This is a genomic window from Paracoccus rhizosphaerae, assembly GCF_026162645.1.
Classification (GTDB): Bacteria; Pseudomonadota; Alphaproteobacteria; order Rhodobacterales; family Rhodobacteraceae; genus Paracoccus; species Paracoccus rhizosphaerae.
The window spans coordinates 1-45,525 of sequence record NZ_JAOTBE010000029.1; the positions used below are offsets into that span (position 1 = coordinate 1).

The following is a 45,525-nucleotide window of genomic DNA, read 5'->3' on the forward strand; positions in this document are numbered from 1 at the left end:
AACACGCGCTCGTCTTGAGCACAGCCGGGCGCAACAAGCTGCGAGTGGTGAAAGGAAGATGGCCTGACAGTTGATCGGCGTTGCAAAAACCTCCTGCGAAAAATGGCCCACCGAGGCCGGTCCCTTTATGAGGATTGTGACGCGCGGATCTCCATCTTGGCGGCGGCCTTTGTGCTGACATGCCGGATACGTTTGTGCAGACTGATCATGTCATTAAAAATTGCCGCTTGCAGACGGGGCGGGCCATACGTTTGCGCGCGCAGGCTGCAAGCCGTGCGGTGCGCCTTCATGAACGTGCTGTCCATCATCAGGGTATCTCCTTGAACGCCTGGCCTCGCCAGTTCTTGGAATATCCTCGCGAAGATGCCCATCCGTGACCAGCGGGCGAAGCGGTTATACAGGGTTTTGTAGGGGCCGTAGACTGCAGGAGCATCTTGCCAGCGAAGCCCATACCGTTTGACATAGATGATGCCGCTCAGCACCTTGCAGTCGTCGGATCGGGGGCGCCCTCGGACCTTGGGAAAGAAGGACTGGATGCGCCGCATCTGCTGTGGGCTCAGTCGGAAGCATCTTGTATTGCTCTGGTTCATAGCCGGTGTGAATCAGTCAAAATGCTGGCATGCAAGCCAAATTTATGGGGACTGATCCTAAGAACGGAGTGGGTGCTTTCCCATGGCGAAGCTGTCGGCCTGACAGATCCAACGGTTGGTTTAAGTCAGCAATGTTCCGTAGCGATGGAAACGCTTCGGCATAGGATGCAACTGCCCGTCGCCGCTCGCTTTGCCTATCGGCGGCCATATCCGGAACTTTCTTCAGACCTATGGCGCTGCACCTTGCAGCGCTTCCGATCTACTGCGTGTAGAGCTGCTTGGTATTGAAAGACAACAGATGTCAACAGCTGAGCCGTTCTTCGGACTTTCTCCAACGCACGTTCTGATGGCAACCGTGGGCGCGGCGGTCTTCGCGGCCTACCTGCTGCCACGGGTCGCGTTCATGCGGGCAGCCTCCTCATCGGGGCTTCTGATGATCCTGGGCCTGGTGGCCTTCACCTTCATTCCCGGGATGCCGGAAGCGCTTGATCCAACAGTGTCGCCGCGCCTTTGGGAAATCCTCAGCGAGATCGCGGTGATCGTCGTCCTGTTTGCAACTGGCTTGCGGATCGACAATGTCAGCAGCTGGAGCCGGTGGAGCCCGACCTTTCGCCTTTTGCTGATCGCGATGCCTCTGACAATCGGGGTGGTTGCGCTGCTGGGTTGGGGACTGGCCGGGATGACGATTGCAGGAGCAATCCTTCTGGGTGCTGTCTTGTCGCCGACCGATCCCGTGTTGGCAGGCGATGTGCAGGTCGGGCCGCCTTTGGAAGGTGGCGAGCATCCTGTTCGCTTTACCTTGACAGCCGAAGCTGGGCTGAACGACGGCCTTGCCTTCCCGTTCGTTTATCTGGGGTTGATCATCGCGGCGCAAGGGGCCGATCCGTCAAGCTGGTTGATGGAATGGGTCATGCGCGACCTGCTTTACAGGATCGCAGTGGGCGCGATGGTCGGGGCGATGGTGGGGTGGGCACTCGGCCGCAGCCTGTTTTCCGCTTGGGGCAGCGCCGCGATCGAAAAAAGCGGGCCTGGGGTCCTCGCCCTCGGCGCCGTGCTGCTGTGCTATGGGGTCGTTGAGCTGGCGGAGGGCTATGGCTTCATCGGCGCTTTCACCGCTGGTCTCATGTGTCGCCGCACGCAGGAGAAGCACCGCTTCCACAAGCGGCTGCACGCCTTCAGCGAAGCCGTGGAGCATTCATTGACTGCCATTCTTCTTGTGCTTCTGGGCAGCATCCTGCCGGCGCTCTGGCCGGTGCTGGACTGGCGGCATACGCTGATCGGCTTCAGCCTGCTTCTCGTCATCAGGCCGCTGGCCGGCTGGTTATCCCTGTTGAGAAGCAGGATGCCCTCGGGCGACCGGCTGATCGTCGGGTTCTTTGGGGTGCGCGGTATAGGATCAGTTTATTATGTCGGCTACGCGACCGGGCATATGGAGTTCGTCAACGAGGAGCAGCTTTGGGCGCTTGTTGCCTACACCATCTTCGCCTCCGCTCTCATACATGGAGCTACGAGCTTCATAGTTGACCGGTACGTATCTCCGTGGTCCGGTGATGCCACTTCAAGCACGTCGAGTGAAGGCCTCTCTCGCTGAGCGTTACACTTGCGCTGCAGCTTTTGATGAGTGGGTGCAGGCTCTCCATCGCTGTGACAGTTTTGCCGAGGGCAGGTCACGCACTACCGCCTCCTTCCTGATCCACGTCCGGGCTGCCTTTCTCGCAAACAGCCCACATCTACGACTGGTCGATCAACGCGGCGATCTCAGTCTCGAGACGGGAGGCATGGCGGCGGACGAAACTGGCGGTCAGGTGATGGCGATCGCGGTAGAGTAGAACGCCGTCGCGAACGACCCAGCACCTGGCACTGTCGCAATAGAGATCACTTAGGTCCACGAAGGACAGCAGCGGACCATCAAGGCCTGCGCCCGGATCAATCGGCTTCAGCAGCTCTGCGCGAGGTTGATCGCAGGTAGATGGGTTGTCAGCAGCTTCAGCGACGCATTCGACGACGTCGGTGGCAAACCACGGGTTGTCGCGAAGGGCCAGGACCGAGATATCGGCCGCAGCCAGATCCCGCCACAAGGAACGAAAGATGCCCGGAACTGTCTCGTCGGGGCCGTGACCGCGGGTGCCGATGGTCAGGACGGCCGCGGGATCAACCTCCATGACGCGGTGTCTGGCGGCACGGTTCCACTTGAGGCAGCTTTCTGGATCATCCAGCCCATAGGCTTTCGCTGCCGCGATGAAATGCTCAGGATCGGTTGCATCGAAGAAGATGCAGCTGCTCTTGGTCATCGTCACGATCCGCAGGCCACGCTTCAGGGCGATATCTTCCAGCGCAGGCAGCCACTGAAGCGAGTGTGAGCCGCCGATCAGGATCAGCGTCCGATCACTCCCGAGATCGCCGTAGGTGCATTCAACCAATATAGGGTTGCTGATCGTCTGGTGACACTTATCCGGGTTCTGTCGCAAACCAGATGGCGGGACACACGGGGGCCAGCGACCGGCTGGTGGAACTGGATGCCGTCCGCGAGCTGACCGGGCGGCCGAGCTTCCGGCTCTACGGGCTCTGAGATGGCCAGGCGCCGCCCCGAGCCGGAGCTGGACCGCGATCTCGAGGGCCTGCCACAGGCCGTGCGCTGGCGCGAGTGGATGTGCCGGATCGAGGCGGTGCTCTTCGCCTCGGCCGCGCCTGTGTCGCGCAGCGACCTGGCCCGCGTGGTCGGGCCCGGGGCCTCGGTCGATCTCCTCCTCCAGGACCTGGCCGTCGAGTTGGAGGGTCGGGCCGTCGAGGTGGCGCGGGTCGCCGATGGCTGGATGCTCGCCACCCGGCCGGCCTATGCCCCGGCGATCCGCGCCGCCGCTGCGCTGCCGGACGTGGGGGTGGCGCTCCGCGAGACGGACATCGCGGTCCTCGCCGCCATCGCCTGGCACCAGCCAATCTCCCGCGACGGGCTGAAGGAGATCTTCGGACGCGAGATCTCCCGCGAGCTGATCGGCCGCCTCTCCGAGCAGGGCCTCATCGCCCCCGGCCCCCGCGAGCCGCGCCGCGGCGCCCCCGCCACCTTCGTCACCACCGACCTGTTCCTCGCCACTTTCGGGCTGGAAACGCTCCGCGACCTGCCGGATCCGGAGGAGATCCCCGAGGACGGGGTGGGGGAGGCGGGACAGGGGCACGTCCCGGACAAGGCGGCGGCTGCCGATCAGAAATCGGCAGAATAAGACGTCTTCGTGGTCGTTGGAATGACATGCGGAGCGGCTCAGGGCGGCAGGCCCTTCCGTGCCCCCGACGCTGCGCTTGATGGAACCCGCAAACCGATCAGTTGTTGCGTCAGCGACCAGAGGGGAGGCAGGATGCTACGCTCGATCATGATGGGTCTTGTTGCCGGGCAGCGCTCGATGACGCCTCTTGCTGCCTTGGCGGGTGCCGCGCGTCTTGGTGCGCTCCCCTATGACAATGCCGGGGCGCGGCTGATGAGCTCGCCGCTGATTGCCGCGGGTGGGGTGGCAATGGCCGCGGCGGAGATGGCGGGCGACAAGATGAAGACGGCTCCGGACCGCACCGTGTTCCTGGGCCTCCTTGCCCGGACGATTACCGGCGGATTTGCTGGTGCAGCCCTCGCACCAGCGGAGCGTCAGCTTGCAGGGGCTGCTCTCGGCATTGGCGCTGCGATAGCGTCATCATACTGCGGACTTGCTGCGCGGGAGTGGGCAATAGCGCGGTATGGTCAGACGACCTCCGGTTTCGTCGAGGATGCCGTCGTCCTGGCAGCGGCGACTGCAATCGCCCGAAGATAGTTCAGATACCTGTGCAGGCTTGCCTCACCGCATACCGACCGCCTGTTTGTTACGATCATGATTGATCACGCACTGGCGCCTGGAGCTGTTGAGAATTGGGCCAAAGCCCGATGATCACTCCAGCGCCTGTATACCGCGCGACACGCACAGATCGTCGACGCGCAGACCGCCATAGCCTTAGAAAAAGAAAGGCAAAGATGCCATGCCTGCCTCGATCAGTCGGAGGACTGCTGGCGGTCTTTTAATGAGTCCAAGTCATGTTCAAACTGCAGGAGTAGTAGGCGTGCAACCGAGGAAGCCAAACTCCCACCCTATAGCAACGCATAGAAAAGGGGGGCGCCGGCCCCCCTTTCTCGGTTCCGACAGCAGGTTCACTGGGCCGCAGCACGTGCTTCGGCCAGCCAGCTGTCGTACTCGGCCTGGTGATCCTTGATCCACGCGTCGACATGCGCGTCGATGTCGTCCGAGTCATCCTCGCCATTGGCAATCATGTTGTTCTCGGCCGAGATATCGTTGATGTCGATCTTCGCCACTTCAAACAGCTTCGCAGCCGCCGGGTTGGCCTCAAGGAAGTCATTGCGGGCAACGACGCGGATATCGTCGACAGCGAAGCCGAGGTTCTTGCCGTCGAACGTCGTTTCCGCATCCTCTCCGCCCGGAAGAGACGTATAAGGGACCGACAGCCATTCCACGTCCTCTCCCGGGACCAGCACGCCCGATACCCAGTAGGGGGTCCAGGTGTAATAGAGGATCGGCTGGCCCGCTTCCTTGCGAGCGATGGTATCGGCGATGATCGCGTTATACGCACCCTGGTTGTGGACGACGGTGTCGCGCAGGCCGTATTCGGTCAGCTGGTGTTCGATCACCGGCTCGCAGCCCCAGCCCGGCACGCAGCCGGCCAGATCCGCCTTGCCGTCGCCGTCGGCGTCGAAGCGGGCGGCGACCTCGGGGTCCTTCAGCTGGCCAAGGTCGGTGATGCCCGAATCGTAGCTCTCCTTGTCGACCAGATAGCCCTGCAGGGCGCCTGCGGCCAGGGTGCCCACCTTGGTCATCACGGCCTCGCCGCCGCCTTCCTCGAAGAAGGTGTTGTGAAGCTTGTTCCAGTGGGCAGCGGTGAAATCACCGTCACCCGCGCCAAGAGCGATGTGGATGGTCTGGTATTCGACTTCCTGGGGCGGGGCGATGTCATAACCCAGATCCTCCAGCGCGCGGAACAGGACCCGGTGCTGGAACATTTCCTCCAGCGAAGGGGCCATGACCGGGCGGACGGTCACGCCCTCTCCGGGCTGCTCCTGGGCCATCAGGGGGGTTGCAGTGGACAGGGCCAAGGCGGCAATCAGCCCGAACTTGTTAAGCTTCATTGGTTCTCTCCGTGTTGATCGTCGGAACGGTATTGGCGGCGCTGTTTTCGCGCTTCTTGGTGATGAACGGGGCGATCAGCCCGACCGGGCCGTGGTGCCACCATTTCTGGCGGCCGCGGTCGCGGGAAGACTGCCCGATGCCTTGGGTGATGCGGTCAAGGACGATGGCCAGCATGACGATGCCCAGGCCACCGACGATGGCCTTGCCGGCGTCCAGGCGTCCCATGGCGCGCAGGACTTCGTTGCCCAGACCGCGGACCGAGATCATCGAGGCGATGACGACCATCGACAGCGACAGCATGATGGTCTGGTTCAGACCAGCCAGGATGGTCGGCTTGGCCAGCGGCAATTCGACCTTGAAGAGGATCTGCGACGGGCTGGCGCCGAAGGCGCGCGCGGCCTCGACCACGCTTTCGTTGACGCCACGGATGCCGAGGGATGTCAGGCGGACCAGCGGGGGCAGGGCGAAAATGATCGTCACGATCACGCCCGACACGTTGCCGATGCCCAGAAGCATCACGACCGGCACCAGGTAGACGAAGGCCGGGATGGTCTGCATTGTGTCGAGGACCGGACGGATCGAGGTCTCGAACCGGTCGCTCTTGCCGGCCAGGATGCCGAGTGGCAGGCCGATCACCACACAGGTGATGACGGCCGCCACCACGATGGCCAGCGTCGTCATCGCCAACTGCCATGCATCTGGGCTGAGGAAGCCCAGAACCGACAGGCAGACCGCAACGATGATCGCCACCCGGCGGCCGGCGGCCTGCCAGGCGATCAGGACGATCAGCAGCAGCATGACCAGTGGAGGAACCGCCAGAAGCGCCTGTTCGATCGACACAATCATGCTGTTGAAGACGGACTTGATTGGTTCCAGCACCTCCCGGTTGCTGATCGCCCAACCCTTGATGCCATCGGCGCGGTCGCTGATGTTCAGGTCGATGCTGCTGAACGGGTCAAGGATGTTGAAGGATTGTTCGGTGGCCATCAGTGCACCTCTGCCATGACGGGTGCGCTTTCGTCGCGACCCTGAATGCCGCGCAGAAGCGCGCGCTTGGTCACGACGCCGACCGTCTGACCCTGTTCCTTGATAAGAATCGGATGCTCGGTGCCGACCGCCAGGTCGACCAGTGCGTTCAACTTGTCCTCCGCGCGCGCGACCGGCCACATCGACATGTCCCCGATGGGGTTTGCTTGTCCGTAACGCTCCAGTGGCTGCATGACGCGGGCGGCGGTGACCAGGTCCAGCTTGGAGATCCCCGCCACGAAGTCGCTGACATAGTCGTCAGCGGGTTCGGTGACGATCTGTTCCGGCGTGCCGATCTGGACCAGTACGCCGTCCTTCATGATGGCGATGCGGTCGCCGATGCGGATCGCCTCGTCCAGGTCATGGGTGATGAAGACGGTGGTCTTATGCAGTTCCGCCGACAACTTCATGAAGGTGGTCTGCAACTGCTTGCGGATCAGCGGGTCCAGCGCGCTGAAGGGTTCGTCCATCAACAGGATGGTCGGATCTGCGGCGATGGCGCGGGCCAGTCCCACGCGCTGCTGCATACCGCCTGACAATTCATCGGGATACTTGTTTTCCCAACCGGACAGGTCGACTGCCTCGATTGACTGGCGGGCGACCTTGTTGCGACGGTCCTCGTCGATGCCGCGCACCTCGAGCGAGAAGACCACGTTCTCCCTCACCGTGCGGTGCGGCATCAGCGCCATGCTCTGGAATACCATGCCGATCCGTTCCGCTCTCAACGCCCGAAGGTCGCGCGCGTTCATCGCGTTGACGTTCTGGCCCTCGATGATCACCGACCCTGCGGTCGGTTCGATCAGGCGGTTGATGTGGCGGATCAGCGTGGATTTTCCGGACCCCGAAAGGCCCATGATGCAGAAGATCTCTCCGCGCTTGACGCTGAAGGATGCGTCCTGAACGCCGACCACGCAGTCGAAACGTTCGCGAATCTCGCGTTTGGTGAGGCCATCGCGCCGGATGGCTTCAAGCGCTTGCCCGGATTTCTGTCCGAAGATCTTCCAGATGCCGTCGCATCGAATGACCTCCTCTTGATTGGCTTTTGTCATGTGGAATCCCCCTGTGACTGCAAGAAAGCATATTTATTTATTGTAGACAACTTGTATTTAATGAAGCTACACCTGATACAGGGCAATGAGTCGACGAACATGCGACCCACAAATCGAAGGAGGTGTTCGTGGAAGTCATTTCGAGAAGCAAAAAATCTGCTTGTGTTGAAGATTTGCGCAGAAAGATTCTGACGCAGGAGCTGGAGCCGGGAACGTACCTGGACGAGACGCGGCTGTCGGAGGTTTACGGGATCTCTCGCCCGCCCCTGCGCGAGGCGCTGCGCCAACTTGCCGGGGACGGCTATGTCGTCCTGCACGAGAATCGCGGCGCGCAAGCTGCGCCGATGACGCACAAGACGCTGCGCAATTTCTTCGTCGCGGCGCCGATGATATACGCCGCCACCACGCGGCTCGCGGCCGAGAACGCAACCCGCCCTCAGATCGCCCGACTGAAAGACGTACAGCGCAGCTTCCGTACCGCCATCAACCAGGGCGATGCGGCGGAGCGGGCCATTGCCAACGAACGGTTTCACTCGGTGATCGGCGACATGGCAGACAACGAGTTTCTGATGCCGAGCCTGCGGCGGCTGCTGATCGATCACACGCGCATCGGCATGCAGTTCTACCAACCCGACCAGCCGGCGTTGGCAGGGAGCCAGAACACGGCGGCTGATCAGCATGACCAGTTGATCGAGCTGATCGAAAGCCGCTCGGCGGACGCCGCCGCCGATCTGGCAATCGCGCACTGGGAGCTGTCGCGCTCGCTGATCGAAAGCTTCGTGACACCCAAAAGCATCAACATCCCGCTCGGGCGAGCCCTGGGCGCCTAGAAAACAAAGGAGTGCCATGAAGTTCGAGGGCATCTATACGCCGGTGATCACGCCGTATCGCGAAGACGGCAGCATCGACCGGGACGCGTTCGCCGCGATGATCGAGCATCTGATCGCCTCGGGCGTTCATGGTCTGATCAACGGCGGTTCCACCGGTGAATACTATGCCCAGAGCATGGAGGAGCGCGAGGAACTGGCAAGCCTTGCCATCGACGTGATTGCTGGCCGGGTGCCGCTGATGGTCGGCACCGTCGCCATCCGGCTGGAGGATTCGATCCGCATGGCCGAGCATGCCGCCAAGATCGGGGCCTCGGCGCTGCTGGTCGGCTCACCTCCTTATTCGGTCCCGACCGAGCGGGAGAACGCTCTAAACACGCTGGCGATCACCCGTGCCGCGGATCTGCCGGTGATGCTCTACAACTATCCGGGCCGGATGGGCATCAACATGGGCGAGGAGTTCCTGGACCGTGTCGGCCGGTCGCGCAACATCGTAGCGATCAAGGAAAGCTCGGGCGACATCAACCGGGTTCACCTGCTGGCGCGCGATTACCCGCATATCCAGATGTCTTGCGGTATGGACGACCAGGCGCTGGAGTTCTTCGCCTGGGGCGCCCAGAGTTGGGTCTGTGGCGGATCGAACTTCCTGCCCGAGGAACATGTCGCGCTGTGGAACGCCTGCGTGGTCGAAGGCGATTTCGCCAAGGGCCGCCGGATCATGTCGGCGCTGCTGCCACTGATGCGGGTGCTGGAGCAGGGCGGCAAGTTCGTCCAGTGCATCAAACACGGCTGCGAGATGAACGGCTTTTACGCCGGACCGCCGCGCGCGCCGCTGAAGCCGCTGAACAAGGATGACAAGCGCGAACTCGAACAGGTCGTGCGCGTGCTGAAGCGCACCGTGGCCGAAATCGAAGCGGAGGCATGAGCATGAGCGACCTTTTGACGACCGAGGAATACAAGTCCATCGCCGCCAATCTGGACCTGCCGACGCAGGCCTTCATCGACGGCAGCTTCCGTCCCGCCATGTCGGGCAAGACCTTCGACAGCACCAATCCCGCCACCGGAGAGGTGATCGCCAAGGTCGCCGCCTGCGGTCAGGCCGATGTCGATTTCGCCGTGGAAAAGGCCCGCGATGCCTTCGAGGACGGCCGCTGGTCGCGTCTGCATCCGGGCGAACGGAAAGAGGCGATGATCCGCCTGGCCAAGCTGATCCGGCGCAACGCCCGTGAACTGGCCGTGATGGAGAGCCTCGACAGCGGCAAGACCATCTACGACTGCGAGACAGTGGACGTCCCCGAGACCATCCACTGCCTGACCTGGCACGCCGAACTGATCGACAAGATCTACGATCAGGTTGCGCCGGCATCCGACAACCACATCGCGCTGGTCGTGCGCGAACCCGTGGGCGTCGTGGGTCTTGTGCTGCCGTGGAACTTCCCGCTGCTGATGCTGGCATGGAAGATCGGCCCAGCCCTGGCTTCGGGCTGCTCGATCATCGTGAAGCCCGCGGCGGAAACCTCTCTGACGGCGCTGCGCGTCGCGGAACTGGCGATGGAGGCAGGTATCCCTGCCGGCGTCTTCAACGTCGTGCCGGGCAGTGGCCGCGATGTCGGCGAGCCCATCGGCCGTCACATGGACATCGACATGGTGTCCTTTACCGGCTCGACCGCGACGGGGCGCCGCTTCCTGACCTATGCGTCGGAATCGAACCTCAAGGAAGTCACGCTGGAGATGGGCGGCAAGAACCCAGCCATCGTGCTGGACGATGCCGAGGACCTGGACCGCGTCGCGGCCCATGTCGTCAACGGCGCCTTCTGGAACATGGGCGAGAACTGCTCGGCCTCGTCCCGGCTGATTGTGCAGAAGGGTATAAAGGACAAGCTGCTGGACCGCATGCTGGCCCATGCTCGCGAATGGCCGATGGGCGATCCGCTGGACCCGGTGAACCGCGTCGGCGCGCTTGTGTCGCAGGCGCATTTCGACAAGGTCGCATCCTATCTGTCCAAGGGTCCCAAGGTCCTTCTGGGCGGCAAGGCCGAGGCCGGTTTCGTGGAGCCTACGATCCTTGACATTGCCGACCGCGATGCCGCTCAGGTACGCGAGGAGATTTTCGGCCCGGTCCTGTCGGTTCTGACCGTCGACGGCTTTGACGAGGCGATCGCCTTGGCCAACGACACCGAATATGGCCTGGCAGCGTCGATCTATACCGCGAATGTCAAGAAGGCGATCCGTGGCGCCCGCGCCATCCGGGCGGGCACCGTCACCGTCAATAGCTTCGGCGAAGGCGACATCTCGACACCCTTTGGCGGGTTCAAGCAGTCTGGCTTCGGCGGCCGTGACAACGGCATCCACGCCCATGACCAGTACACGCAGATCAAGACCATCTGGGTGGACCTGACGGATGATCATGACGAGGTCGTTTCGTGACAACCTACACCGCGCGCCGGACACCCATTCATCGCGGGCCCGCTGCGTGGTCTGCCATCCTTCCGGGGCAGCCTGCCCCGGATATCCTGACCGAGGATCTTGCCGTTGACTTCGCGCTGGTCGGCGGCGGGTTTGCGGGATTGTCGGCGGCCCTGCGCCTGCACCAGCTGAACCCTGGCGCCCGCATCGCGGTCATCGAGGCCAGCCGCTTGGCCGAGGGCGCGTCGGGGCGCAACTCTGGTTTCATGATCGACCTGCCGCACGACCTGTCGTCGGATGACTATTCCGGTCATGGCGCCAACGCGGACCAAGCCATCATCGCCCTGAACCGCACCGCGATCAGCTTTGCGCGAAATGCCGTGGCGGCCTACGGGATCGACGCGAATTACTTCGATCCCGCCGGCAAGGTGAACGGTGCCGTGAGCGAGAAGGCGGACGAGCTCAACTTCAGCTATGCCAATCACCTCGCCAGCATCGGCGAGGCGAGCGAAAGCCTCGATGCCCGGCAGATGCATGAGCTCACCGGCAGCCGACATTATATCTCGGGTCTCTACACACCGGGAACGGTGATGCTCCAACCGGCGGGCTATATTCGTGGTCTGGCGGAGGGCCTGCGGCGCGATGGTGTCCGTATCCTCGAAAACAGCCCGGTCCAGAAGATGACGCGTCACGGTTCGTCATGGGTTCTGTTGACGCCCTCCGGGAAGGTGCAGGCAAAGACGGTGATCTTGACCAATAATGGTCATCTCGAGAGCTTTGGCTTTGCCCGAAACCGGCTGATGCACGTCTTCCTCTATGCATCCATGACAGTCGAGCTGGACGCCGCCGCGCTGAAGGCGCTCGGCGGGCAGTCGCGGTGGGGCATCACGCCGTCGGATCCCATGGGAACGACAATGCGGCGGATCGATGCCGCCCAGGGTGGCAACCGGGTGATCACCCGGACACTCGCCTCGTTCCGGCCCGGAATGCAGGTAACTGAGGCTGCCGTGCAGCGTGCTGCCCGCACCCATCGCGAAAAGTTCGAAACGCGCTATCCGGCTCTGAAGGGCATGAAGATGGAGTATTCCTGGGCCGGGCATCTGTGCCTGACACAGAATGGGGTGGCCATGATGCGGCAGCTGGACGACGGCCTCTATGCCGGGTGTGTCCAGAACGGTTTGGGGACCGCTCGGGGAACGCTGACTGGAATGGGCGCGGCGGAACTGGCGTCAGGGGTGGAAAGCGACATCACACGCCACTTCATGGCAGAGGAGCTGCCCAAGATGCTGCCGCCGCCGCCACTTTCGACGATCGGTGCGAATACCTTCTTGCGTTGGAAAGAATGGCGAGCCGGGCAGGAATGACCTGCTTCCTCAGCATTTTCTTCATTTTTGTTTGACGCGGCTGCCTGAAACCAGGCCAGCCGTTTGTGGGGGTGGAGTCATGAAGATCACTGAAGTTCATGTCTATGCGTACGAACTGCCTGTGAAGGGAGGCGCCTACCGCATGGCAAGCGATACCGTCTCATTCCTGCGGACGACGCTGGTGCGGCTAAAGGCGGACAACGGCTTGGAAGGATGGGGCGAGACCTGCCCCGTTGGTCCCGTCTACCAGCCCCAGCACACGCTCGGGGCGCGGGCCGCGCTGCAGGAGATGGCGCCGGGTCTTCTTGGAGCCGACCCGACACAGATCTTGCAGCTGCACCGCCGGATGGATGACCTTCTGAATGGGCATCGCTACGCCAAGGCCGCCATCGACATCGCCGCCCATGACCTGACGGGCAAACATTACGGCGTCCGTGTGGCCGATCTGCTTGGGGGGCCGGTGACGGAGCAGGTCCCGTCCTACTATTCCTCTGGGGTGGGCGAGCCGGACGACGTTGCCCGCATCGCCAGGGAATGCGCCGACGAAGGCTATACCCGAATGCAGGTCAAGATCGGCAATCGCCCCGTCGAGACCGATATCGAGGTCGTCAGGAAGGTCTTCGAAGCCGTCGGGACAAGTATGCGCCTTGCGGTCGACGCGAACCGCAGCCTGACCACGAGGGACGCCCTCCGCCTGAGCCGCGAATGTCCGCACATTCCGTTCGTCCTGGAGCAGCCATGCAATACGATCGAGGAGATCGCGGCCATTCGAGGCCAGCTGCATCACGGCGTCTATCTTGATGAGAACAGCGAAGACCTGAACACCGTCCTGCGGGTCGTGGGCGCCGGTTTGGTCGACGGCTTCGGCATGAAGGTCACGCGCATCGGCGGCCTGTTCCCCTTCGCCACCTTCCGCAACATCTGCGAGACACGGTCCCTTCCTCATACGGTGGACGATGCCTGGGGCGGCGACATCATCGCAGCAGCGTGCACCCACATGGGTTCCACTGTTCAGCCGCGACTCTTCGAGGGGGCATGGCTGGCGCAACCGATGATTGAAGGGCATTACGACAGCAGGAACGGGGTGCGCATCGAGTGCGGCCACATCAAGCTGCCCGAAGGTCCGGGTCTGGGGATAGTTCCTGATGACGGAGTCTTCGGCGACCCGATCGCGTCCTTCGGCTGACCCATGCAAAGGAGTATCGTAATGCTCGAAGGCAAGACAGCGCTGGTCACGGGGGCGGCTGGCGGCATCGGATCGGCGGTCGTGGCCCTGCTGCGTGCGCAGGGGGTGCGGGTCGCGGCGGCGGATCGAGATGTGGCAGCGATAGCGGCAGATGCCCATTTGCCCGGCGACCTTAGGGATGCCGCCTATGCGGACGGCTTGCCGTCGGCCGCTGCCGACAGGCTGGGCGGGCTGGACATCCTGATCAACAATGCCGGCATGATTACCCGGGGCCGCGTGACCGAGACGACCGATGCGGACTGGGCCACGTCGCTTGGTGTCAACGTCGAAGCGCCGTTTCGCCTGTGCCGGGCCGCGATCCCGCTGATGGCCGAGAACGGGGGCGGTGCGATCGTCAACGTCGCTTCGTGCTGGGGACTGCGGCCCGGGCCACAACATGCCGTCTACTGCATGACGAAGGCGGCCTTGGCATCGCTGACGCAATGCATGGGAATGGATCATGCGCATCAGGGGATCCGGGTCAACGCCGTCTGCCCGAACGAGGTGAATACGCCGATGCTGCGGACGGATTTCGCAAGGCGCGGCTTCGATCCTGACGATGCCGTCGCCGAGTTGAACAAGACGGTACCTCTGGGCCGCATCGCAGAACCCGACGATATCGCCGAGGTGATCCTTTTTCTCGTCTCTGACAGCGCGCGCTACATGTGCGGCGCCCTGGTAGAAGTAAACGGCGGAAAGGCAGTATCATGACACGTTTCACAGGCAAGGTTGCGCTTGTCACCGGTGGCCGAAGCGGCATCGGCCAAGCCATCGCCCGGCGGCTGCAGGAGGAAGGCGCACGCGTCTTCACTGCGCAGCGCAGGCCTGATGAGGATTTCGAGCATGTGACGGTGGACATGTCCGACAGCGGCTCGGTTGTCGAAGTGGTGGATGGGGTGGTCGAGCGGGCCGGACGTCTCGACGTTCTGATCAACGCTGCCGGAATGATGCAGGAGGCGACGATGGAGGACATGTCGCTGGAGGACTGGCAGCGGACCCTGCAGGTCAACCTGACAGCGCCGTTCCTGCTGTGCCGCGCGGCCATGCCGCATCTTCGGACATCGCAGGGCGCAGTCGTCAACATCGGCTCGATCGAGGGGCTGGGGTCGAATCCCAGGCACACGGCCTATTGTGCCTCGAAAGCAGGCCTGCACGGGCTGACGCGCGCAATCGCGGTCGATCATGGGGCCGAGGGCGTCCGCTGCAATGCCGTCGCCCCGGGATGGATCGATACCGACCTCAACGTGACATACATCGAAAACATGCCGGATCCTGAGAGCTTCCGCAGGGAGATCGGGCGCATCCACCCGGTCGGCCGCACCGGACGCGCTGACGAGGTCGCCGCGCTGGTGGCATGGCTGGCCTCCGATGAAGCAAGCTTCGTCACCGGTCAGGTCTGGACTGTGGATGGTGGTCGGATGGCCAAGCTGAGCCTGCCGCAATAGCGCACTTGCTTCGCAGCGCCCACAACATGGGTTCCGAAATTGGGCGCGCCGGACTTGCCGGCGCGCCACCAGATTCAGGCGGCCAGCATCCCGTGCGGGTCTAGCACGAACTTCTTCGCGACGCCCTGGTCGAAGCTTTCGTAGCCTTGAGCGGCGTCTTCCAGAGAGATGACGGTCGCGTTGACGATGTCAGCGATCGGCAACCGGTCGTGCAGGATCGCCTGCATCAGCTGGCGGTTGTACTGCAGGACGGGCGTCTGGCCGGTGTGGAACGACTGCGCCTTGGCCCAGCCCAGCCCGAAGCGCATTGACAGGCTGCCCTGCTTGGCGGCGTCGTCCACCGCGCCCGGATCCTCGGTCACGTAGAGGCCGGGGATACCGATTTGACCCGCCGCGCGAGTGATCTCCATCATCTGGTTCAGAACGATCGCCGGCTGCTCCCTGCCTGAATGGCCGCGCGCTTCGAAACCCACCGCGTCGATGGCGGCGTCCACCTCGGGGCTGCCGGTGATGTGGGCGATCATCTCGGGCAGGTTGTCACCCTTGGACAGATCCACCGGCTCGAAGCCGACCTTGCGGGCATGTTCCAGCCGCTCCTTGTTGAAATCCCCGATCATGACGACCGCGGCGCCGAGGATGCGAGCCGAGGCCGCCGCGGCCAAGCCTACCGGACCGGCACCAGCGACGTAGACGATCGAGCCGACGCCGACGCCGGCCTTCCAAGCGCCGTGAAACCCGGTCGGCAGAATGTCGGACAGCATCGTCAGGTCGCGGATCTTCGACATCGCGCGGTCGCGGTCCGGGATCTTCAGCAGGTTGAAATCGGCATAGGGTACCATGACATAGCGCGCCTGACCGCCGATCCAGCCGCCCATGTCGACATAGCCATAGGCCCCGCCGGCCCGCGACGGGTTTACCGTCAGGCAGACGCCCGTGTCGCCCGACCGGCAGCAGCGGCAGCGGCCGCAGGCCACGTTGAAGGGTACTGAGACGATGTCACCGATCTCCAGCATCTCGACGTCGCTGCCCTTCTCGATCACCTCTCCGGTGATCTCGTGGCCAAGGATCAGGCCGGGCTGCGCAGTCGTTCGCCCGCGCACCATGTGCTGGTCGGACCCGCAGATGTTGGTCGTGACGACCTTCAGGATCACGCCGTGCCCGATCTTGCGACCGTCCGGCGCCTGAAGCTTGGCATCGGGGATGTCGTCCACCACCACCTTGCCCGGTTCCACATAGACGACGCCTCTGTTGGTGCTCATTTGGCCCTCCTCCGAACCATTGCTGTAGGCAGCCGGAAACCGGCTGTCTCAAACGTCCACTGATACGGCACCCAACGGCTTGGAGCAGCAAGCCAGAATATAGCCATCCTCGATGTCCTCGTCGGTGATGCCGCCGTTGTGGACCATGTGGACGTCTCCCGAAAGCTTCTGAATGCGGCACGTTCCGCAGATGCCCATGGTACATCCCGCCGCGATGTTCAGGCCTGCCGCGCGTGCCGTCGTCAGGATGGTGTCAGTCTCGTTGCACTTCGCGGTCACGCCGGATGCGGCAAAGGTTACCTCGGCGGTCTTCTCCTCCTGCGGGACCTGGTCATCGGGGACGACCTCGGCCTCGGGCAGCGGGGCATGGAAGCTTTCCTGGTGATAGCGGTCCATGTCATAGCCAAGCCCCACCAGCACGTCGCGGACCGCCTGCATGAACGGCTCGGGACCGCAGCAGAAGACCTCGCGCTCCAGATAGTCCTGCGCCATCAGGCCCAGCATCAGCTGATTGAACATGCCGGAATACCCGGTCCAGGGGCGATAGGGGTCTTTTTGCTCGACCACCCATTTCAGGTCGATGCCCTCGGTGCGCGACGCGATATGTTCCAGCCGCTCTCGGAAGATGATCTCAGATGGGCGCTTCGCGCAGTTCACGAAGACGATATCGCAGTCGCGACCCGAATCGTACATGTAGGTCGTCATCGACATCATCGGCGTGATGCCCGATCCAGCCGAGATGAACAGATATTTATCTGCGGGATGGTTCATCATCGTGAACTTGCCCGCTGGACCGATGGCCTTGATCTTTGTGCCGGGACGGAGGTTGTCGAACATCCATCGCGTCCCGATCGAGTTGCCCTGCGCCTTCACGGTCACCGTCAACGAGGTCGGCCTCGAGGGCGAGGACGAGATCGTGTAGGTTCGATAGATCGGCCCGCCCGGGATCGGCAGTTCGAGCGTGATGAACTGACCCGGTTCATAGCTGAACAGCGCACCCGATGGGCTCTGGAACGAGAAGGTCATCACGTTCGGCGCCTCGGGCAGGATCGAGACGCATTCCAGGGACTCGGAGTCCTTCCAGAACAGCAGGCTGGGTTTCGTGAAGGCGTTCATTAGTTACTCCGCCGCCATGCGCTGCGGCGCCACGGCGCGGTCCAGAACGTCGGCGTACCAGTCGATGAACTGGATGACGCCGCTTTCCCAGTCGGGGGAATAGGGGCCGGGCACGTAGGCGGGCGACATGATGCCCATCGCGTTGGTCTCGACGATCTCGCGGTCCTCGTCATTGGTGGCGATCCAGACCTCGGTCAAGCGCTTGAGGTCATAGTCCTCGCCTTCGACCGCGTCCTTGTGGACCAGCCAAGTGGTCGTCACTTCGGTCTCGGTCGGGCTGATGGGTGTTACGCGGAAGGTCAGCGTGTGGTCGGGCAGGAAGTGGTTCCAGGTCGAGGGGTAGTTGAAGACCAGCAGCGATCCCGCGTCGGGCTTGGCTACGCGGCCCAACTGCTTCTTCACGCCGGCCTTGCCGTCCATCGTGTAGCTGACGGCGGTTTCCTGCAGCGGCATCCGCGCCAGACGGTACTGGCCATGGCCGCCCAGGACGAACTGCGCAGGCGCACCGGCCGCCAGGCAGGCATCGAAATGGGCCTGCAGCCGGTCCGAGATCGAGCCGTCGGCGGACACGCCCGCAACCTCGGGGTCCAGCGGGAAAGACCGGCACAGCGCCGGGTGGTTGCCGCTGCAGTGATAGCACTCGCGGTTGTTTTCCCACACAAGCTTCCAGTTGCCCTTCTCGACGATGGTCGAGCTGTAGGCGACCTTGGCGTCGCGAAGGTCATGGATTTCTAGGTAGGGATTCGCGGTCTTGGCGAAATCGTCGAAGTCCGGCGGCGTGTCGGCCAGGCAGACATAGACCAGCCCGTTCAGGTCGCGCAGGTGCACCGGCTTCAGGCCGTGCTGGGTCGGGTCGAAGTCGGGGCCCATGTTGTTGGCCCAGATCAGCTTGCCGTCCAGCTCGTAGGTCCACTGGTGATAGGGGCAGACCAGCTTGGCGACCTGACCCTCGCGCGCCTTGCAGATCAGCGACCCGCGGTGGCGGCAGGAATTGTGGAATGCGCGGATTTCCTTATCGCGGCCCTTCACGATGATGATCTCGTAGGCGCCGACCTTCATCGTGGCATAGCTGCCGGTCTTGACCAGCTGGGCGGCCGGAATGGCGAACAGCCATTCCTTGTAGAAGATATGCTCCAGGTCGAGTTGATAGACCTCTGGAGAGACATAGAAGGGCTGTTCCAGCGCATGACCCGGCTTGCGGCGGGCGAGCAGTTCCTGGATGTTTTGCGTGGCGACCGTCATGGGTGGCTTCCCTGTCAGAAGTGCGGTTTTCCACCTTCAGAAATCGCTCCGCATGATGTTTGTGACAATAGCATTAAATTTCATCATGAGTTAGATGAATTCACCCAAACCGCCAAGGGAGCATCGGGTGCGACGCCCTTATGATCTTGCCTCCATGACCGGGTTGATCTGTTTCGAGGCCGCGGCTCGACACGTAAGCTTCAAGCGGGCTGCGCAGGAGCTGAACGTCACCCCTGCCGCCATCAGCCACCAGGTCAAGGCAGTCGAGCTCGACTTGGGCTGTGCGCTCTTTCGCCGGCTGCATCGTGGAGTGGAACTGACTGAAAAAGGTGCGTTTCTTCTGGTCGCCATCCAGCGGGGCCTGGAAGGGATGTCGGATGCGGTAGGCCACCTGCGCGAGCGGCGCGACGCGGTCGACGTCACGATCCGGACGACAACGGCCGTCAGCGCCTTGTGGCTGACCCCTCGAATGTCGGCGTTCTGGAAGGTCCACCCGACCATCACGGTCTCGCAGACGGTCAGCGATGTTCCGGATCGTTTCAGCCGGCACGACCTGAATATCCTTTACGGAGTGCCGAATGACGATGGACGCGAATGGCGGCAGCTGTTTCACGATCGAATCGTCGCCGTCGGCACCAGACGATTTAAGGAGGAACATGCCATCCATGATCTTGTGGGACTGGGGGCCGCGCCGCTGGTTCATATGAACAGTGAAGACAACGACTGGACGGGCTGGAACCAGTGGTTCGGAACTCTGGGCCAACCCGCCCCCAAGGGGCGGGGATTGTACGTCAACAACTACTTGATCGCCATGCAGGCGGCTCAGGATGATGCCGGTGCGATGCTGGGGTGGGACGGGCTGATCGGCGATATGCTTGCGGATGAGCGGCTGGTCAAGCTTGTCGAGGAAGATGTGCCTTCGCCGGTTGCATTCTATCTGACCATCCATCCCCGCGCCTCGGCCGAGGCGCGCCTTTTTGCCGACTGGCTAGTGGGTATCGCGCGTTGAAATCCTCTGGAGATACCACAGCCTTTCCGTCAAAAAGAGGAAATCGCAGCGCCTTGGCTGCAAGACGCTGCATGTCGGATCCTGTGCACAATGAGGACCATTCGATTTCAGAGCTTCTCGGTCAGTTCCGGGACGATGGTGAAGAGGTCACCGACAAGGCCGTAATCGGCGACCTGGAAGATCGGCGCTTCCTCGTCCTTGTTGATGGCGACGATGACCTTGCTGTCCTTCATGCCGGCCAGGTGCTGGATCGCGCCCGAGATGCCCACCGCGACATAGAGCGCGGGCGCCACGACCTTGCCGGTCTGGCCCACCTGCCAGTCGTTCGGGGCATAGCCTGAGTCAACCGCGGCGCGCGATGCGCCGACCGCGGCGCCAAGCTTGTCGGCCAGCTGCTCGATCAGCACGAACTGCTCTTTCGAGCCGAGCGCGCGGCCGCCGGACACGACGCGGCCGGCCGAGGTCAGCTCGGGGCGGTCGCTTTCCGCCGTCTCGTCGTTCAGCCAGGACGACAGCGCCGGGTCGTCCGCCAGCGCCGCGTCGGACACGGGGGCCTGACCGCCGTCGCCCGCCGCGTCGAAGCTGGTGGTGCGGATCGTCATGACCTTGACCGCATCCGAGGACTTGACCGTCTGGATCGCGTTGCCAGCATAGACCGGGCGCTCGAACGTGTCGGCGTCGATGACCTTCGAGACGTCCGAGATCACCATCACGTCCAGAAGCGCTGCCACGCGGGGCATGACGTTCTTGGCATCGGTGGTCGCAGGCGCCACGACATGGCTGTAATCGCCCGCCAGCGACGCCAGCAGCGCCGCCGTCGGCTCGGCCAGGCGGTGGCCATAGCGCGCGTCCTCGGCCACGAGGACCTTTGCGACGCCTGCGATCCTGGCGGCGGCATCCGCCGCGGCACGGGCCTGCGCGCCGGCGCAGAGGACGGTGACGTCGCCCAGGGGCGCCATGGCGCTGACGGCCTTGCCCGTCGCGTCGGTGTTCAGTTCGCCATTGGTGACTTCGGCCAGCAGAAGAACAGCCATCACACGACCCCCGCTTCTTTCAGTTTCGACACCAGCTCATCGACCGAGCCGACCTTGATCCCGGCCTTGCGGCCCTCGGGCTCGCGCGTGCTGACCACGGTCAGGCGCGGCGTGACGTCAACGCCGTAATCGGCCGCGGTCTTCTCCTCCAGCGGCTTCTTCTTGGCCTTCATGATGTTGGGAAGGCTGGCATAGCGCGGCTCGTTCAGGCGCAGGTCGGCGGTGACGATGGCCGGAAGCTTGACCTCAATGGTCTGCAGGCCGCCGTCGACCTCGCGGGTGACCTTCGCGGCCTCTCCCTCAATCTCCAGCTTGCTGGCGAAGGTTGCCTGGCCCCAGCCCAGAAGCGCCGCCAGCATCTGGCCGGTCGCGTTCATGTCGTTGTCGATTGCCTGCTTGCCGGCGATCACCAGGCCGGGCTGCTCCTGATCGACCACGGCCTTGAGGATCTTGGCCACCGCCAACGGCTCGATGTCCTGGTGGACGTCGTCTGCGGCGACCACCAGGATCGCGCGGTCCGCACCCATCGCCAGCGCCGTGCGCAGCGTCTCCTGCGCCTGCTTGACGCCGATGCTGACGACGACGATCTCGGTCGCCGTGCCCTTCTCCTTCAGTCGGATCGCCTCCTCGACGGCGATCTCGTCGAAGGGGTTCATCGACATCTTCACATTGGCCAGATCGACACCCGACCCGTCCGCCTTGACGCGGGCCTTCACATTATAATCGATCACCCGCTTAACCGGCACGAGGACTTTCATCAGCCTCTCTCCCTTTCTTGCGTCACCTGTGGGGCCGGACGCGCGGTTGCCGCGCGTCCTTTCGTGTCACAGGTCCTTGACCAAACGCAGCGCGTCATAGATGGCGGCATGCGTGTTGCGGGCCGCAACTGCATCGCCGATGCGGAAAAGGCGGAACTGACCGTCCTCGTTGTGCTGGACCTGCTGCTTATCACCAGCGATCAGAGCGGTGTAGTCGACCTCGCCCAGGTTCTTCGACAGGGGCTTCAGGTCGAAATACAGCTCGTCCAGCGGGCGGGTGCCGTGGTTCACCACCACCTGGTCGATTACCCGATCCTTGGTCATGTCGCCATAGTCGCTGCCCAGGGTCGCACGCAGCTGGTTACCGTCGCGCTTGACCGAACGCAGCCGCCAAGTGACCGTGAAGGTGGTGTCGCGGCCCTGCAGGTTGCGCATATAGGGCACCAGGTTCATCGCCATCACCTCGGGCGAGAAGCTGCGGTCGGGCGTCACGATCTCGACCTTGGCGCCCGTCGCCGAGATGATATCGGCCGCCTGCAGTGCCGCATGATCGCCCGCATCGTCGAAGATCAGGACGTTCTGGCCGGGCTTCACGTCGCCCGACAGGATGTCCCATGCCGAACAGACAAGGTCGTCGCCTTCGGACAAAACCTCGGTATGCGGAAGGCCACCGGTGGCGATGATGACCTCGTCCGGGTTTGTGGCCAGAACGTCGTCCACATCGGCGAAGGTGTTGAAGTTGAACTTCACGCCGTGCTTCTCGCACATCGCCATCCGCCAGGAGATGATCGAGATCATCTCGCGCCGACGCTCCTGCAGGGCAGTCAGGCGGATCTGGCCGCCTGGCTCATCCGCCGCCTCGAAGACGGTGACCTCATGGCCACGCTCGGCCGCCACGCGGGCGGCTTCCAGCCCGGCAGGACCGGCACCCACGATCGTGACGCGGCGCTTTTCGGAAGCTACGGGAATGGTGTGGGGCATCGTCTCTTCACGGCCGGTGGCGGCGTTGTGCAGGCAGAAGGCCAGCCCGCCCTGATAAATGCGGTCGAGGCAGTAGTTCGCGCCGACGCAGGGGCGGATGTCGTCCTCGCGCCCCTCGATCACCTTGCGGACCAGATGCGGGTCGGCCATGTGCGCGCGGGTCATGCCGATCATGTCGACCAGCCCCGCGGCGATGGCGTGACGCGCGGTCGGCACGTCGGGGATCTTGGCGGCGTGGAAGGTCGGGAAGTCGGTCGCCTTCTTGATCTGGCCCGCGAATTCCAGATGCGGCGCGTTGCGCATCCCCTGCACCGGGATCACGTCGGTCAGGCCCGCGTCGGTGTCGATATGACCGCGCACCACGTTCAGGAAGTCGACCAGCCCGCTGTCCTTCAGCTTCTGCGAGATGGTGATCCCGTCTTGCGCATCGAAGCCGCCCGGCAGGCATTCGTCGCCGGTATAGCGCACGCCCAGCAGGAAACTCTCGCCGCAGCGTTCGCGGATGCCGCGCAGGATGTCGAAGGTGAAGCGCAGGCGGTTGTCGATGCTGCCGCCGTATTCGTTGTCCAGGTCGTTGGTCAAGGGCGACCAGAACTGGTCCATGAGGTGGCCATAGGCCTGCAGTTCAAGCCCGTCGAGTCCCGCCGCCTTCATCCGTTCTGCGGCATCGACATAGTCCTTGATGATGCGCTGGATGTCCCAATCTTCCATCTTCTTGGGGAAGGACCGGTGCGAAGCCTCGCGCTCATGGCTGGGCGACACGACGGGCAGCCAGTCGGCCTTGTCCCAACGCGTCCGTCGGCCCAGGTGGGTCAGCTGAATCATCACGGCGGTGCCATGTTCATGGCATTCGTCGGTCAGCTTCTTCATCCAGCCGACGACTTCGTCCTTGTAGGCCAGGATGTTGTTGAAGACCGGCGGGCTGTCCTTCGACACCGCAGCCGAACCCGCAGTCATGGTCAACGCGACGCCGGCCTTGGCCCGTTCGACGTGATAGGCGCGGTACCGGTCCTTGGGCATGCCATCCTCGGGATAGGCCGGTTCGTGGCTGGTGATCATGATGCGGTTGCGAAGCGTCAGGTGCTTCAGCTGATACGGCTGGAGAAGCGGATCGTTGGACATCTCGGGCTGCCTGTGTCGAAGGGTTTCGATGATAAAAGATGAAATGTTCACCTGTGTCAATATCGGATACATTGAAGTATGGTTTGAGTCCTGATGTGCACAATTATCTTGCCATAGCTGACCGGGGGCGGGTAATCTTGGGCCATGAGTGAACACAACATTGCTGCATCGGGCTGGCGAGGCTCTCGTGACGGCTGGCTCGAGGCGGGGTACCAGGCCCTGATCGACGGCGGTGTCGATGCCGTAAAGATCATGCCGCTGGCGAGGCAACTGAACCTGTCGCGCACCAGCTTCTACTGGTTCTTCGACGATCGCGAGGCGTTGCTTGCCGCCCTCCTGGATGGATGGGCCGCGCGTACGACCGAACCGCTCGTCGCAGCCACGCGCCAGTATGCCGAAACCCAGGCCGAGGCGATGCTGAACGTGATCGGTTGCTTCCTGTCGGTCGACACCTTCGATTCGCGTCTCGAGTTCGCCATTCGCAGCTGGGCCCTGCAGGACCAGGACGTGGCGAAGAAAGTCGGCGCAGCCGATGAGACCCGCCTGGCGGCGTTGTCAGCGATGATGCGAAAATGGGGACATGAACAGGTTGCCGCAGATGTGCGGGCACGCACCGTCTATCTGGTTCAGATCGGCTATATCTCCATGCAATCCAGCGAGGATCTGCGGACCCGTCTCGACCGCATCCCGACCTATGTCGAGATCTACACTGGCACCCGGCCCGAACCTCGCGAGATCGCGCGCTTCAGCGCCCGCTTTCAAGATCAGTTGACAACATGAAGATCGGCATCATCGGCGCCACCGGCTGGCTTGGATCTGCCACTGGCGCAAAGCTCCTGGCAAAAGGCGTCGTCGCGCCGTGCGACCTCGTGCTCTTGAACCGCAGCGGCGCACGTGCCGATTATCATGGTCATTCGGACGTAACATGGGCAATGGATGTCGCGGATCTGGCCGGGCAGAGCGACGTCATCATCCTGTCAGTGCGCCCCGCCAACTGGCCGGGCCTTGGGCTGCGAGCGCCTGACAAGCTGCTGATCTCGTTTATGGCCGCGGTCGGGCTGTCGGCCCTGTCAGCCAGCGGGGCACGGATCGTACGCGCCATGCCGAACGCCGCCATCGAGATCGGCGCGTCCTATTCCCCCTGGGTCGCCGGTCCCGGCGTGACTGGTCGGGATCGGGACTGGGTTCGCACCATCCTGTCGGCCATCGGAACCGGGGACGAGTTGGCGACCGAGGACCAGATCGACCTGATGACCGCCGTTCCTGGTGCCGGAGCGGCCTATCCCGCCTTTATGGCTGTGGCGGTCAGCCGCTGGCTGACCGATCGTGGCATCGCGCCGAACGTCGCCTGGCGTGCGACCGAAGGGATGATCTGCGGCGGTGCGCGCCTGCTGGAAGGGCGGGCGGATCAGGCCGCCTGCGTCCTCAATACCTACCGCGCCTATGACGGCACGACTGCCGCGGGAGTCGCGGCCGCAGAAGCCCACGGTTTTGCCGACTGCCTGCATGCTGCGCTGGACGCCGCCGTAAGTCGGGCACAAAGCATGACGTCTTAGGAAATCAGAGGCAGAGACGTTGCAGATCGCTGCTGCACCTCCAGTCTGGGCAGAGAAAATGTTCATTCAGACCATCATTTAGGTCGCCATTCGCTATACCGAAATCAACGGCGCCTGCAGCGGGATCATCGACTAACGCCCGCAAAATCGAGGGGAACAACGTATGGCTCTCAAGCCTCCATTGACACAACTGGACATCCAGACCGCCGAGGGCGGCTTTTACGACGGCTTTGCCCGTGTGGTGGCAGTGTCGGCCAAGATCATCATCGGCGCGCTCATCTTCTGGGCGATTGCATTTCCCGACAATGCGGGCTGGTTGCTGAACGCCATCAACTCGGCCATCCTGGCCACCTTCAACTATTGGTATGTCTGGTCGACCGCCTTCTTCGTCGTGCTATGCGTTCTGCTGGCCGCCATTCCTGCGGCGGGACGGATGCGGCTTGGTGAAGCTGACGACCGGCCCGAGTTCACGAACTTTTCGTGGTTCTCGATGATGTTCGGCGCGGGCATCGGGGTCGGCATGCTGACCTATGCCACCGGAGAGCCGGTCTCGCACTTCATCACCAACCCCGAGGTCATCAGGGGTGAGGTCGCAGGCTCGTCGGCTGAGACCGTGCGGTCGGCCTATGAATGGTCGTTCCTGCACTGGGGTCTCACCCCATGGGCCTGCTACGCGCTGACGGGCCTGTCGCTGGCCTTCTTCTCCTATCGCCGCGGTCTCCCGCTGACGATCCGGTCGGGGCTGACCTCGCTGTTCGGAACAAGGCTGGAAGGCATGCTGGGCCACGTCATCGATATCGTCGCCGTTGTTGCGACCGTCCTGGGCGTCGCGCAGACACTGGGTTTCGGGGTCGAGCAGTTCGTGGCCGGCGTCGCCCGAGTCACCGGTGAGTCCTGGCTGCTGAACGAAGCCGGGACCGCATCCAATTGGGCCATCGTCATCGCGCTGATCGTGATCGTGGGCGCATCGACCCTTTCGGCGCTGTCGGGGGTCGGCAAGGGCATCAAGTGGCTGTCGAACATCAACATGGGCCTCAGCATCTTCCTACTGCTGTTCTTCCTGATCTTTGGCAGCACGCTTTTCAGCCTCCAAGCGCTGGCCGTCGGCACCTGGGACTATCTGATCACGCTGCCGTCCAAGCTGACGACGGTCTGGGCCAGCGACGGGACGGAGGTCGGCGAGGCGCTGGCCACCTGGCAGGGCGGCTGGACCATCTTCTACTGGGCCTGGTGGATCGCCTTCGCACCGTTCGTGGGGCTGTTCCTGGCGCGGATCTCCAAGGGCCGGACGATCCGCGAATACATCCTCGGCGCGATGATCGTGCCTTCGGTCGTCTGCTTCGTGTGGTTCGCCCTAGTCGGCGGCACCGCCATCCATCTAGAGTTGACCGGCCAGGCCCAAGGGGCGATCGTCGGCACCAGCCTGTCGGACCAGCTCTACGCCACCCTGGCGGTGATGCTGCCGCCGGGGCTGGCCAACATCATGTCGGGCATCGTCGTGATCCTGCTGCTGACCTACCTGGTCACCTCGGCCGACTCGGCGGTGCTGATTATCAACACGATCAATGCCGGCGGCGACGAAGGGCCCAAAGGGCGTCCGCACATCCTGTTCTGGGGCGCGGCGCTGGCGCTGGTCGTAGGCGCATTGCTGATCGTGGGCGGCCTCTCGGCCATTCAGACGGCGATGATCGTGGGGGCGCTGCCGTTCTCGTTCGTGATGATGCTGATGGGCATCTCGCTGGTGAAGGCCATCTACAAGGACAGCCTGCGCCGCCGCGCTGATATCCCGAGAACGGCTGGCACGATCGACTGAACAGAGGCGGATCCGTCTGCCTATTCGGGTGGCGCCGAAGACATTGCCCGATCCGAAAAAATCCTTTCCGCCGAAGCGTGGAAGCTGACCGAAGGCGACGCGGCTACGGGTCCGCTTCCCTCCGAGCCAGACGCGACTGGCTTGGAACGCCTGGCAAACCTAAACTAGCTTCCAGACTTCGGAGACGGGGTCTCTCGGGTCAAGCTCTAGGCCACGAGATTTCGTCCGCAGGCAAGCGGTAGTCTTGAACCGATCATTCCACGACCGTCGTTTTCTGGCAGCAGGCCTTCGTCTGAGATCTCCCCGGGGTGCATGCACCGGTCCATGGTCGGCAAGGAACATTGCACATGACTAAGGCGGCTCGAAGGAGCCGCCTACCTGACCACCGAAAGAGAGCTGCAGGTGACAACCACCCTCAGTTCCGCAGAAACTCATCCGTGCTGATCACGTCCCCATACAGGAACGCCAAAGCGCCCATGATTGCGGTATGTACGTTAGCGGCAGAAGATACGGTGCCGTTGAAATCGACGTCGCGGGTGGCGCAGGCATCGTGAACCGTGGTGGTCTTGTAGCCGAGGTCATTCGCTGCGCGCGTGGTGGCATCCACACACATGTGGCTCATGGCACCGACCACAACGACTTCATCGATACCTTTACTGTCGAGGATGTCCTTCAGCTCCGTCTCACGGAATGAGTTCGGGTAGTGCTTGGTAATAACGGGCTCATTGCCCTGGGGCTCGACTGCCTTGTTGATCTCGGCCCCGTCAGTGCCCGGTACAAACATCGCCCCGCCCGGAAACTCATGGCGGATGTTCACCACTAGATCACCCTTGGCACGCGCATGGTCCATGACACGGGCAGCATTGGCGGCCGCTGCTTCAATGCCCTGCAGTGGCAGATTTCCGGTCGGCCAATATTCATTTTGCAGATCGACGACGAGGACAGCGCGTTTCGACATGGAAGTTTCCTTTGGTTGATGGTTGCATTGAATATCAACTCGAACGAAGACTTGCGCCACTGGCGATACCGACAGAATCAAGGGCGATACCGCCAATGCGTCACGTGACCATCGGGGTTGTAGTGTATCCGGGCGTGCAGATGTCGGCAGTCCTGGGGCTGACGGACCTTTTTACCCTCGCAGAACGGTTGGCTTCTCCGGGAGAAGCCGCCGCACCGCATCTTGTTGTACGACACCTGGTTGCAAATGCAGACGTTGGGCTACCCCGTGCTAGTTTCTTCGACGGCGACGGGCAGGATCATGGCAAAGAAGCTGCAGAGTGCGGAGTGCTGCTGTTGCCGCCTTCTCTGGAGCCGCCGATCAGCTCCGAGGTCGCCGCTCCCATCGCACAGTGGCTCCGCGCACGTCATGCCGAAGGAGTGGTGCTTGGTTCGGTTTGCGGGGGCGCCTTTTTACTTGCCGAGACTGGACTGCTTTCCGGACGCACTGTCACCACGCACTGGACCTATGCCCAAGCCCTGCAGGACCGTTACCCCGGGGTGCAGGTGGATGCGGACCGGCTAATCATCGACGGGGGCGACATCATCTCTGCGGGTGGCCTTATGTCTTGGGTCGACCTCGGACTGATCCTGGTGAACCGCTTTCTCGGGCCGGTGATAATGGCCGAGACGGCACGCATGATGCTGGTCGATCCGCCGGGGCGTGAACAGCGCTACTACAGCGGCTTCGTGCCACGGTTGACCCATGGCGATGCGGCGATCCTCAAGGCGCAGCATTTTCTGCAAGCGAATGAAGGCAAGGAGACCCGCGTGTCTACCCTGGCCGAACAGGCAGGTCTGGAAGAGCGCACATTCCTGCGCCGCTTCCAGAAGGCGACCGGTCTGACTGCAACGGACTATGCGCAACGGCTGCGGGTCGCCAAGGCGCAGGAACTGCTGCAATTCACCCAACAACCTATCGAGCGGGTCGCCTGGCACGTCGGCTATTCCGACTCGGGCTCCTTCCGGAAGGTCTTTCACCGTATTGTCGGCCTGACTCCTGGAGAATATCGGCAAAGGTTTCACGCCTGAGCCGATTGCTCCCCGCGTACTAGTGCACCGCAGCCGCTGCAGCCTCATTGCCCTTTGCGTTGACCACAACCGCAACGACAGCGGCTGCCGCCAAAGGTGCAAGGGCCGCACTCACCAGTCCAAAACCGTAGCCATGAATCAGTGCTTCGCTAGCCGAGGCAACTTGTTCCGCATTCGCTTCCTCGCGAGCGCCATAGAGCGTCACCAGCGCTTCGGGCATACGACCTGCCGTTGCCCTAACCGAGACCATTGACAGCACTGCCAGCCCGAATGCGACCCCGATCTGCTGAGAGGCATTCAGCAGGGAAGAAGCGATGCCGGTGCAGGTCGTCCTCCTGAAGGCTGCGTGTTTGGCATCAGCAAACGAAACATACGCGCTTCAGCCAATCATGTTATCTCGGCCACTTTGTCGTATTATCCGGGCCAAGTCTACGGGTCGAGTAGCGACCGGTAGGCCGCGATTGCCACGTCAATCAATTGCACAGCGGCCCGCAATCTGGGGCTGCGGCGCAGATCCTCGTGATAGACAAGCCAGAGCGTCATCGGCGTTATGTCGTGCGGAGCAAAAACGCGCCTTAACGCAGCATCCCGCTCGCCGACGAAGCACGGCAAGATGGCACAGCCGAGATTAGCGCGCACGGCTTCCAGCAATGTTTGCGTGATGTTGGAGCGCATGATGACCCGGTCTGCAGGTACGAGCTTGTTGAAATAGGCTAGCAGCGTGTTATGCCCGGAGGCATCGTCGTAGCCCAGGAATCTTTGTTCTGCGAAGGGCCTGAGATCCGTGGCCGCTGCATACCAACCGAAAGCCACCTTTCCCAAAGGGCGGGTAACAAGACCAGGCATTTCGGGACGCGACAGGCGAAGTGCCAGATCAGCTTCTCGTCGCGAAAGGTCGAGATTGCGACTATCGCCAATGAGTTCGATCTGAAGACCTGGGTGCTCTTGCAGGAATGCATTCAGCATGGGCACCAGCAGGTGAGCGCAAAAAAATGGCGTGGCCGTGAGCCGCACCACACCGGTCAGCGTCTCCGCCCTGCCGTCTAGGGACCGAAACAATCCGAGCACTTCCGCTTCCATCCGCTCGGCTGCCAACAAGGTCTCCTCTCCCAAGGGAGTGGCGGCAAAGCCATCCGGCCCTCTTTCAAATAGAGGCGCGCCAAGTTCCTGCTCCAGACTATCCAGATGCCGTGCGACTGTTGTGTGGTTGACGCCTAACGCCCGCGCTGCACCCGATAAAGAGGATGCCCGGCCTAAAGCCAATATGATGCGGAGCCGGTCCCATCTCAGAGACCCTGCATCGCCTATGTATTTTTTCGCAGTCACTGCGAAAATTTATCGACTTACTGAATAAAATTCCACCGCTATCTTGCTGACAAGTTTATTCGGATGATGCCTGCCGCTGTTTGAAGGCACGCCATCCCGCCATGACCTCTATAAGAAAGCTGCAGGAAGAAAATGGCCTATGTCACTACGAACGATGAAGTCGAACTTTACTATGAAGATAGTGGCCGAGGTCCCGTAATTGCCTTCGTTTCGGGGTATATGGGCGTTGCTGATATTTGGCATAACCAGACTGCGGCATTGAGCGATAAATATCGCTGCATCACGCATGACAATCGAGGCTATGGGCGATCCGGCAAGCCTGAAGCCGCTGATGGCTACAGTGTCGAACTGCATGCCGAGGATCTCAAGGATGTCCTCGATGCAGCGGGCGTGCGAGAGCCTGTCGTACTGGTGACGCACTCAATGGGGGGCAACATATCTACAGAGTTTGCGCTGAGATACCCTGCGCGGGTGGCCGGCATCATCTATACCGGCACGTACCTTTCGGGCGCCCAATTTCGCAGAATGGGTGTAACTGGAGATAGGCTTTTCGAAGGCGTCTCAACTCTTTCCGCAAGCGTGCGGTTCTTCACTGCATTCGGCCTGGCACCGAAGATCGCACTTGAGGCTGCAAAGTGGGCACGTCCTTGCCTTCATGGCAATGCGCAGGCCCTATCGTCCTATGATTGCGAGCATCGCTACAAGGAAATCGAGTTCCCAGTCCTGATCGTTCAGGGTGGAAGTGATGTCATCACGCCTGCGGATCCGTGCGCAACGGAGTTGCAGGTTGCCATCGGCGGCGCGCGCCTGGAGATCCTCGAAGGGGTCAACCACTTCCCGCAAACGGAGGCGCCGGAAAGGGTTTCAGAGTTGATCGATACGTTCGTGTGCAACATCTTCAGTACACGATGAGTATTGTCATGCGTGTGATGCCGGCATGGATCCGGGGCGTAGCGATGCTGGCCGCAACGGCCATCGCGTGGGGCGGCATGTTCTCTGTGCTTAAACCGCTGCTGTCCATCCTGGATCCGTTTACCCTGACGCTGATCCGCTTCGGTCTGGCAGCCCCCATCCTCGTCATCTCGCTTCTGGCGGTCGAGGGACGAGCCGCGCTGTCCTTCGAGGGTCAGGCACTGCGGTTATGGTGGCTGGGCACACTGGCCTTTGCCGGGTTCGGCCTGCTGCTGGTCATCGGGCTGCGGCTGACCCAACCGCAACATGCTGCGGTTGTGCCCGCCCTCATGCCGTTGATCGCCGTGATCATCACCGGGATTCGCACCCAAACCATGCCTGCACCTCGCGGCCTTCTGGCCGTGCTAATCGGCCTCACAGGCGTCGTTCTAGTCGTCACAAGCGGTCGCCCGACAATTCTTTTGGAAGGCGGGGTGGGCGGAGGCGAGGCGCTGGTTCTGGCTGGCGCGACCTGCTGGGTGCTCTACACGCTCGGCGCCGCCGATTTTCCGGGGTGGTCAGGCCTTCGCTATACCACGCTGACGCTGATGCTTGGAACAGTGACCATTATGGCGGTCGAGATGATTGCCCTGGCGAGTGAGTATGCCACACTCCCGGACGGCACCGCATTGCTTCGGGCGGCGCCAGGGATGGCTTTCATGGTGCTGGCAGCTTCGGTCATGGGGTTCTTGTTCTGGAATGCCGGCATGCGTGCGCTTGGACCAAGAATGGGAATTCTGTTCATCAACCTCGTTCCGGTGACTGCCTTCACCATCGCTCTCATCGGCGGGCAGGTCCCCAGTCCCTGGGAACTGGTCGGTGTCTCACTGGTGATCGGGGCACTGATCGTCAACAGCTTTGCAAGCCGGCAAAAGGCTTTTCTATCCACTGACCCGACTGTCGACTAACGTCAGCACGCACATGAACGGGGATCCGCCGATCTGGTCCGGCATGACGCCCGGCGAAATGCTGCAGCCGTTCCCAACCATGGCGCCGCATCCTTTCTAAGTTCGGTGCGATCAGCCCGGCGGCTTCCTGTTTCTAGAAAACTAGGTGCATCGGACCGATTTCGATCCGGTCGCTGTCAATTGGAGACCCGTCGGACAGAAGCGGCTTTTGCGCCAAGTCGATCTCAGCCGGCCCGATCTTGCGTCTGTCACTCAAGTGGTGGTTCATGAACTGCCCGCTGTATGGCGATCTGGGTCATATCGGCTAGCGACCAGCGGCGGTCACGCCCAAGTATCGCCGACTGTGAAGCCCTCGGTGAAGGGATCGTCGCGATCCAGCACGAGGGTGTTGAAGCCATAGATCCAGCTGGTGCCCGAGACCTCGGGCACAACCGCCGCTCTGTCGCCGAGCTTCGCCTCTGCGACCAAGCGCCCGGTATAGACATTGCCCAAAATGCTCTGATGGCGGAATGGCTGGTCCAGTGGCAGCTCGCCCTTGGCATGCAGCACAGCCATCTTTGCGCAGGTTCCGGTGCCACAGGGGCAGCGGTCGATGGCGCCCGTCCAGGTCGCGGGGTCGTCCCACGAAAAGTCGCCCGACGCCATGGTGACGGCGTTCTTCCAGTCGGCCTTGGGATCGTCGGTCGGACCCGACAGCTGCGAAATGGTGATGCCCACGCCGGGATAGTCCGGATGTTCGACCGATAGCTGCTCGATCGCAGCCTCTCGGATCATTGAGGAGATGCGCGTGATCTCGCGCCCGTGCTCGGGCATCAGCTGCAGATGCGGGAACTGGCGGACGTCGGCGATGACATAGAACATCCCGCCCCAGCCTACGTCCACGCGCACGCGGCCCAGATGCGGCACCTCGATCTCGGCATCCAGATGGGCGGCGAAGGCCGGCACGTTGCGGAACGTCACCGCTTTGACCTTGCCCTGTTCGCATTCGGCGCGCACGCGGATCAACCCAGCCGGCGCCTCCAGTGTCAGTTCGGTCACCGGCTCCTGCATCGGCAGGATGCCCATCTCCAGAAGCACCGTGACGACAGAGATCGTGTTGCCGCCGGACATGACGGGATATTCAATCTGCTCCATGATGACATAGCCTGCCTGCGCCTCGGGGTGCGAGGGCGGGACCAGAATATTGCAGCAATGGGCCGGATATCCACGTGGTTCGCGCAGCAACAGCTTGCGCAGCCCGTCGTCGTTCTGCTTCAGCCATTTCATCTTTTCATAGACCGAGTTGCCGGGGATATGCGGAAGCCCGCCGGTGATGACGCGCATCGGGGTTCCCGCGTGGGTGTCGACGGCGTGGATCATGCGCTTGAATGCCATGTCGGATCCTTGTGGCAATTGCGGGGAGGCCAACTTAACCATGGGGCGGGCGCGCCGGGATAATCAGGGTCCGGTTGCGGGTTACAGCGCCTCTTCGACCTTTTCGGCGATATCCGCAGGCACCTGCTGGCCCCAGATTTTCAAGTTGTCCTAAAGGAAGTGCAGAGCATCCTCCTCTTCGATGACTTGGATGTTGGTCTGCCAAGACATCAGCTTTTCGACCGTGTCATTGCCGTTGCCGACGGCCATGGCCCCCATAATCAGGCAGGTGCCGGAACGCAGTCTCGTCATCTTGTTCTCCCAGTGTGCGGTTTTCATCGGGGCGGCGCGACGCGCGATTCGTCCCGCTACTTCTTGTTATCGTTGATAGGTTGCAACGGGGTCGCCTAGCACGTCGAGGCGTGGAGTGATGCCCAGGCCAGGTTTGGCTGGCGCCGTCACGCGCCCGTCGACGACATCGAACGCGCCGTCGGCGGTCTTGATCGTGACCATGTCCCGGCACTCGAGCAGACAACGCAGGCTGCGTTCCGGCACGGTCTGGCCCAGGTGCACGATCGCTGCGAAGGCGATGTCCGACCCGGTGGTTTCCTGCACGCTGACGGTATAGCCGGCAGCAAGGCAGATATCGCGATGACGCCGGCCGTTGGTCAGGCCGCCGTTCTTCGAGATCTTGAGGCCGATCCCTTCGCAGGCGTCGTCGGCGATCAACTGGATGATGGAAGAATCGCTCTGCGCTAGTTCATCGAAGATGATCGGCACGTTGGTGCGGCGGCGCAGCGACACGCATTCCCGCCAGGTTGCGCAGGGTGCCTCCAGCACGAAATCCAGCCCGTCGGGCAGCAGGCGAAGCATCCGCAGCGCGGTCTCGGGCAGCATGCCGCCGTTCGCGTCGACGATGAAGTATTCGCCCGGCCGCTTGTCGGCCAGCGATGCGGCGATGCGCTCGGCGTCCTCGGCCGGATCGCCTCCGATCTTGACCGAATGACCGACATAGCCCTGCGCCCGATGCTCGGCCACGCGGCGGCGCATGTCGTCGGGATCGCCCATGTAGATGGACGAGATCACCGGCATCTTCACGCCAGTGCGCCCGCCCAGCAGATCGCAGACGGGCATCCCGACCGACTTGCCGAACACGTCCCAGCAGGCAACGTCCAGCGCGGTCTTGGCATGCAGGTGGCCGACCAGGCCCTGCTCCATGGTGTCGATGATGCGGTCGACGCGGCGGGGATCGCGGCCCAGCAGGTGCGGTGCGATCTCAGCGATCCCCGCACGAACGCCTGCCGCATGGGCGGCGACATAGGTGGTGCCAAACGGTGTGCTTTCACCCCAGCCTTCGGTCCCGTCGCTGGCGGTGATCCGCACGATGGTCGCGTCGAAGCTGCGGTATTCGCGGCCGCCCGATAGGGTGTAGACACCGCCCGCATAGGGCAGGTCCACCTGGAAGACGTCAATTTTCTCTATGGAAAGGTCAGACATTCGTATTCTCTTATTCGGGGATGACCAGGACCAGCTTGCCGCCGGTGTTCTTGGACAGGAATTCCGTCTGGGCGTCCACGATCTGGGCCAGCGGATAGGTGTTCGATACATTCGGGCGGATCTCGCCGCGCTCGATATAGCTGACCAGGTTCTCGAAGATCTCGTCATCCTGGAAGGTACAGCCGAAGAAGGCGAGGTCCTTCAGATATAGGGTGCGCACGTCTAGCTCAACCAGTGGCCCGCCGATGGCGCCCGCGACGGAATAGCGCCCGCCGCGCTTCATGGCGTTCAGCAGGTCGGGGAATGCAGGGCCGGCCACCACGTCCAGCACCACGTCGACCGAGCCTGCGGGGATGTGGTCGGTCAGCTTATCACCGCGCGGCACGACACGGTCGGCGCCAAGTGCCTTGAGCGCCTCGGCTTTGTTCGCGCCGGCGACCGCGGTGACGATCGCGCCGCGGCGTTTTACCAGCTGAATCGCCGCCGAACCAACCCCGCCCGACGCGCCGGTGATCAGCACATGCTCGCCCTCGCGTACGTCCACCCGGTGGATCATGCCTTCAGCCGTGGAATAGGCGCAGGGCACCGAGGCGAGCTCGACATCGGACCAGTCGCATTCGACCTTGTAGGTCTCGCGCGCAGGGGCCTTGGCGTATTGCGCGAAGCCGCCGTCGCATTCCGACCCGAAGGTCCAGCATTCCCAGGGGCGGTAATCGACATAGCTGCGCAGCATGTTGCGCACCAGCACGCGTTCGCCGATGCGGGCAGGATCGACCCCTTCGCCCACGGCCACAATCCGGCCGCAGCAGTCGGCGCCCTGGATGCGGGGGAAGGTCAGGGGCGTGCCCGACCAGCTGGCATCGTCATCGTTCAGATCGTCATAGCCCTGCGCGCCGCCGGCCGAAGTCTCGGATTTCACAACCTTGGAATACCAGCCGATGCGCGTGTTGATGTCGGTGTTGTTGATCCCGGCGGCCGCAACCCTGATCAGCACCTCGCCCGCCGCGGGAACCGGAACCGGAACGTCGTCGCGCACCTCCAGCTTCTCGAAGCCGCCGTGGCCGGTCAGAAGGGCGGCGGTCATCCTTTCGGGGACGGATACGTTCGCTGGCATGGGAACTCCTCGGTCTTTCCTGTTCTTCGACTGTCGTTGGCCTGGAAAGCGGCCGGCATCGATCCGCATATCAAGAAGCAGGACGTGCCTTGTCACAACGCACAAAAAATTCCGCCGCGTCTTGATCTCAGATCAACTCTCGACATCAGTCGGAAGGGGACGGGCATTCTCCAGCCGGGCCTGTTCTAGGAGCCATTCCCGCAGAACCTTCGCGCTCGACGACATTTCGCGTGTGGTGCTGTGGGACAGGTAATATTCGCCCGGTGCGGGCACGACCAGATCCGTGAACCGCACCAGTTCGCCCTGTTCGACCAGCGGTGCAATCAGCCGGTGCCAGCCAATGACAAGCCCTTGATCCGCCATTGCGGCCTGTAGGGCCACGCCGAACTTGCCGAAACGTCTGGCGCGAAGGGCGCCTGCGGGAACGCCGCCGCGAAGCAGTGCCTCTTCCCAGCCTAGCCAGTCTGGCTCGACCCATTCCACGTTCAGAAGCGGCAGGTTGACCAGATCGGCAGCCGTGGCGCCCTGGTGCCGGCGCGCGAAGTCCGGGCTGCACACGGGATAGATGCAGTCGCCGAAGAGGAGTTCGGCATGTTCGTCCACCCATGACCCGAGGCCATAGCGGATGCGCAGTTCCACATCGCTACGGCGGAAGTTCTGCTTGCTTTCCCAGATAACGTGATCGACGTTGATGTCAGTCTCGCGCCGCCAGAAATCAGGCATGCGTGGAATCAGCCACATGCTGGTGAAGAATTCGCTGCTGGCAATGGCGACATATCGCGAAGTGTCGCCCTGCTTGATCGACCGGGCGGTTTCCGCAAGCTTAGAAAAGCCGCTGGCAAGGACATGGAACAGCTCTTCGCCCGCGCTAGTCAGGGCAACGCCGTTGCCCCGCCTGACGAAGAGAGGACAACCCAGTTCGGACTCGACGGCCTTAATCTGACGGCTGACCGCGCCGGGCGTGACGTTTAGCTCTCCTGCCGCCCGCGTCAGGTTCCGGTGTCGGGCCGCCGCCTCGAACACGGCCAACGCACTGAGAGACGGCAGATCGTAGTACCGGCGCATCAGGTCTGTCCTCCGGAAAAGTTCGTCAGCGTCCCCCACATCTTGCGGAGAGCTGGTTCTATCGGTGCGCGTATTGCTCTGCGACCTGAGTTTACTATTACGCCTTCCTACCGCCGGTGGCGAGGCTCCACTTGCCGTCGCCGCTGGAAGGGCATTTGCAGGGTGCACTACTCTTAGCGATCAAGGGTTCTGTTGCACCGAAAGTTCCGCCTCTGCAGCCTGGATGGAGGAATATGGCGATCCTGACAAAGAAGAGGATGCCGCCCATCTGGTCGCTTACTCACCCCTGTATCAGGTCCGGCCGCGGGCGGAAGTTGCCTATCCGCCGATCTTGATCGACGCGCCCGCCCAAGACGATCGGGTCGATCCCGCACATGCCCCCCGCTTCGCAGAAGCTCAAGGAGGCAGGGCAGGACGTTATGCTTCGCACGAGCGAGACCGGAGGCCATGGCGGCGGCGAGACCAGCGATCGCGCGGCGACGGACATTGCACTTGAAGCGGCCTGTTCCCGGAAGGTGCTGGTCAGGTGATTTCCCAGCTTATACAATGGCTTAGATCCCATGATCGGGCTGTGAGCTGACTGGGTCGGTGGCCTCTCCCGCGGCATTCTCCGCTCGAGGGTTGCACCAGATTGGCTGGTGCCGAGCCTCAAGAATTGGGGAGAGACCAGATGAAGTGTAGCATGTTCATCGGGCTGGATGTCCATAAGGCAACGATATCGGTCGCGGTCGCACAGGGGAGCGTGGCGGTGAGGTCGGCCACTGGGGGACAATTCCACACCGCCCGGACCACATCCGGAAGCTGGTAGAGAAATTGGGCGCTGGTGGGCGTCACCTGCATCTCTGCTATGAAGCCGGACCATGTGGCTATGGCTTGCACCGCCAGCTTGTTGAACTGGGACATGACGGCATCGTGGTTGCCCCTTCACTCATTCCTGTAAAGAAGGGTGATCGGGTGAGGGCGGACCGTCGGGACGCAGTGATGCTGGCGAAGCTGCACCGGGCTGGCGAGTTGATGGCCGTCTGGGTGCCAGATGCGGACCAGCCCCGAACGGCACGGCGCGATGACCGGCGTGATGAAGGCGCAGATCGACTGGATACCGCTGTCTATGGGCGCGATCCGCTCAACGCAGGGTTGGACGCTGGCATTGATGCAGGTGTCGGTTTCGTCAGCCCACGCTTGCCCGCAATGCGGTGACGAAGCGATCAAGCTCGCTTTCCGTCATGTAGACATGTGGCGAGACGCGGAGGCCTTTGATCGGACCGACTTCGCGGTACTTGACATGCACCTGCCATGCCTCCCGCAGGATGCGCTCCAGTTTGCGCATGTCTTGGCCGTCGATTGAAAACAGCACGACAGCACCCAAAGAGGTGGGCTTGATCGGCGTATGCAGGCGAAACCCTGGAATGCTTCTGGCCTGATTGACCCAATGCAGCGTCAGCTCTTTCAGCCGGGCGTGCATGCGGGCGGCCCCAATGCGCTTGTGGAACGCGACGGCCGGCGCGATTCCCGATTGCACGGCCGAGCTGTAGGTTCCAAGATTCCAGTGATCGAATTTTTCGATCACTGGTAGCGGCTTATCAAAGGGCGCCATCAGCGGCCAAGTGTCGGCGATCCGGTTCTTGTTCACCACCAGCATGCCATTGCCGACGGGTGCGCCAAGCCATTTGTGCAGACTAGTGATGAAATAGTCGCAGCCCAGTCCCCGGAAGCTGACCGGCATCTGTGCAAAGGTCTGGGCGCCATCGATGACGGTCACGATACCGCGGCCCTGCGCCATGCGGCACAGTTCCTTCACCGGCAGCACGCGACCGGTCCAGTGGACCATATGCGTCAGATGCAGCACCTTGGTGCGTGAAGTAATGGCATCGGCATAGGCGGCAAGAATCTGGTCATCATCAGCCATCAGGTCGAATTTGGCCTCAACGACCTTGATGCCCTCGCGAGATTCGCGCTGCAGCCAGCCGGCGCGCGCGCTTGGGTAATTCCAAGGACAGATTACAACCTCATCCTGTGCCGCAAGCGGGATGCCGAAGATCGCCGTCGAAAGGCCTTCCGAGGAATTGCGGTTCAGGGCGATCTCATCGGCATCGCAATCGATCAGCTCCGCCAGATCCTGCTTGATGCTTGGCAAGGCCAGATCAATCTTGCTCCACATATTATAGTCAGGGTTCTGGCTGGTGAAGCGGATGGCTTCGATCACAGCCGCCTCGACGATTTTCGTCGGAGGGCTGACAGCCGCATTGTTCAGGTTCAGAAGCGGAGTTTGCAGCACATAAGCGTCGCGCACATCTCTCCAATCCAAGAAATCTTGCGCTATGATCGTGTTCACGACGTGTATCCTCTAAGTGTTCTGGTCGATCCTACCAGCTGGGTCCGAGAGACAATCTTCAACGTAGACTGGCAAACGAACTAAAATACTGATGAATGCGGCCACGAAGGCACAATGTGCGGAGCTGCCGCTTCCAGGCGATGTCTCGCACGGCCTTGGACAGCGGTTCGAGCCGAGCATGGAGCTTCGGGCTGACACGGGCCTGCATCCGGTAGCTCCAGGCGCCCTCGATCAGCGCGCGTCGGGCGAGACCGCTGCCCGCCTTGGTGATCCCACCCCGACGGGCGCTGGTGCCGCCGGAATGCTCAGATGGCGTGGGTCCGAGATGGGCCATCAGCTGCCGCGGATTGTCAAAACGATGGAAATCTCCGACCTCGGCCACCACCGTTACCGCGACGATGAATGCGACCCCGCGCATCGCCTGAACCGCCTCGGCCACCGGCGCCAGAGACCAGCCTGGGAAAAGGTCTGCGATCTGCCCCGTCAGACGCTCGACCCGCACCTCGGCATCCGCGACGGCATCAAGATGGTCCTGAAGGACGATCTGTTGCGCCGGATGCGTGAACCGCACCATCGCCAGCCAGCGCCGGTAGGGCCCGATCCAGTCCTTCTTGCCGGGATAGATCCGGCCATGCCGCAGCAGAAAACCCTGCAAGTGGTGGCGGGCCTTGCCTAGCACCCGTAGCGCGGTCGCACGCGCCCGAACCAAGTCGCGCATCGCCTCATGCGCCGCGTCCGGCACCCAGACCGCAGTCAGTTCGCCGGCACGGTGCAGCTTTGCCAGCATCACCGCGTCGCGGCGGTCCGTTTTCACCCGATCGCCCGACTTCACCGAGATCTGTATCGACCCAGTGGAATTCTGCTCATGCTACAGGGAGTAAAAACGTATCGATGAGTGGAGTATTGGAAGACGTCGTCAAACGATGGGCGGCCAAGCGCAAGTCGGCGCTGGTCATCGAGACCGTTCAGGGCAAGACCACGGTGGCGGAAGCCAGCCGCGGCTATGACCTCTCCCCCTCCGAGATCGAGGGTTGGATCGATGATGCCCGTCGGGGCATGGAGAATGCGCTGCGGGCAAACCCGCTCGATGTTCGGCAGGAATACATTAAGCAGCTCCGGGATCTGCAGGAGGCCTATGGCGAGGCCATGCTGGAGCTGCGCGCGCTAAAAAAGTTGGCGGCCCTCATGGTGAGCCTTCCTGTTCTGATTTCTGAAAGGCCCATGCCTTTCGGAAAGCAGAGCGGGGAGGGCGCAGCCTTGCCCGTGGCCCCGGCCGAGACTGTCACGGGGTCGGGAAGGCAGGGTGGTCCGGCCCGCAGCCCGGATCGGGGGAGGACACGGCCCGCCTGGACGAGACGCCCAATGGGCGGCGCCTGCCCCTTGACCGGCTCGGGCGGGATGCGTGGCGGACAGGAAAACAAAAAGGCTGCGGACGGGGGTGAGCGGGCGACAGCCCGTCGATCCCTTGGAACGACACATGGATCATCCCGGCCCGCGCCGCGCGCGGGCCTCTCCCGTGTCTTCTTCCTGCCGCAGCGGTCAGACGGGAAGGCAGCTATCTCTGGGCATCACCGGCAGTCTGCAACTGCCCGCCCGGTTGACCACAGGCTGACGCTCGATCCCTGTGGTCTCGCTTACAGCCCGGCTCGCGCCTTGCGCCTCCACTCCCAAAGTCGTTCCAGCACAAGGCTGGACAACCGGGCTACCCGCAAGCGATCGTCACCCAAAGGGCCGAGACTGGACCGCGGGACCGACTATTGCGGCCCCGCTCAGGCTGGCTCGGGACGAGATGGGCGGCGCGGGAAAAGCCACAAAGGAGGGGCAGGGGTCCAGGCTCGGGTGCAAGCCGGTGCAGCCGGCCGGAGCCTGGAGTATCCGTTGTTCGTCAAGCACCAGAAACAGTCTTTCTCGGCGAAAGCGGCCGTTCGTGCGTGGCGCCGCGAATGACCGTATCGAGCTCATCAGCAACATTCGAGTAAACTGCAGCGACTGCAGGTGCAGCGGAATGTACCAACGCTGCGGCCTTGACGCTCGAGGGGCAGATGAGCATCTTGCCCTGCAAGGCGATCCCGCGGATAAGGCGCCATGGGCTGCCTGATCCCCTTCCGCATCCTGTGCCTGACCTTGCTCACGATGGTCAGCCTGGCTTTTGCTTCGGCAACGGTCGTGCAGGGTGTGCCGACCCTCAGCGACGTGCGGCTTGAAGCTTATGTGCTCGCGGCGGGGTCTGTGGCTGACCTGTGCCTGCACGATGAGCCGCAGCACTCGCACCCCTCCCGTTGCTCCCTTTGCCATCTGATTGCCGGCTGCGACCTGCCCCCGGCGGACTTGCGCCTCATCGCGATCGAGCAACGGGTCGCTGCGGCCATCATCCGGCCGCAGATCGAACGCGCGACCCTGTGTCCACGAGATCCGGCAACGCCCCTGCGCGGCCCCCCTGTCCAGAACAGCTGATCCTCACGATTGGGCTTTTAAGCGCCGTCGCGGCGCCTTTTGACAGGTGATCTTCCATGCCATCCTCTCACCAGCCGTCCGGTCGGGCGGCACCCAATGCCTTGCGCCCGTTTCTGGTGCGGCTCCACTTCTACATCGGCCTCTTTGTCGGCCCCTTCCTGTTCATCGCGGCGCTCAGCGGGATGCTCTACGTCCTGACGCCCCAGATCGAGCAACGGCTTTATGCCGACGCGCTGTTCACAGACCAGACTGGTGCGGCGCAGCCCCTGACCGCTCAGGCCGAGGCCGCCCGCTCGTATTTGGATCACGCGCTGAACGTGTCTGCCGTTCGCCCCGCGCCCGCCGCAGGCCAGACGACCCGTGTACTTTTCTCCGACGCCACTCTCGGCCCGTCCGAGAACCGGACGATCTTTGTCGATCCCGTCACCCTGACCATCCGGGGTGACATGACGACCTATGGTACCAGCGGCATCCTGCCCTTCCGCACCACGCTGGATTACCTGCACCGCAACCTGATGCTGGGGGACTGGGGCCGCTACTACAGCGAAGTGGCAGCCTCCTGGCTGTGGGTGGTGGTTTTGGGTGGCGTGGCCCTGTGGGCGACGGGGCCGCGTCGGCGGCGCGCGGTTGCGGCAATGCCGCCCGCGCAGCGCCGCCGCTGGATCCACTCGTCCCTGGGCGTCACGGCGGGGGCCGGCCTGCTGTTCTTGTCCGTGACCGGTCTGACCTGGTCCCAGGCTGCCGGTGCCCGTATCGACAGCCTGCGCGGGGCTCTCGGCCTCGTCACGCCCTCCGTCAGCTTGGCTCTCGATGCGCCCGACACTGCGGTGACGCACGACCACCATCATCACCGGGCGCCGGACCTGACGGCGCGTGAGGATCGGCTGGCCGATCTTGATGCTGTCGCCGAGGCCGCACGTGCGGCGGGCATCGACTCGCCCTTTATGGAGATCCGGCTGCCAAAGCCCGATCAGGCGTGGTCGGTGCGGGAGTACGACCGCAGCTGGCCCACCCAGGTGGACGCAATCGCGCTGCACCCTAATACTCTGGACGTGACCAGCCGCGCCGACTTCGACAGCTTCGCGATCGTGTCGAAACTGATCCGATGGGGGATTGACCTGCACATGGGCGTCCTGTTCGGGCTGCCGAACCAGATCCTCATGGCGCTCATTGCCGCTGCGCTGATGGTCGCCATTGTCTATGGCTATGTTCTGTGGTGGCAACGCAGGCCCGCTGCGGGCGAGCCGCTTTCCACGGCGTGGTCACGGCTGCCGATCAAGGCGCGGATCACCTGGATTCTGGTGGCCTGCGCTGTCAGTTGGGCGCTGCCGGTGCTGGGCGTCAGTCTGGGCCTCTTTCTGGTGGTCGATCTGCTGCGCTGCCTGGCCGCCCATCAAGCGGCGAGACGTGTGTCCTGAGCAACTGCCTGACGTTTCAGGAGTGGCGACGTCTGCGTTGACGCCGCCGCCATTTCCGATCATCTCTTGGCGCGATGGTTCCCGTGTCGGCTAAGGTTCTGACCGGGTGAAAAGGGAATGCGGTGAGGAGTAGCCATCAGGCGCCAAATCCGCGACTGCCCCCGCAACTGTAAGCAGTAGCCAACCCCAGGATGCCACTGGCGCACAGCGTGTGCCGGAAAGGCGGGGAAGGCGCTGATCCGCAAGTCAGGAGACCTGCCATCATGACCGAGGCCAACCCGGGCGGGGTGCTTCGGAGAAAGACAGCATGTGCCGAAGCCCGGCAACCATCCAGCGTGACCGCCGGATGCAGCGGAGCCGGGGGTTAGCCTCGCCTTTGTTGATGCGCCTTCTTCAGCCCCGTCCTTCGTATCATGAAGGACGACACGATGACACGATTTTCCCTGATCGCGCTGCTGGTCCTAACGGCGGCACCCGCCGCCATGGCCGCGCCGGCAGACTATCCCCTGACTATCGACAATTGCGGGCATGAACTGACGTTCACCGCACGACCCGAAAACGTGGTGTCCATTGGGCAGGCCACGACCGAGATCCTCTACGCCTCGGGTCAGGCCGATCGCATGGCAGGCACCGCGCTGTGGTTCAACGCCGTCCTGCCGGAGTTTGCGGATGAAAATGATTAGGTCGAGCGGATCAGCGACAACATGCCCAGCTTCGAGGCAGTGGTGAACAAGCGCCCGAGCTTCGTGCCTGTGAACCGGCATGCAAAATTGGCTCTGGCGTGTATTTAGTGCAGACAAATCTTCGCGTCGCTACATTTCGGCAATCTTCACGGGAGGTTGCCCATGGCATCTGGAACGGATCGACAGGCACGAAGTACTTTTTCGTATCCGTGAAGCGAACTCCCAGCTCCCGCGGCGACAGGTCCGGCTCGCTGAGCGCCAGTTCCACGATCCGATCACGCACAGCATCGGGGATGCGGTTCCAGACCCGAGACGGCCGTGAGGGGCGGTCTTCCAAGCCTTCCGGGCCGTGTTCGACATATCGATCATACCACCGGTAAAAGGTCGTGGGCGGCACCCCGATCTGTGCCAAAGTCCGGCGCACCGGCAGGTGGGATTGCTCGACGATGCGGATGATCTCAAGCTTCTCGGAGGCAGGGTATCTCATGCGTGCTCGCCCCCAACCCCGGTAGTGTTTTTTTTGAGGATCCGGTTCTCAAGGGTGAGGTCGGCCACAACCTCCTTGAGCGCCAGTGCCTCAGCGCGCAGGTCCTTGACCTCGCCACTGGTCGCCTGGCGCGCCGTGTCACCGGCGAGGCGCTTCTTTCCAGCTTCGAGGAATTCTTTTGACCAGCTATAATACAGGCTCTGGGCGATCCCTTCGCGACGGCATAGCTCGGCAATGCTGTCATCGCCGCGCAGGCCAGCCAAGACAATCCTGATCTTCTCTTCGGCGTTGTGGATCTTGCGCGTCGCCCGGCGGATGTCTTTGACAGACCTGTCAGCCTCGGCTTTCGTCGTCACGGGTTTCTTGCTCATCTTCGCTCCATGAAGGCTACGATGAGCCAGAAACCCTCCGTCACGCAAACGGCCTAATCTGTTCCATGGGCGCTGACGCTAGACAGAGCTGTCTGCCATAGCCCTGGCCTTGGTATGCCTGCCAAACAGCCACATTGCTGACCAGCAGATGATCTGGCTCGGGCCTCAGGACGATGAGGCCGGCAAGGCTATCACCCACCGTAAGCACCCATACGCTGCCTGAGGCGACAAGCGCGGTATAGTCATCGGTCATTGGGGCAGGCTTGCAGCCAATTCTTTCGATGTAGTGCAAATAGGCTCCATCGACGATCTTCTCGATACTCCCCACGTCGTGATCCGTGGCCGACCGGATTATCGCCCGTTGCATTTTTCGTAGGTCCTCCAATGTGATTTTCAGCCTGGTATCAGCTCGACCGGCTGGAAAGGGACTCGAAGTTGCTCAACGCCATCGCCGCTCGCGATATCGAGCAGGCCTGTGAGTCTATGAAGTTGGCGCTAATCGAGGACCAGAAGCTGCTTTTGCAAGAGGGGTGGGGGCGGACAACGACCCCATGGCAGTG

Annotated in this window: 42 protein-coding genes, 6 pseudogenes and 1 riboswitch; of the genes and pseudogenes, 24 read left to right on the plus strand and 24 right to left on the minus strand. The window is 62.6% G+C overall.

Annotated elements, in window-relative coordinates; genetic code table 11:
- Positions 1 to 239 precede the first annotated feature (239 nt).
- A pseudogene (locus OC184_RS11410) lies at positions 240 to 590 on the minus strand (transposase); the annotation flags it as partial.
- 298 nt (positions 591 to 888) lie between these two features.
- On the opposite strand from OC184_RS11410, the gene OC184_RS11415 reads away from it, so the two are divergent.
- Positions 889 to 2,181 carry a cation:proton antiporter gene (locus OC184_RS11415; RefSeq protein WP_265507322.1) on the plus strand — a complete coding sequence of 431 codons (1,293 nt, stop codon included), beginning with the start codon at positions 889 to 891 and terminating at the stop codon, positions 2,179 to 2,181.
- 139 nt (positions 2,182 to 2,320) lie between these two features.
- On the opposite strand, the gene OC184_RS11420 is transcribed toward OC184_RS11415, so the two are convergent.
- A complete protein-coding gene (locus tag OC184_RS11420; protein ID WP_265507323.1) occupies positions 2,321 to 3,058 on the minus strand; it encodes an SGNH hydrolase domain-containing protein in 738 nt (245 codons plus the stop codon).
- A 5-nt stretch (positions 3,059 to 3,063) separates the two neighbouring features.
- Here OC184_RS11420 and OC184_RS11425 point away from each other — a divergent pair, with 5 nt between their 5' ends.
- The 3 genes from OC184_RS11425 to OC184_RS11435 all read left to right on the plus strand — a co-directional run bounded on the left by OC184_RS11425 (position 3,064) and on the right by OC184_RS11435 (position 4,384).
- On the plus strand, positions 3,064 to 3,159 hold the full coding sequence (locus OC184_RS11425) for a DUF1403 family protein (RefSeq protein WP_265507324.1): 96 nt from the start codon (positions 3,064 to 3,066) through the stop codon (positions 3,157 to 3,159).
- Between the two features lies 1 nt (position 3,160).
- Positions 3,161 to 3,808, plus strand: a complete 648-nt coding sequence (gene scpB / locus OC184_RS11430) for an SMC-Scp complex subunit ScpB (protein WP_265507325.1) — start codon at positions 3,161 to 3,163, stop codon at positions 3,806 to 3,808.
- A 132-nt stretch (positions 3,809 to 3,940) separates the two neighbouring features.
- A complete protein-coding gene (locus OC184_RS11435; RefSeq protein WP_265507326.1) occupies positions 3,941 to 4,384 on the plus strand; it encodes a hypothetical protein in 444 nt (147 codons plus the stop codon).
- 371 nt (positions 4,385 to 4,755) lie between these two features.
- On the opposite strand, the gene proX is transcribed toward OC184_RS11435, so the two are convergent.
- The 3 genes from proX to OC184_RS11450 are packed head-to-tail and all read right to left on the minus strand — an operon-like array spanning position 4,756 to position 7,821.
- Positions 4,756 to 5,745 carry a glycine betaine/L-proline ABC transporter substrate-binding protein ProX gene (gene proX / locus OC184_RS11440; RefSeq protein WP_265507327.1) on the minus strand — a complete coding sequence of 330 codons (990 nt, stop codon included), beginning with the start codon at positions 5,743 to 5,745 and terminating at the stop codon, positions 4,756 to 4,758.
- Positions 5,735 to 6,733: an ABC transporter permease gene (locus OC184_RS11445; protein WP_265507328.1), complete on the minus strand. Its 999-nt coding sequence runs from the start codon at positions 6,731 to 6,733 to the stop codon at positions 5,735 to 5,737. The genes proX and OC184_RS11445 overlap by 11 nt, the downstream gene beginning before the upstream one ends.
- A complete protein-coding gene (locus OC184_RS11450) occupies positions 6,733 to 7,821 on the minus strand; it encodes a quaternary amine ABC transporter ATP-binding protein (RefSeq protein ID WP_265507329.1) in 1,089 nt (362 codons plus the stop codon). The genes OC184_RS11445 and OC184_RS11450 overlap by 1 nt, the downstream gene beginning before the upstream one ends.
- 128 nt (positions 7,822 to 7,949) lie before the next feature.
- Between OC184_RS11450 and OC184_RS11455 the strand changes: the two genes are divergently transcribed.
- The 7 genes from OC184_RS11455 (at position 7,950) to OC184_RS11485 (ending at position 15,088) form a co-directional block, all read left to right on the plus strand.
- Entirely contained in the window at positions 7,950 to 8,651 is a 702-nt protein-coding gene (locus OC184_RS11455) for a GntR family transcriptional regulator (RefSeq protein WP_265507330.1), read from the plus strand.
- 16 nt (positions 8,652 to 8,667) lie between these two features.
- Positions 8,668 to 9,573 (plus strand): dihydrodipicolinate synthase family protein, encoded by a 906-nt coding sequence (locus tag OC184_RS11460; protein ID WP_265507331.1) that lies wholly within the window; start codon positions 8,668 to 8,670, stop codon positions 9,571 to 9,573.
- Between the two features lie 2 nt (positions 9,574 to 9,575).
- On the plus strand, positions 9,576 to 11,075 hold the full coding sequence (locus tag OC184_RS11465) for an aldehyde dehydrogenase (protein ID WP_265507332.1): 1,500 nt from the start codon (positions 9,576 to 9,578) through the stop codon (positions 11,073 to 11,075).
- Complete coding sequence (locus OC184_RS11470; RefSeq protein ID WP_265507333.1) at positions 11,072 to 12,418, plus strand: NAD(P)/FAD-dependent oxidoreductase; 1,347 nt, start codon at positions 11,072 to 11,074, stop codon at positions 12,416 to 12,418. The genes OC184_RS11465 and OC184_RS11470 overlap by 4 nt, the downstream gene beginning before the upstream one ends.
- A gap of 142 nt (positions 12,419 to 12,560) precedes the next feature.
- On the plus strand, positions 12,561 to 13,604 hold the full coding sequence (locus tag OC184_RS11475; protein WP_322630204.1) for a mandelate racemase/muconate lactonizing enzyme family protein: 1,044 nt from the start codon (positions 12,561 to 12,563) through the stop codon (positions 13,602 to 13,604).
- A gap of 21 nt (positions 13,605 to 13,625) precedes the next feature.
- On the plus strand, positions 13,626 to 14,354 hold the full coding sequence (locus tag OC184_RS11480; RefSeq protein WP_378925673.1) for an SDR family NAD(P)-dependent oxidoreductase: 729 nt from the start codon (positions 13,626 to 13,628) through the stop codon (positions 14,352 to 14,354).
- Positions 14,351 to 15,088: an SDR family NAD(P)-dependent oxidoreductase gene (locus OC184_RS11485; protein WP_265507335.1), complete on the plus strand. Its 738-nt coding sequence runs from the start codon at positions 14,351 to 14,353 to the stop codon at positions 15,086 to 15,088. Before OC184_RS11480 ends, OC184_RS11485 begins: the two co-directional genes overlap by 4 nt.
- A gap of 74 nt (positions 15,089 to 15,162) precedes the next feature.
- Here the strand turns inward: OC184_RS11485 and fdhA are convergent, their stop codons facing one another.
- From fdhA to OC184_RS11500, 3 genes are read right to left on the minus strand one after another with little or no spacing between them, the layout of a single operon-like run.
- On the minus strand, positions 15,163 to 16,347 hold the full coding sequence (fdhA, locus tag OC184_RS11490; RefSeq protein WP_265507336.1) for a formaldehyde dehydrogenase, glutathione-independent: 1,185 nt from the start codon (positions 16,345 to 16,347) through the stop codon (positions 15,163 to 15,165).
- 48 nt (positions 16,348 to 16,395) lie between these two features.
- Entirely contained in the window at positions 16,396 to 17,463 is a 1,068-nt protein-coding gene (locus tag OC184_RS11495) for a hybrid-cluster NAD(P)-dependent oxidoreductase (protein ID WP_265507337.1), read from the minus strand.
- Positions 17,464 to 17,466: 3 nt separating this feature from the next.
- Positions 17,467 to 18,705: an aromatic ring-hydroxylating oxygenase subunit alpha gene (locus OC184_RS11500; RefSeq protein WP_265507338.1), complete on the minus strand. Its 1,239-nt coding sequence runs from the start codon at positions 18,703 to 18,705 to the stop codon at positions 17,467 to 17,469.
- A 154-nt stretch (positions 18,706 to 18,859) separates the two neighbouring features.
- On the opposite strand from OC184_RS11500, the gene OC184_RS11505 reads away from it, so the two are divergent.
- On the plus strand, positions 18,860 to 19,714 hold the full coding sequence (locus tag OC184_RS11505; protein ID WP_265507339.1) for a LysR substrate-binding domain-containing protein: 855 nt from the start codon (positions 18,860 to 18,862) through the stop codon (positions 19,712 to 19,714).
- Between the two features lie 107 nt (positions 19,715 to 19,821).
- On the opposite strand, the gene OC184_RS11510 is transcribed toward OC184_RS11505, so the two are convergent.
- From OC184_RS11510 to hpbA, 3 genes are all read right to left on the minus strand, one after another.
- Positions 19,822 to 20,748 carry an electron transfer flavoprotein subunit alpha/FixB family protein gene (locus tag OC184_RS11510; protein ID WP_265505350.1) on the minus strand — a complete coding sequence of 309 codons (927 nt, stop codon included), beginning with the start codon at positions 20,746 to 20,748 and terminating at the stop codon, positions 19,822 to 19,824.
- Entirely contained in the window at positions 20,748 to 21,506 is a 759-nt protein-coding gene (locus tag OC184_RS11515) for an electron transfer flavoprotein subunit beta/FixA family protein (RefSeq protein WP_265505349.1), read from the minus strand. The genes OC184_RS11510 and OC184_RS11515 overlap by 1 nt, the downstream gene beginning before the upstream one ends.
- Before the next feature lie 66 nt (positions 21,507 to 21,572).
- Positions 21,573 to 23,609 carry an N-methyl-L-proline N-demethylase HpbA gene (gene hpbA / locus OC184_RS11520; protein ID WP_265507340.1) on the minus strand — a complete coding sequence of 679 codons (2,037 nt, stop codon included), beginning with the start codon at positions 23,607 to 23,609 and terminating at the stop codon, positions 21,573 to 21,575.
- Between the two features lie 144 nt (positions 23,610 to 23,753).
- On the opposite strand from hpbA, the gene OC184_RS11525 reads away from it, so the two are divergent.
- From OC184_RS11525 to OC184_RS11535, 3 genes are all read left to right on the plus strand, one after another.
- Positions 23,754 to 24,389 carry a TetR/AcrR family transcriptional regulator gene (locus OC184_RS11525; RefSeq protein WP_265507341.1) on the plus strand — a complete coding sequence of 212 codons (636 nt, stop codon included), beginning with the start codon at positions 23,754 to 23,756 and terminating at the stop codon, positions 24,387 to 24,389.
- Positions 24,386 to 25,165, plus strand: coding sequence for a pyrroline-5-carboxylate reductase family protein (locus OC184_RS11530; protein WP_265507342.1), 780 nt, complete (start codon positions 24,386 to 24,388; stop codon positions 25,163 to 25,165). Before OC184_RS11525 ends, OC184_RS11530 begins: the two co-directional genes overlap by 4 nt.
- 163 nt (positions 25,166 to 25,328) lie before the next feature.
- Positions 25,329 to 26,978, plus strand: a complete 1,650-nt coding sequence (locus OC184_RS11535) for a BCCT family transporter (protein ID WP_265507343.1) — start codon at positions 25,329 to 25,331, stop codon at positions 26,976 to 26,978.
- A 415-nt stretch (positions 26,979 to 27,393) separates the two neighbouring features.
- Here the strand turns inward: OC184_RS11535 and OC184_RS11540 are convergent, their stop codons facing one another.
- Complete coding sequence (locus tag OC184_RS11540; RefSeq protein WP_265507345.1) at positions 27,394 to 27,936, minus strand: cysteine hydrolase family protein; 543 nt, start codon at positions 27,934 to 27,936, stop codon at positions 27,394 to 27,396.
- A 95-nt stretch (positions 27,937 to 28,031) separates the two neighbouring features.
- Here OC184_RS11540 and OC184_RS11545 point away from each other — a divergent pair, with 95 nt between their 5' ends.
- Positions 28,032 to 29,006 (plus strand): GlxA family transcriptional regulator, encoded by a 975-nt coding sequence (locus tag OC184_RS11545; protein ID WP_265507346.1) that lies wholly within the window; start codon positions 28,032 to 28,034, stop codon positions 29,004 to 29,006.
- 19 nt (positions 29,007 to 29,025) lie between these two features.
- Here the strand turns inward: OC184_RS11545 and OC184_RS11550 are convergent, their stop codons facing one another.
- From OC184_RS11550 to OC184_RS20490, 3 genes and pseudogenes are all read right to left on the minus strand, one after another.
- Positions 29,026 to 29,226: a hypothetical protein gene (locus OC184_RS11550; protein ID WP_265507347.1), complete on the minus strand. Its 201-nt coding sequence runs from the start codon at positions 29,224 to 29,226 to the stop codon at positions 29,026 to 29,028.
- Between the two features lie 209 nt (positions 29,227 to 29,435).
- The gene (locus OC184_RS11555; protein ID WP_265507348.1) at positions 29,436 to 30,101 is read right to left on the minus strand and encodes a LysR family transcriptional regulator; all 666 of its coding nucleotides are present in this window, start codon (positions 30,099 to 30,101) and stop codon (positions 29,436 to 29,438) included.
- Between the two features lie 21 nt (positions 30,102 to 30,122).
- Positions 30,123 to 30,332 (minus strand): annotated as a pseudogene (locus OC184_RS20490) (helix-turn-helix domain-containing protein); the annotation flags it as partial.
- 132 nt (positions 30,333 to 30,464) lie between these two features.
- On the opposite strand from OC184_RS20490, the gene OC184_RS11560 reads away from it, so the two are divergent.
- Positions 30,465 to 31,244, plus strand: a complete 780-nt coding sequence (locus tag OC184_RS11560) for an alpha/beta fold hydrolase (protein WP_265507349.1) — start codon at positions 30,465 to 30,467, stop codon at positions 31,242 to 31,244.
- A gap of 8 nt (positions 31,245 to 31,252) precedes the next feature.
- Positions 31,253 to 32,191, plus strand: coding sequence for a DMT family transporter (locus tag OC184_RS11565; protein WP_265507350.1), 939 nt, complete (start codon positions 31,253 to 31,255; stop codon positions 32,189 to 32,191).
- Positions 32,192 to 32,512: 321 nt separating this feature from the next.
- Here OC184_RS11565 and OC184_RS11570 read toward each other — a convergent pair whose 3' ends face one another.
- The 5 genes from OC184_RS11570 to OC184_RS11590 all read right to left on the minus strand — a co-directional run bounded on the left by OC184_RS11570 (position 32,513) and on the right by OC184_RS11590 (position 37,220).
- Positions 32,513 to 33,565, minus strand: coding sequence for a proline racemase family protein (locus OC184_RS11570; protein ID WP_265507351.1), 1,053 nt, complete (start codon positions 33,563 to 33,565; stop codon positions 32,513 to 32,515).
- A gap of 150 nt (positions 33,566 to 33,715) precedes the next feature.
- A complete protein-coding gene (locus tag OC184_RS11575; protein ID WP_265507352.1) occupies positions 33,716 to 33,856 on the minus strand; it encodes a hypothetical protein in 141 nt (46 codons plus the stop codon).
- Positions 33,857 to 33,922: 66 nt separating this feature from the next.
- Positions 33,923 to 35,041 (minus strand): mandelate racemase/muconate lactonizing enzyme family protein, encoded by a 1,119-nt coding sequence (locus OC184_RS11580; RefSeq protein WP_265507353.1) that lies wholly within the window; start codon positions 35,039 to 35,041, stop codon positions 33,923 to 33,925.
- 10 nt (positions 35,042 to 35,051) lie between these two features.
- The gene (locus OC184_RS11585) at positions 35,052 to 36,155 is read right to left on the minus strand and encodes an alcohol dehydrogenase family protein (protein WP_265507354.1); all 1,104 of its coding nucleotides are present in this window, start codon (positions 36,153 to 36,155) and stop codon (positions 35,052 to 35,054) included.
- 132 nt (positions 36,156 to 36,287) lie between these two features.
- Positions 36,288 to 37,220 carry a LysR family transcriptional regulator gene (locus OC184_RS11590; protein ID WP_265507355.1) on the minus strand — a complete coding sequence of 311 codons (933 nt, stop codon included), beginning with the start codon at positions 37,218 to 37,220 and terminating at the stop codon, positions 36,288 to 36,290.
- A gap of 670 nt (positions 37,221 to 37,890) precedes the next feature.
- On the opposite strand from OC184_RS11590, the pseudogene OC184_RS11595 reads away from it, so the two are divergent.
- Both OC184_RS11595 and OC184_RS11600 read left to right on the plus strand, forming a co-directional pair.
- Positions 37,891 to 38,255: pseudogene (locus OC184_RS11595) on the plus strand (IS110 family transposase); the annotation flags it as partial.
- Positions 38,251 to 38,391, plus strand: a pseudogene (locus OC184_RS11600) (NAD(P)H-dependent oxidoreductase); the annotation flags it as partial. The pseudogenes OC184_RS11595 and OC184_RS11600, both read left to right, overlap by 5 nt.
- Here OC184_RS11600 and OC184_RS11605 read toward each other — a convergent pair.
- Both OC184_RS11605 and OC184_RS11610 read right to left on the minus strand, forming a co-directional pair.
- Positions 38,389 to 39,552 (minus strand): aminotransferase class V-fold PLP-dependent enzyme, encoded by a 1,164-nt coding sequence (locus OC184_RS11605; RefSeq protein ID WP_265507356.1) that lies wholly within the window; start codon positions 39,550 to 39,552, stop codon positions 38,389 to 38,391. The pseudogene OC184_RS11600 and the gene OC184_RS11605 sit on opposite strands and share 3 nt — an antisense overlap.
- A 97-nt stretch (positions 39,553 to 39,649) precedes the next feature.
- Positions 39,650 to 40,381, minus strand: a pseudogene (locus OC184_RS11610) (IS110 family RNA-guided transposase); the annotation flags it as partial.
- Positions 40,382 to 40,455: 74 nt separating this feature from the next.
- Between OC184_RS11610 and OC184_RS11615 the strand changes: the two are divergent.
- From OC184_RS11615 to OC184_RS11630, 4 genes are all read left to right on the plus strand, one after another.
- A complete protein-coding gene (locus tag OC184_RS11615; RefSeq protein WP_265507357.1) occupies positions 40,456 to 41,499 on the plus strand; it encodes a transposase in 1,044 nt (347 codons plus the stop codon).
- A 138-nt stretch (positions 41,500 to 41,637) separates the two neighbouring features.
- The gene (locus OC184_RS11620; RefSeq protein ID WP_265507358.1) at positions 41,638 to 42,006 is read left to right on the plus strand and encodes a hypothetical protein; all 369 of its coding nucleotides are present in this window, start codon (positions 41,638 to 41,640) and stop codon (positions 42,004 to 42,006) included.
- Between the two features lie 56 nt (positions 42,007 to 42,062).
- Positions 42,063 to 43,424, plus strand: a complete 1,362-nt coding sequence (locus OC184_RS11625) for a PepSY-associated TM helix domain-containing protein (protein WP_265507359.1) — start codon at positions 42,063 to 42,065, stop codon at positions 43,422 to 43,424.
- Between the two features lie 58 nt (positions 43,425 to 43,482).
- Positions 43,483 to 43,701, plus strand: a riboswitch (cobalamin riboswitch).
- A 151-nt stretch (positions 43,702 to 43,852) separates the two neighbouring features.
- On the plus strand, positions 43,853 to 44,107 hold the full coding sequence (locus tag OC184_RS11630) for a TroA family protein (RefSeq protein WP_265507360.1): 255 nt from the start codon (positions 43,853 to 43,855) through the stop codon (positions 44,105 to 44,107).
- Between the two features lie 187 nt (positions 44,108 to 44,294).
- Here the strand turns inward: OC184_RS11630 and OC184_RS11635 are convergent.
- Both OC184_RS11635 and OC184_RS11640 read right to left on the minus strand, forming a co-directional pair.
- Positions 44,295 to 44,965 (minus strand): annotated as a pseudogene (locus OC184_RS11635) (helix-turn-helix domain-containing protein); the annotation flags it as partial.
- Positions 44,966 to 45,005: 40 nt separating this feature from the next.
- A complete protein-coding gene (locus OC184_RS11640) occupies positions 45,006 to 45,293 on the minus strand; it encodes a GNAT family N-acetyltransferase (protein ID WP_265507361.1) in 288 nt (95 codons plus the stop codon).
- Positions 45,294 to 45,525 lie beyond the last annotated feature (232 nt).

What these genes read in the sequence shown, in the direction of transcription:
- OC184_RS11415 (WP_265507322.1), top strand. Translation starts at nt 889, where the DNA reads ATGTCAACAGCTGAGCCGTTCTTCGGACTTTCTCCAACGCACGTTCTG.
- OC184_RS11425 (WP_265507324.1), top strand. Translation starts at nt 3,064, where the DNA reads ATGGCGGGACACACGGGGGCCAGCGACCGGCTGGTGGAACTGGATGCC.
- scpB (WP_265507325.1), top strand. Translation starts at nt 3,161, where the DNA reads ATGGCCAGGCGCCGCCCCGAGCCGGAGCTGGACCGCGATCTCGAGGGC.
- OC184_RS11435 (WP_265507326.1), top strand. Translation starts at nt 3,941, where the DNA reads ATGCTACGCTCGATCATGATGGGTCTTGTTGCCGGGCAGCGCTCGATG.
- proX (WP_265507327.1), bottom strand. Translation starts at nt 5,745, where the DNA reads ATGAAGCTTAACAAGTTCGGGCTGATTGCCGCCTTGGCCCTGTCCACT.
- OC184_RS11445 (WP_265507328.1), bottom strand. Translation starts at nt 6,733, where the DNA reads ATGGCCACCGAACAATCCTTCAACATCCTTGACCCGTTCAGCAGCATC.
- OC184_RS11450 (WP_265507329.1), bottom strand. Translation starts at nt 7,821, where the DNA reads ATGACAAAAGCCAATCAAGAGGAGGTCATTCGATGCGACGGCATCTGG.
- OC184_RS11460 (WP_265507331.1), top strand. Translation starts at nt 8,668, where the DNA reads ATGAAGTTCGAGGGCATCTATACGCCGGTGATCACGCCGTATCGCGAA.
- OC184_RS11465 (WP_265507332.1), top strand. Translation starts at nt 9,576, where the DNA reads ATGAGCGACCTTTTGACGACCGAGGAATACAAGTCCATCGCCGCCAAT.
- OC184_RS11475 (WP_322630204.1), top strand. Translation starts at nt 12,561, where the DNA reads ATGGCAAGCGATACCGTCTCATTCCTGCGGACGACGCTGGTGCGGCTA.
- OC184_RS11480 (WP_378925673.1), top strand. Translation starts at nt 13,626, where the DNA reads ATGCTCGAAGGCAAGACAGCGCTGGTCACGGGGGCGGCTGGCGGCATC.
- OC184_RS11485 (WP_265507335.1), top strand. Translation starts at nt 14,351, where the DNA reads ATGACACGTTTCACAGGCAAGGTTGCGCTTGTCACCGGTGGCCGAAGC.
- fdhA (WP_265507336.1), bottom strand. Translation starts at nt 16,347, where the DNA reads ATGAGCACCAACAGAGGCGTCGTCTATGTGGAACCGGGCAAGGTGGTG.
- OC184_RS11495 (WP_265507337.1), bottom strand. Translation starts at nt 17,463, where the DNA reads ATGAACGCCTTCACGAAACCCAGCCTGCTGTTCTGGAAGGACTCCGAG.
- OC184_RS11500 (WP_265507338.1), bottom strand. Translation starts at nt 18,705, where the DNA reads ATGACGGTCGCCACGCAAAACATCCAGGAACTGCTCGCCCGCCGCAAG.
- OC184_RS11505 (WP_265507339.1), top strand. Translation starts at nt 18,860, where the DNA reads ATGACCGGGTTGATCTGTTTCGAGGCCGCGGCTCGACACGTAAGCTTC.
- OC184_RS11510 (WP_265505350.1), bottom strand. Translation starts at nt 20,748, where the DNA reads ATGGCTGTTCTTCTGCTGGCCGAAGTCACCAATGGCGAACTGAACACC.
- OC184_RS11515 (WP_265505349.1), bottom strand. Translation starts at nt 21,506, where the DNA reads ATGAAAGTCCTCGTGCCGGTTAAGCGGGTGATCGATTATAATGTGAAG.
- hpbA (WP_265507340.1), bottom strand. Translation starts at nt 23,609, where the DNA reads ATGTCCAACGATCCGCTTCTCCAGCCGTATCAGCTGAAGCACCTGACG.
- OC184_RS11525 (WP_265507341.1), top strand. Translation starts at nt 23,754, where the DNA reads ATGAGTGAACACAACATTGCTGCATCGGGCTGGCGAGGCTCTCGTGAC.
- OC184_RS11530 (WP_265507342.1), top strand. Translation starts at nt 24,386, where the DNA reads ATGAAGATCGGCATCATCGGCGCCACCGGCTGGCTTGGATCTGCCACT.
- OC184_RS11535 (WP_265507343.1), top strand. Translation starts at nt 25,329, where the DNA reads ATGGCTCTCAAGCCTCCATTGACACAACTGGACATCCAGACCGCCGAG.
- OC184_RS11540 (WP_265507345.1), bottom strand. Translation starts at nt 27,936, where the DNA reads ATGTCGAAACGCGCTGTCCTCGTCGTCGATCTGCAAAATGAATATTGG.
- OC184_RS11545 (WP_265507346.1), top strand. Translation starts at nt 28,032, where the DNA reads ATGCGTCACGTGACCATCGGGGTTGTAGTGTATCCGGGCGTGCAGATG.
- OC184_RS11550 (WP_265507347.1), bottom strand. Translation starts at nt 29,226, where the DNA reads ATGCCCGAAGCGCTGGTGACGCTCTATGGCGCTCGCGAGGAAGCGAAT.
- OC184_RS11560 (WP_265507349.1), top strand. Translation starts at nt 30,465, where the DNA reads ATGGCCTATGTCACTACGAACGATGAAGTCGAACTTTACTATGAAGAT.
- OC184_RS11565 (WP_265507350.1), top strand. Translation starts at nt 31,253, where the DNA reads ATGCGTGTGATGCCGGCATGGATCCGGGGCGTAGCGATGCTGGCCGCA.
- OC184_RS11570 (WP_265507351.1), bottom strand. Translation starts at nt 33,565, where the DNA reads ATGGCATTCAAGCGCATGATCCACGCCGTCGACACCCACGCGGGAACC.
- OC184_RS11575 (WP_265507352.1), bottom strand. Translation starts at nt 33,856, where the DNA reads ATGACGAGACTGCGTTCCGGCACCTGCCTGATTATGGGGGCCATGGCC.
- OC184_RS11580 (WP_265507353.1), bottom strand. Translation starts at nt 35,041, where the DNA reads ATGTCTGACCTTTCCATAGAGAAAATTGACGTCTTCCAGGTGGACCTG.
- OC184_RS11585 (WP_265507354.1), bottom strand. Translation starts at nt 36,155, where the DNA reads ATGCCAGCGAACGTATCCGTCCCCGAAAGGATGACCGCCGCCCTTCTG.
- OC184_RS11590 (WP_265507355.1), bottom strand. Translation starts at nt 37,220, where the DNA reads ATGCGCCGGTACTACGATCTGCCGTCTCTCAGTGCGTTGGCCGTGTTC.
- OC184_RS11620 (WP_265507358.1), top strand. Translation starts at nt 41,638, where the DNA reads ATGGGCTGCCTGATCCCCTTCCGCATCCTGTGCCTGACCTTGCTCACG.
- OC184_RS11625 (WP_265507359.1), top strand. Translation starts at nt 42,063, where the DNA reads ATGCCATCCTCTCACCAGCCGTCCGGTCGGGCGGCACCCAATGCCTTG.
- OC184_RS11630 (WP_265507360.1), top strand. Translation starts at nt 43,853, where the DNA reads ATGACACGATTTTCCCTGATCGCGCTGCTGGTCCTAACGGCGGCACCC.